This window comes from Micromonospora echinofusca, assembly GCF_900091445.1.
Taxonomy (GTDB): domain Bacteria; phylum Actinomycetota; class Actinomycetes; order Mycobacteriales; family Micromonosporaceae; genus Micromonospora; species Micromonospora echinofusca.
Genome location: NZ_LT607733.1, coordinates 618,606 through 674,757 on the forward strand (window position 1 = coordinate 618,606; position 56,152 = coordinate 674,757).

Genomic DNA, 56,152 nt, shown 5'->3' on the forward strand with positions numbered 1-56,152 from the left:
TGGACGGGCTGCGCCGGCTGCTGCGCTGAGCGGCGACCGCCTCACAGGTTCTTTCCAGCGAGTGCCCAGCGCGGACGCAGCGAGAGCGCGGATGATGGGCGGCATGGCCGCTACCCAGACCGAGGCGCGACTGCTCGTCGTCGAGGACGACCCCAACATCCTCGAACTGCTCTCCGCGAGCCTGCGCTTCGCGGGCTTCGACGTGGCCACCGCGACGAGCGGCAGCGCCGCGCTCAACGCCGCCAAGGACCACCGGCCCGACCTGGTGGTGCTCGACGTGATGCTGCCCGACCTGGACGGCTTCGAGGTCATCCGCATGCTGCGCGAGGGCGGCACCCGTACGCCGGTGGTCTTCCTCACCGCCCGCGACGCCACCGACGACAAGATCCGCGGGCTCACCCTGGGCGGCGACGACTACGTGACCAAGCCGTTCAGCCTGGAGGAGCTGACCGCCCGGATCCGGGCGGTGCTGCGGCGCACCAGCAGCGGGGAGCAGGCGCCCTCCCGGCTCACCTTCGCCGACCTCGAACTGGACGAGGAGACCCACGAGGTGCACCGGGCCGGGCAGCGGGTGCAGCTTTCGCCGACCGAGTTCAAGCTGCTGCGCTACCTGATGCTGAACGCCAACCGGGTGCTGTCGAAGGCGCAGATCCTCGACCACGTCTGGAACTACGACTTCCGGGGCGACGACAACATCGTCGAGTCCTACATCTCGTACCTGCGCCGCAAGGTGGACAACACCCAGCCCCGGCTGATCCACACCCTGCGGGGCGTCGGCTACGTCCTGCGCAAGCCGGCGGCGTGAAACCGCTCGACCAGGGCAAGGCGCGGCTGCGCAGCGTCCCCCTGCGGGTCAAGCTGGTCGCCGCGGTGCTGGCCCTGGTCGCCGCCGCGTTGCTGGTGATCAGCTCGCTGACCGCCTTCTTCCTCCGCAACTACCTGGTCGGCCAGGTGGACGGCCAGATCAAGTCGGCCAGCCAGGGGCTCGGGCAACTGCTGCCCGGGCTGCGCAGCGGTCAACTCGAGGCGATGCTGCCCAGCAGCTACGTCGTGTCGCTCGCCGACGAGAACCAGGTGTACCGGACGGCCTACGACGACATCAGCCTCGACCCCGAGCAACTGCCCGACTTCCCGAGCGACCGGAGCGGATTCGCCGCACTGGAGGGCGCACCCCGAACCGTCATGTCCCACGACGGCCGTACCCGCTGGCGGGTGGTCTACACGGGACAGCAGGACGGCTCGGTGCTCGCCGTGGGTCAGCCACTCACCCAGGTGGACCGCGCCGTGAAGCAGCTGGTCTGGATAGACCTGCTGGTCGGCGGGGCGGTGCTGATCCTGCTCGCCTCCATCGGCGCGGCGATCGTCCGGACCAGTCTGAAGCCGCTGGTGGAGATAGAGCGTACGGCCGCCGCCATCGCCGGTGGGGATCTCACCCGGCGGGTGCCCGACCCCGAGGAGGGGCAACCCTGCCCCACCTCCGAGCTGGGCCGGCTGTCGCGGGCCCTCAACGCGATGCTCACGCAGATCGAGGTCGCCTTCACCGCGCGGGCCGCCTCGGAGACCGCCGCCCGGTCCGCCGAGGCGGTGGCCCGGGACGCGGCCGGCGCGGCGCGGGCCTCCGAGGCACGGGCCCGGCGCTCCGAGGAACGGATGCGGCAGTTCGTCGCGGACGCCTCGCACGAGCTGCGGACCCCGCTGACCACCATCCGGGGCTTCGCCGAGCTCTACCGCCAGGGTGCGGCCAGCGCGCCGGAGCAGACCGCCGACCTGTTGCGGCGCATCGAGCAGGAGGCGGCCCGGATGGGGTTGCTGGTGGAGGACCTGCTGCTGCTGGCCCGGCTGGACCGGGAGCGACCGCTCGCCCTCGCCCCGGTGGAGCTGCCGGTGCTGGCCAGCGAGGCGGTCGAGGCCGCCCGGGTGATGGCGCCGGAGCGCCGGATCGAGCTGGAGGTGGCGCCCGGCTCGGGCCCGCTGGTGGTCTACGGCGACGACGCCAGGCTGCGCCAGGTCATCGGCAACCTGATGACCAACGCCCTGACGCACACCCCGCCGGAGGCTGCGGTGACCCTGCGGCTGCGGGTCGAGCCGGGCAACCTGGCCGTGGTGGAGGTGGCCGACACCGGTCCCGGGCTCACCTCGGAGCAGGCGGAGCGGGTCTTCGAGCGCTTCTACCGGGTGGACGCCGCGCGTACCCGGCGGGCCGGCGGCAACACCGGCACCGGGCTGGGCCTGGCCATCGTCGCGGCGCTGGTGCGCGCCCACCATGGCACGGTCGAGGTGGCCGAGACCCCCGGCGGGGGAGCGACCTTCCGGGTCCGGCTCCCGCTGGTGCCGGACGCCGGGGGTGATGGCGAGTGACTTTCAGCCAACATTCAGGTGGGTTCCAGGCGGATCGCAGTGGTGCGCGTCAAGGTGGACGCATGACCGAGCACGAGTCCGACCCGCAGCGCCGGCCGGCCCACCCCGACGCCGAGCCGTCGCACCCCACCGCCGAGCTGCCGCGCGCCGAGCGCGCGCAGTCCGACTCCGCCCCGACCGTCGGCTTCGCCACCACGTCCGGCGACGCCCCCACGGTCGGCCTAACCACGCATCCCGCCGGCTCGACCGCCCCTGCCGCCGGTGGATCCGTCCCGGTCGGCGGCGACGCACCGCGTACCGGGGAGCCGGGCGCGACCGCCGGCGACGGCGTCCCGTCCGCCGCCGAGCCGGCCCGCGCCCCCGACGCCGCCGGCCCGCCCGCCCGGCCCGCCCCGCCGGGCCCCTTCGCGCCGGCCCCGCAGTACCCGCTGCCAGGCCAGTACCAGCCGGGTCAACCCGCCCACCCGTACGCCGCCGGTCAGCCCGGTCACCCGCACCTCGCGGGTCAGCCCGGCCATCCGCAGGCCGCCGGCCAGCCGGGCGGGCCCTGGTACGGCCAGCAGTCCGGCTGGAGCGGCGGGGGCCAGCCGGGACAGCCGTACGGCCACCAGCCGCACCCCTCCGGCCAGCCGGTGCCGCCCTGGGCGGCCCCGCAGACGGGCCCCCGGCCCGGCCGGATCGCCAAGTTCGCCGGCGCCGGGGTGGCGGTCTTCGCCCTGATGCTCGGCTCGGGCGTCGCCGGTGGGGCGCTCGCGCTGGCCGTCGACGGCGACTCGGGCATCACCCGCACCTACTCCGCCGCGCCGATCATCAACAGCGCCGACCTGCCCCGCATCGCCGCCGCCGTGCAGCCCAGCGTCGTGTCGATCGCGACCGACAACGGCGAGGGCTCCGGCGTGATCCTCACCGCCGACGGCTTCGTGCTCACCAACAACCACGTGGTCGCCTCCGCCACGGACGGCAAGGTCGTGGTGACCTTCGCCGACGGCAAGACCGCCCAGGCCCAGATCCGGGGCACCGACCCGAAGACCGACCTGGCGGTGGTGAAGGCCGACGGCGTCAGCGGCCTGAAGGCCGCCACCTTCGGCGACAGCGATGCGATGCAGGTCGGCGACCAGGTGCTCGCCCTCGGCAGCCCGCTGGGCCTGCAGGGCTCGGTCACCGCCGGCATCCTCAGCGCCCGGGACCGCACCATCCAGGCGGGCAGCGGCCAGCAGCGGCAGGAGCCCAACCAGGGCGCCTCCTCGATCGCCGGCCTGCTCCAGACCGACGCGCCGATCAACCCGGGCAACTCCGGCGGCGCCCTGGTCAACACGCGGGGCGAGGTGATCGGCATCAACACCGCGATCGCCACCGCCGGGCAGGGCAGCAGCGGCAACATCGGCGTCGGCTTCGCGATCCCCAGCAACAAGGCCAAGGACGTGGCCGGCAAGCTCCAGCGCGACGAGAAGGTCAGCCACCCGTCCCTCGGGGTCAGCGTGACCGCCGCCGAGGGCGGGGGCGCCCTGGTCGCGGCGGTCACCCCGGGCAGCGCCGCCGAGAAGGCCGGGTTGCAGCGCGGCGACGTGATCACCCGGTTCGGCGACAAGGCGGTCAACGACTCGGACGACCTGGTCGGCGCCGTGCAGGCCGGCAAGGTCGGCGACCGGGTCGAGGTGACCTACAAGCGCAACGGCACCGAGGCCAGGGCAACCGTGACGCTCGCCGAGACGTCGTAACCGGTAACCGAAGACATTCCTCCTCCCTCCGGCGGCGGGTGGCGGGGCCAAGGGGGTTGGCTCCGTCACCCGCCGCTCACTCTCGACGGCGGTTCACCCGGTGCGGGTGAACCGCCGTCACCCGTCGCGCCGGCACCGTCGCAGAGGCAGGACCGGCGAGGCGTACGGAGGGGTGCGATGACCACGGCAGCGGCCGACCGGACGGACGAGCGGATCCAGCGGGACGTGCTCGACGAGCTGGCCTGGGACGCCCAGGCGCAGCCCAACGAGATCGGGGTGAGCGTCGACGACGGCGTGGTGACCCTGACCGGGCAGGTCGACGCGTACGCGCGCAAGTGGGCGGCGCAACGCTGCGCGCAGCGCGTACGGGGGGTGCGGGCGGTCGCCGACGACGTCGAGGTGCGCCTGCCCGGCGAGCCGGGGCGTACGGACGCCGAGATCGCGATCGCGGCGGGCCGGGCGCTGGAGTGGGACAGCTTCGTCCCGGCGGAGCGGCTGGACGTCACCGTCGCCAACGGCTGGGTGATGCTCCGCGGCGAGGTCGAGTTCGGCTGGCAGCGGCGTACCGCCGAGCGGGAGCTGCGCCGGCTGCGGGGCGTACGCGGGGTGACCAACCTGGTCGAGGTGCGGCCCGTCACCCGTCCCGACACCGGTCGGACCCGGCGCGACCTCCAGCGGGCGCTGGGGCGGGGCATCGGCACGGAGCGGGTGACCGTCGAGCTGGACGGGGACACGGTCGTGCTCACCGGCGTCGTCCGTTCCTGGTGGGAGCGGGACGAGGCGGAGCGGGTGGCCTGGTCGGCCGAGGGGGTGCGGGCGGTGCGGGACCGTCTTCTCGTGGGCGGGTGACCCGCCCACGGCGTCCCGTTTAGTGGTGCCGCCCTCGGGAAACCGTCGCCGATTCCGCCCGCGCGGCCGGGAGACGGTCGCGGCGGGGTGCCGGTGCTTCACAGCAGTGACCGACTGGGAGGTGCCCGTGGCCGTCGACCGTCCGTCGCCCGACCGATCGGCAGCGCGGCCGTTGCGGATCGCGATGGTCGTGCCGCCGTGGCTGTCGGTGCCGCCGCCCGGCTACGGCGGCCTGGAACAGGTGGTGACCGGCCTGGTGGAGACGCTGGTCGACCGGGGTCACGCCGTCACCGTCTTCGGGGCCGGCCAGGAGCACGGGACGGCGGCCGCGTTCGTCTCCACGGTGCCCGAACTCCAGTTCGACCGGCTCGGCGAGGCGCTGCCCGAGCTGGCCCACCTGGCCCGGGTCAACCACCGCGTGCACGCGGGCGACTTCGACGTCGTGCACGACCACACGACGATCGGCCCGCTGATCGCCGGCCACCGGGCCGTGCCGACGGTGGCCACGGTGCACGGCAACCCGGTGGGTGAGTACGGCGACGTGCTCAGCGAGACCGACCGGGGGGTCGGGCTGGTGGCCATCTCGCACGCCCAACGCCGCCTGAACCCGGCGCTGGGCTGGGTCGGTACGGTGCACAACGCGATGGACGTCCGGGGCGTGCCGCACAAGAGCGCACCCGGGCGGGGGCCGGTGCTCTGGCTGGCCCGGTTCAGCCCCGACAAGGGCCCGGACCTCGCCATCCGGGCGTGCCGGGAGGCCGGCCTGCCGCTGGTGCTGGCGGGCAAGTGCAACGAGCCGGCCGAGCGTCGCTACTACGACCAGGTGGTCCGGCCCCTGCTCGGCGAGGACGTGCGGGTGGTGCTCGACGCCGACCGGGCCGAGGCCCTGCGGCTGCTGGTCGAGGCCCGTTGCCTGATCATGCCGATCCAGTGGGACGAACCGTTCGGCATGGTGATGGTGGAGGCGATGGCGACCGGCACGCCGGTGGTGGCGCTGGACCGGGGGGCGGTGCCGGAACTCGTCCGGTCCGGCCGGACGGGCCTGATCTGCGAGCGCGTGGACGAGCTGCCCGGCGCGTTGCGCGCGGCGACGGAGCTCGACCCGGCGGCCTGCGTCGCGCACGTGGCGGAGAGTTTCTCCACGGAGCGGATGGCCACCGGCTACGAGGAGGTGTACCGCCGCTTCATCGCACGGACGGCCCCGGACCGGGCGGCCCGGGAGCCGGTCCGGGCCCCGGCCCGCTGACGGCCGCCGTCAGACGCGGGCGGCCCCGAGCGCGGTGATCGCGCTGTCGAGGCGTCGGGCGTACGCGTCGGTGACGGCACCCTCGCCGCGGCGGACCGCGACCTTCTCGCGCAGCCGGGCGATCCGCTCGCCGAGGTCGCCCGAGCGGGCGCGGGCCGCGTCGGTCAGGTTGCGCAGCTCGTTGCGGAAGTCGAGGCCGACGTCGGCCCGGATCCCGCCGTCGTCGAGCCCCGCGCCGATCAGCCCGTCGACCCGGTTGGCCGCCTCGATGAGGTCGTCGCGCCCGGGGGGCGTCGGGGTCGGCCGGGGCGCGACCGGCGCGGCGGACGTCGGCTGCGGGGAGGCCGCCGGGGGCGGTGCGGCGTCGGCCGTCGGCCTGGGGGAGGCCGGCGGATCGGACGGGCCCGTGGTGGGCAGCGCCCGGGGCGGGGTCGTCTCCTCCTGGCGGATCGCGGGCACGGCCAGGGCCACCCCCACGAGCAGTACGACCGGCACGATCAGCACCGGCCGCGGCAGGCGGCGTCGCCGGCGCTCCCGGGCGAGCCGGGCGCTGCGCGACTTGGCCCCGCCGTCCGGCTCCGTCCCGCGCTCTTCCGCCGCCCCTGCCGGTCCCGCCGGTCCGTTCTGTTCCACCGGTCCGGCCGGTCCGGCCACCGGCGGGGCGGAGGCACCCGCTGGCGGCGGCAGCGTCGGGAGGGTGACCATCGGCGCGAGCATCGTGGCGGCCTGGGGGTCGGCGGGGAGCAGTTGGTCGCGCAGGACGGAGGCGACCTGGCGGGCGGTGGGGCGATCCAGCGGGTCGCGCTCCAGGCAGCGCAGGCAGGTACGGGCCACCTCCGGCGGCAGGCCCGGCATGTCCGCGAGCGGGGGCGGGCCGTCACCGGCGAGCGCCTCGCTGAGCTGCTCCCAGGTGTCCGCCGGGTACGGCACCCGACCCGTCAGCGCCTCGTAGAGCAGCACACCGAGGGAGTACACGTCGGTGGCCGGCTGGGCGGGCGCCCCGTCGAGGCGTTCCGGCGCGACGTACGCGGGCGTGCCGAAGGTGCCCCCGTCCTCGTCGTCGTCCGGCGCGCCGATGCGGGTGGCGATGCCGAAGTCGAGCACCTTGACCCCCGCCCGGGTCATCATCACGTTGGCCGGGGTGATGTCCCGGTGCACGATGCCGAGCCGGTGTGCGGCGGCGAGCGCGTCCGCCACCTGGGCGCCGACCTCGACCGCCTCGGCCCACGGCAGCGGCCCCTCGGTGAGCCGGAGCTCCAGCTCCTCGCCGGCGAGCAGCTCCATCACCACGAACGAGGTGATCGACCCGTCGGGCGCGACCGTCTCGCCGTAGTCGTGCACTGAGGTGACGTGCGGGTGGACGAGCTGGGCGGCGGCGCGGGCCTCCTCGCGCACCATGTCGCGGAAGCGGGCGTCGGCGGCGAGCGACGGGGCGAGCACCTTCAGCGCCACGACCCGGTCGAGCACCTCGTCGTGCGCCCGCCAGATCACCGACATGCCGCCGGCGCCGATCTGATCGAGGAGCCGGTACCGGCGGGCCAGCAACCGGCCGGGGTGCAGTGCTGGCTTCACGGATGGCACCTGCCTCGCTGTGGGAGCGCTATCAGGTTGCGTGAATGTGTCGGCCCTGTCAACGGTCGGCTACTCGCGGGGCCGGACCCTTCCCGGGCGGCACCCGGACCCGACCGCCGACGCCGCCCGGGCTACCACGCCGGGCGGCACCGGACGGCCCCTTTCGCGCCCGTGCCAGGATGAAGCCATGTCGCGGGGACCGGTGGCGTTCGTGCTCGGGGGCGGGGGAGTCCTCGGCGCGGTCGAGGTGGGCATGCTGCGGGCGCTGTTCCGGGCCGGCATCCGGCCCGACGTGGTGCTCGGCACCTCGATCGGGGCGGTCAACGGCGCGCTGGTCGCCGCCGAACCGTCCGAGGCGGTCACCGACCGGCTGGTCCGGCTCTGGGCCTCGCCGGAGGCGAGCGAGGTGTACGGCGACTCGGTGGCCCGCCAACTGCGCCGGTTCGCCGCCCGTACCCACCTGCACTCGCCCCGGCCGCTGCGCAAGCTGCTGGAGGCCGAGCTGGGCGCGGAGACCACCTTCGCCGACCTCCAGGTGCCCTTCCGCTGCTGCGCGGCCAACATCGAGCGGGCCGCCGAGCACTGGTTCGACAGTGGACCGCTGGTGCCAGCCGTGCTCGCGTCCGCCTCGGTGCCGGGGCTGCTGCCGCCCGCCCGCATCGACGAGCAGCACTACATCGACGGCGGCATCGTGAACTCCATCCCGATCGGCGAGGCGGTCGCGGTGGGCGCCACGCGGATCTTCGTACTCCAGGTGGGCCGGATCGAACGGGAGCTGAGCCCGCCCCGGCGGCCCTGGGAGATCGCCCAGGTCGCGTTCGAGATCGCCCGGCGGCACCGGTTCGCCCGGGAGATGGCGGCCCTGCCCGACGGGGTGGAGGTGCACGTGCTGCCCACCGGGGGGTTGGAGCCGCGCGACGACACGCCGTGGGCCTACCGGGACATGGCGGCCGTGGGGCGTCGGATCAGCCGCGCCTACACGGCCTCCCGGCGCTACCTGGCGACGCAGTTGGAGCACTGATGCCCCTGCCGCCGCGGTGGGCACGCCGACTGTTCCTGGCCCCCGGCGTGGTGCTGCTCGCCTTCCTGGTGGTGACGACCCTGCCGGTCTGGGCGCTGCTCGCGGCGGCCGTGTCGCCGCTGGTCCCGGGCCGGCTGCGCCCGCTGCGCCTGCTCTGGCTCGGCTGCGTCTACCTGGTCTGGGACGCGGCGGCGCTGCTCGCGCTCTTCCTGCTCTGGGTGGCCTCCGGCTTCGGCTGGCAGGTCCGGTCGCCGGGCTTCCAGCGGGCCCACTACGTGCTCGCCGGCTGGTTCCTGCGGGTGCTCTTCTGGCAGGCCCGCTGGGCGCTGCACCTGAACATCGACGTGGTGGGCACCGACCCCGACACGGCACTGCCCGGCCGGCCCGAGCTGGTGCTCTGCCGGCACGCCGGCCCCGGCGACTCGTTCATCCTGATCCACGCCCTGGTCAACTGGTTCAACCGCGAGCCGCGGATCGTGCTGAAGGACAGCCTCCAGTGGGATCCGGCGGTCGACGTGTTGCTCAACCGGCTGCCCAGCCGCTTCCTCGCGCCGGGCCCGGAGGGCCGGGGATCGGTGACCGAGCAGATCGGGCACCTGGCGCAGGGCCTGGACGACGACGACGCCTTCGTGATCTTTCCGGAGGGCGGCAACTTCACCCCCGGCCGCCGGCTGCGGGCCATCGACCGCCTGCGCGGCCTCGGCCTGGAGCGGATGGCGCGGCGCGCGGAACGGCTGCGCCACGTGCTCGCCCCGCAGCCGGGCGGGCTGCTCGCGGCGCTGGACGCGGCCCCCGACGCAGGGGTGATCTTCGTGGCGCACACCGGCCTGGACCGGATGCTCACCGTCGGCGACGTGTGGCGGGAACTGCCCATGGACAAGCGGATCATCATGCGCTTCTGGTCGGTGCCGCCGGAGGAGGTGCCGGTCGGTCGGCAGGAGCGGATCGACTGGCTCTTCGACTGGTGGGCCCGGATCGACGAGTGGATCGCGGCCAATCGGGACGGTGCCGCGTAGGGTGCGCTGGTGGACCAGATCTGCGTGGTGACGACGGTGGTGGACGCCCGCTCGGTCGCCGACGTGATGGCGGCGGCGGCCGTCGCGGGTCGGCTGGCGGCCTGCGCACAGGTGGGCGGCCAGGTGGACAGCACCTACTGGTGGCGTGAGGGGGTGGAGACCAGCACCGAGTGGTCGGTGCAGTTCAAGACCGCGCCCGACCGGGCCGCCGCGTTGGTGGAGCAGATCCGGGCCAGCCACCCGTACGAGGTGCCGGAGATCCTGGTCACCCGGGTGGACAGCGGCGACCCCGGCTACGCCACCTGGGTGCACGAGCACACCCGGCCCTGAGTATCCGCACTCTTCTCAGGTGATCTCCCGGCCACCATGATGGCCGGGTGCAGAACACCGGCTATCCCTGCCCCGCCTGCGGCGCGTCGGCCGATCTCGGCTCCGGCTGCTCCGGTTGCGGCCGACCGCCGTACCCGGCCGCCGCCGAGGTGGTCCGGCTCGACCGGGAGATCGTCGCGCTCGGCGGCGAGGTCGAGCGGGCCCGCGCGGCGTACCAGGGGCTCGTCGACCGGCTGGGCGCGACCCGGCAGCGCCGCGCGGCACTGGCCGCCGCGATCCGCGCGGAGTTCCCCGTGCCGCGCCCGGCGGCTCCCGCGACCACGGTGCCGGTACGCCCCGCGCCGGGCGCGCCGGTACGCCCCGCGCCGGGCGTGACCCCGCCGGCCGACACCCCGGCGCCGGCCTGGCCCGGCCGGGGGCCGGTCGCCCCGGTGCCCGTCGGCATCGGCGGGGCGGAGACCTCCACCCGTACGGTGCAGAGCCTGCTCTTCGTCCTCGGTGGGCTGCTGCTGGGCACCGCCGCGGTGGTCTTCACGGCGGTCGCCTGGGCGGCGGTCGGGGTCGCCGGCCGGGCCCTGATCCTGTTCGCGTTCACCGCGCTCGCCCTGGCCGTGCCCCTGGTGGCGGCACGGCGCGGGCTGCGCGGCACCGCGGAGACCTTCGCGGCCGTCGGCCTGCTGCTGGTGCTCCTCGACGGGTACGCCGCCTGGTCGGTGGACCTGGTCGGCGTGGCGGACTGGCCCGGCACCCGGTACGCCGCGCTGGTCGGGGGGGCCAGCGCGGCGGTCGCGGCCGGGTACGCCCGGCTGAGCGGGCTGACCGTGCCGTGGTTCGCGGCCCTGCTGACCGCGCAGCCGGTGCTGCCCCTGCTCGCTGCCGACGCCCGGCCGGACGCCGCCGGCTGGACGCTGGTCTTCCTGGGGGTGGCGCTGCTCGACCTGGCGGTGCTGGTCGCGCTGCGCCGCCGGAGCGGCCCGGCGCCCGCCGCCCCGACTGTCGCCGGCAGCCCGGCCCGTCCGGCGGGCGAACGGCCGGCGGTCCTCGCCGGGCGTGTCCTCGCCTGGGTGGGGCACGCCGGCGCGCTGCTCGTGGCCGCCTGCTGCGCGCTCGTGCCGTTGACCGTCGGCCGGGCCGCCGGCGTCCCGCTGCTGGCCGGGGCGCCCCTGCTGCTGGTGGCGCTGACGCTGCTCGGCACCGCGCTGCTCACCGGCGGGGCGGTGTTCCGCGCCGTGGCCGCCGCGCTGCTGGTGCCGGTGCTGGCCGGCGCGGTGGTCCGCCCGCTCGCGGAGCTGGGCCTGTCGCCGCTGCTCACGGCGCTGGTCGTGGTGGTCCTGGCCGGCGCGGTGCGGCTGCTGCCCGCCGGGTGGCGGACCGGCCCCCGCGCCGGCGCGCTGCTGGTGGCCGGCGTGACGGCCCAGCTCGCCGTGCTGCTGGCCGTCGCGCTCGCCGGCACCACCGCGGGCCGGTCGCTGCCGCCGTGGCAGGGGGCCGACGCCGGGCCCGACCTCGGCCGGGGATGGCAACTCCCGGTGGTGATCGCGCTGGCCGTGGCCGCCCTGGCGCTGTTGCTGCCGAGGCCCGCCCGGCCGGCGCTGGCCGCGATCGGCGGGGCGGCCGTCGCGCTGGCGGTGCCCGCCGGCTGGCCGTCGCCCTGGCCCGCCGTGGTGGCCCTGGACCTGGCGGCGGCGGTGGGCCTGCTCGCCGTCGCCGTGGGCCGTCCGGGCGTCCGGTCCTGGACGGTCCTGGCGGCGGGGGGCGCCGGGACCGTCCTGCTCGGGCACGCACTGGTCGTGGGGTTCGCCGCGCCCGCGGGGGCGGGGGCGGCGCTCGCGGTGGTGCTGGTCGCGGGGACGGCCGTGGCCGCCGCCGGCCGGCGCGGCACGCCCGCGCAGCGCCGGATGGCCGGCACGGCGCTGGCCGTCGTGCCGCTCGCGGTGCCGGCCGGCGCGGTCGTCGCCCTGCTCGCCGCCGGCGCGCCGGCCTGGTGGCAGGCGCGGGCGGCGCTGGCCGCCGTCGCGCTGCTGCCCGTCGGGCTGTTCGCGGTCCGCCGGCACTGGCCCGACCTGGGGGCGTACGCCTGCGTCGGGGTCGCCGTGGCCCTCCCGGCGGTCGGGTTGGCGCCGGTGGTCGTACCGACCGACGAACCCGTGACGCTCTACGCCGCCGTGGCGGTGCTGCTGGCGACGCTGGGCGGTGCGGCGCGCGCCGACGTCGCCCTGCGGGTGGCCGGCGTCGGGCTGCTCGTGGTCTCGGTCGTCACCGCCGTACCCGTGACGTTGACGGCACTCGTCGCCCCGTACGGCGACGTGCCGCCCTGGTCCGGTGCGCCCACGGTCCGCGCCGATCCGGACGCGCTCCCGGTGGGGCTGGCGCTGGCCGCCCTGGCGGTGGCCGGGGTGCTGGCCGGCCGGTTCGTGCGACCCGATGCCACCGCCCCGCTCGTCCGGCCCGATGCCACCGTCCAGGAGGCGGTCCCGTCTGCGGGCGCCGCCTGGTGGCGGGCCGGGCTGGTCGCGGTGCCGTTCGCCGCGGCGGCGCTGCCCGTGCTGCTGGTGGCCGCCGGCGTGCCGTGGCCGGTGCTGCCGGTCGTCACGCTGCTCGGCGGGGTCGCCCTGGCCCTGGCCGCCGCGCTGGCCGCGCCGCGCCCGCTGCTCGCCCCGGTCGGGGTGCCGGTGGGGCTGGTGCTGGCGGCGTCCGGGCTGCTCGGGCTGCTCGCGACCCGGGCGGGCACGGTCGCCGGCCTGGGCGTGCTCGTGGTCGCGGCGACGGTGGTCGCCGTGGCCGCCCGCCGCGACGACGCCCGGTTGTCCGGGGCCCTGGTCGCGGTGGCCGCCGCGACGGGCCTGGCGGTCGTCGCGCCGCTGGCCGGCGGGCTGCCCGTACGGACGGCCGCCTTCAGCGTGCTCGCCGTCGCGGTGCTCACGCTGGCCGCCGCGGCTGCCGTACCGGCCCGCCGGGGGCGTCCCGTGGCGGTGGCGCTGGACGCGGCGGCCCAGGCGGTGGCGCTGGTCGCGCTGCTGCTCGCGGTGGGCTCGCTGCGCCACGCCGCGGCGGTGTGCGTGCTGTGGGGCGCCGCCGTCGCGCTGCGGGTGCTGCGCCGGGGCGAGTCGTCGGGCCGACGGTGGGTCTTCGCGGGCATCGCCGGCGGCAGCGAGCTGCTCGGCGGCTGGCTGCTGCTGGCCGCCGGGGACGTGGCGCTGCTGGAGGCCTACACGGTGCCGGCGGCGGCGCTGGCCCTCGCGGCGGGCGTGGTGGCGCTGCGTACCCGGCCCGGGCTGACCAGTTGGCTGGCGCTGGGCCCCGGGCTGGCGGCCGCCCTGCTGCCGAGCCTGGTGTCGGTGCTGGTGGCCCCGGACCCCCAGCCGTGGCGGCGGCTGCTGCTGGGCGTCGCCGCGCTCGGCGCGGTGCTGGCCGGGGCGACCCGCCGCTGGAAGGCACCGGTGCTGCTGGGCGGCGTGACCCTGGCGCTGCTCGCGCTGCACGAGCTGGTCCGTGGCTGGGACCTGCTGCCCCGGTGGATCTTCCTGGCCGTCGGCGGGCTCGCGCTGATCGGGCTCGCCACCACCTACGAGCGGCGCCGCCGCGACCTGGCCCGGCTCCGGGCCGCCCTCGGCCGGATGGGCTGACCGGCACGCCCAGGGGTCGGATCCGCTCCCGGAGGCTGCCGTGCTGCACCGCAGGGGGTAGGGCTCGCCCTACCCCCGACCCGGGGGTGGGCAGGGTTACTCAGCGCAACCGTTCGCCGGAGACTGGGGGCAGGGCGCGCCGACCGGCGCGGGCCGGGATCGAGGACGGGAGCCGCGATGGTGCTCGGAGCGGTGGCGGAACCGCCGGTACGGCGGGGCAGTGACTACGCGCAGTTGTCCCGGCGGATCAGCGGGGCGGGGCTGCTGGAGCGGCGTCCGGGGCGGTACGTGACCCGCATCGCGCTCACGCTGGGCGTCTTCGCGGCGGGCTGGGCGGCGGTCGGCCTGGTCGGCGACTCGTGGGCGCAGCTGCTGGTGGCCGTCTTCCTGGCCGTCGCCACCACCCAGGTCGCGTTCCTCGGTCACGACGCCGGGCACCGGCAGATGTTCCGGCGGCGGGGGCCGAGCGAGGCCATCGGCCTGCTCACCGGCAACCTGGCGGTCGGGCTCAGCTACGGCTGGTGGGTCGACAAGCACAACCGGCACCACGCCAACCCCAATCACGAGGACGAGGATCCCGACGTCGGGGCCGGCGCGCTGGTCTGGACGTACGAGCAGGCCGCCGCGACGCGCGGCTTCGGCCGCCGGCTGGCCCGCCGGCAGGCGTGGCTGTTCTTCCCGATGCTGCTGCTGGAGGGGTTCGCCCTGCACGTGGCGAGCGTGCAGGCGATCGTGGGGCGGGACTCCGACGGCCGGTTCCGCACCCCGATGCGGCACCGCCGGGTGGAGGCGCTGCTGCTGGTCCTGCACGCCGTGGGCTACCTCGGCGCGCTGCTGCTGGTGATGTCGCCGCTGAAGGCGCTGCTCTTCGTCGCCGTCCACCAGGGGCTGTGGGGGCTCTACATGGGCTGCTCGTTCGCCCCCAACCACAAGGGCATGCCGATGCCCACCGCCGACGACGACCTCGACTTCCTGCGCAAGCAGGTGCTCACCGCCCGCAACGTGCGGGGCGGCCGGCTCGTCGACGTGGCACTGGGCGGGCTCAACTACCAGATCGAGCACCACCTGTTCCCCAACATGCCCCGGGCCAACCTGCGCCGGGCCCGGCCGATCGTCCGCGCCTACTGCGCCGAGCAGGGCATCCCGTACGCCGAGACGGGGCTGGTCGAGTCGTACCGCCAGGCGCTCGCACACCTGCACGAGGTGGGCCGGCCGCTGCGCGGCTGACGACGCGCGGGCTGACGACGCGCGGGCTGACGACGCGCGGGCTGATGACGCGCGGGTTGACGACGCGCGGACGGGGGCGGCGCCGGTCGGCGCCGCCCCCGTCCGGTTGCGGTCGGGCTCAGGAGCCCATGGACTCGATCAGCTCCTGCGGCGCCTCCTGCGTGTCGCTCGCGGCGGGCTTCTTCACCGAGACCGGGGCGCCGAAGTCCGAGTACGTGGTGATCATGGTGCCCAGCGACTCGTGCAGCACCTGGGTGTCGATGGCGAACTCGACGAGCCGGCCCTGGTCGTCGACCCTGGCGGTGAACGGGACGGCCTTGGCCTTGTCACCGAGGGCCTGGATGGCCTTGTCGTCGGGCTTGGTGCGGGTGTAGTCGAGGATGCCGGAGTAGCTGCCCGGGCCGGTCTTCTCGACGTCCACCACGCTCTGGACCATCTGCTTCGCGCCGCCCGGGTCGCCGTCGGGCATCAGGTTGAGCTGGCCGCTCTTGCCGAGCTTGGTGGCGTCCATGTGCATCCACTTCTTCGGCATCCCCTGCATGCCGGTGACCTTCAGGTAGACGTCGTTACCGAGCATCAGGATCCGGAAGGTGCCCTCCGCGCCCATCTTCAGCGTCATGTCGCCGGTCTTGGTGGCCGGGTCCATCACGCCGCTGCCGTTGATGACCGGCGAGGTGAGCTTCATCTTGACGCTCTGCTGGTTGAGCTTCTGCGCGGCGGCGCCCAGTTCGGCGCGGGCGTCGGCGGGGGCGCTGCTGGCCGCCGCCGCGCCGGTGGTGGTGGCGCCGCCGTCGCCGGCCGGAGCGTCCGCGTCCGTCCCCGTGCCGCACCCGGTCAGACCGAGGGCGAGCGCGGCGACGAGCGCGACCCCCGTGGTCGCCAGCCGTCGAGTGTTCATCGTGGAATCTCCTCACGCAGGGTTGGCCGGGGGCGACGCCGTCGCGACCCCGACCGGGCCGCCGGTCAGCCTAACCCCGCGGTCGCACAGCCGCCCATCTATGCCGTGGCGGCCCCCGGAGCGCCGCGCTGCCGGGTCCGCCACACCTCGCGCCGCTGGTCGGCGTCGTCGCGACCGGCCCCGGTAGGGTCTCCCCATGGCAGACGTGCTCACCGCCGAGGCGGTGCGAGACGAGCTGGGTGGCCTGGCGGGCTGGTCGGGAGACCCCGCGGGGATCACCCGCACCGTGGAGCTGGCCGACTTCCCGGAGGCCATCGCGGTGGTCGACCGGGTCGCGGTGGCGGCGGAGGAGATGGACCACCACCCTGACATCGACATCCGCTGGCGCACCCTGACCTTCCGTTGCGTCACGCACTCGGTGGGCGGGGTCACCCGGCGTGACCTGGAACTGGCTCGGCGGATCGACGACATCGTGGGGAGCGTCGGATGAGATTCGAGATCAGCAAGGTGCTGGACGCCATCGAGGGCCGGGTCAGCACCGACCCGTCGCTGGCGCGGGCGGTCATCGACCTGGCGGAGGTGATCCGCTACCAGGACCTCGACGGCGGCCGGCCGGCCAGCCTGCTTCGCCTCGGCATGGTGATCGACGCCCTCGCCCGTGAGATGGAGGAGGACAGCGTCCCGGTCTACGCGGTGGTCCACCGGGCCCTGCTCTCCGACGCCGACCTCACCTCCAACGAGCGCATGGTCGTCCGCCGGTGGGCCGACGACGGGCTGGTCGAGGTGCTCGACAACCCGGGCGACCGGATGCTGGAGGTGGCGGACCTGCTCGGGCTGCCGGTGCTGACCCGGGCGCGGGCCGACGGCCTGCGCGGGCGCTACCCGTGGCTGGTCGAGCAGGCCGGCCGGGTGCTCGCCCCGGTGCCCGGCGCCGGCGGGCCGGCCTTCGTCGCCCACGTCGGCGGCGGGCACACGCCGGTCGCCGGTGACCGGTCGCCGGCCGGCGCGAAGCTGCTCTCCCGGCGGTGGCGCTGCGCCGAGCCCGGCTGCGCGCTCTTCGGCGGTGGCGGGGGCGGCGGGGCCTTCGCCGACCTGGCTCGGGTGGTGGAGCGCAGCCCCGCCGGACAGCCGCCGCCCACGCTGCGCGGCGGCGTGCCCACCTGCCCCCGGCACGGCACCCGGCTCGGCGACGCCGGTCCGCGACCGCGCAGCGCCGTACTCGCCGTGCGGGTGGGTGGGCTGATCCGCCGCCGCTTCGTGCTCACCGAGGACCAGTCGGCCGTCGTGGGCCGGGCGCCCGAACAGGCCGGCGGGATCGTCCTCGGGCAGTGGCTCAACGACGAGGCACGGCGCTGGATCAGCCGCAGCCACGTCCGGTTCGAGCTGCGGGTCGGCGAGGTGATCGTGACCGACGTCAGCACCAACGGCTCGGGCATCCGTCCGGGCGGGTCGATGGCGGAGGCCGACCGTGTCCCGTTGGCGCCGCAGCAGTCCCGGGTGCTGGCCGAGGGCGACATGGTGGAGCTCTACCCCGGGGTGCAGATCGGCCGGCCCGACGAGCTTCCCACCGGCGCCCCCTACACGCCGACCTCGGTCATGGCCGAGGCCCCCACGATGGCGATGCGCCTGCCCCGCTGATCCGCGGGGGAGACGACGGCGGGCGCCGGGACCGTGGTCCCGACGCCCGCCCTTGTCGTACGGGGCTCAGCCGGCCAGCACGGCGGCGAGCTGGGCGACCGCGTGGTCGATCTCCTCCTCGGTGATGACCAGCGGCGGGGCGAGCCGGATGGTGGAGCCGTGGGTGTCCTTGGCGAGCACCCCGCGCTCGGCGAGCCGTTCGCACGCCTCCCGGCCGCTCATCAGCGCCGGGTCGATGTCGAGGCCGGCCCACAGGCCCCGGCCCCGCACCGCGAGCAGGCCCCTGCCGACCAGTGACCGCAGACCGGCGTGCAGCCGGGCGCCCAGCTCGGTCGAGCGGCGTTGGAACTCGCCGGTCGCCAGCAGCCGGACGACCTCGGTCGCGACGGCGCAGGCCAGCGGGTTGCCGCCGAACGTGGAGCCGTGCTGGCCCGGCCGGAGCACGCCGAGCACGTCGGTGTTCGCGGCCACCGCGGAGACCGGCACGATGCCGCCGCCGAGCGCCTTGCCCAGCAGATACATGTCGGGCGTGACGCCCTCGTGGTCGCAGGCGAAGGTCTGCCCGGTCCGGCCCAGGCCGGACTGGATCTCGTCGGCGACGAAGAGCACGTTGCGTTCCGTGCATACCCGGCGTACGCCCGGCAGGTAGCCCTCCGGCGGCACGACGACGCCCTGCTCGCCCTGGATGGGCTCGAGCAGCACCGCGACGGTGTTCTCGTCGATGGCGGCGCTCAGCGCGGCCAGGTCGCCGTAGGGGACCACCGTGAAGCCCGGGGTGTACGGCCCGAAGTCGGCCCGGGCGTCCTCGTCGGTGGAGAAGCTGACGATGGTGGTCGTCCGGCCGTGGAAGTTCCCCTCGGCCACCACGATGTTGGCCATTCCCGGGGCGACGCCCTTGACCTGGTAGCCCCACTTGCGGGCGACCTTGATGCCGGTCTCCACGGCCTCGGCGCCGGTGTTCATCGGCAGCACGAGGTCCTTGCCGCACAGCTCGGCCAGCTCGCGGCAGAAGTCGGCGAACTGGTCGTGGACGAACGCCCGACTGGTGAGGGTCAGCCGGTCGAGCTGGGCGTGCGCGGCGGCGATCAGCGTCGGGTGCCGGTGACCGAAGTTCAGCGCCGAGTAGCCGGCCAGGCAGTCGAGGTAGCGGCGGCCGTCCACGTCGGTCAGCCAGGAGCCCTCGGCGGAGGAGATGACCACCGGCAGCGGGTGGTAGTTGTGCGCGGTCCACCGCTCCGCGTCGCGGATCGCCTCCGGCGTCCGCAGCATGTCGTCGATCACTGGCTCGCCTTTCCCTGACGGAGTCGCAACGTGCAGCACTTCGGTCCGCCGCCGGCCTTGCGCAGCTCGGAGAGGTCGACACCGATCGTCTCGTAGCCCCGGTCGCGCAGCTTCGCGGCCAGGCCGGTGGCCTGCGCCGGCAGCACCACGTGCCGACCGTCGCTGACCGCGTTCAACCCGAAGACCTCGGCGTCGGCCAGGGTGGCGTGCACCGCGTCGGGGAAGAGCCGGCGCAGCACGGCCTGGCTGCCGGGCGAGAACGCCTCCGGCAGGTACGCCACCGTCCGCTCGTCGAGCACGGTGAGCGCGGTGTCCAGGTGGTAGAAGCGGGGGTCGACCAGCTGCATGGTCACCACCGGGTAGCCGAAGACCTCCTGGAGCTGCGCGTGCGAGGCGTGCGCGGTGCGGAAGCCGGTGCCGGCCAGCAGGACGTCGCCGGCCAGCAGGATGTCGCCCTCGCCCTCGTTGACGTGCTTCGGGTCGTACATCTCGAAGCCGGCGGCCTCGAACCAGGCGCGGTAGGCGGGGGCCTCGTCGGCGCGCTGCGGGTCGCGGAACTGCACGGCCATCGCCTTGCCGTCGATCACGGTGCCGCCGTTGGCGGCGAAGACCATGTCGGGCAGGCCGGGCACCGGAGCGATCTCCTCGACGGTGTGGCCCAGGTCCCGGTACGTCTGCCGCAGCTGCTCCCACTGCCGCACGGCGAGGTCGGCGTCGACCGGCGCGGTCGGGTCCATCCACGGGTTGATGGCGTAGTCGACGGCGAAGTACGTCGGCCGGCACATCAGGAAGCGCTGGCTGGTGGCGTCCATCGTCATTGTCCTGCTCCCAGGGTCGGGCGCGCCCGGCCACCTTCGGCCCACGGGCTGGCGCCGTTGCTCAACGCTATGCGGCACCGATGGTGGAATCCACCGCTGGAAGTTGCGCAGGCCGACGGATCGTTGCGTCTGGAGGGTGCTGGACGATGGTTCGTTGCGTATCGAGCCCCGTCGGTGCGTCCCGTCGGGAGCCAGGCCCGGAAAACACTTCGGGGGCGGCGAACCGCCGCCCCCGAAAAGGGTTGCCCGGCTGGTGAACCACCAGGCTGGTCGGGCGTCGCCGGTGCATCACCGGCGCTGCCGGCGCATCGCCGGCGAGCCGATCAGTGCCCGCTAGAAGCGATCCACAAACTGTGAGTCGAGCCACTCGCGGAACCGCTGCACCCAGTCGCCGTCGGTGGTCGGCCAGTCGAACTGGCCGGTCATCGCCAGCACGCCGAGCACCACCGCGCCGAGACCCAGCGCGATGCCGAGCAGCGCGTCGGTCTTGCCGGCGATGTGCCGGCGGCGGGTGGCCATCAGGCCGAACACCGCGAGGACCGCGCCGACGGCGCCGAGCGCGATGCCGTATCCGGCGAGGGCGCCGGTGAGCACGAAGAGCGCCCCCGCCACGCCGACGATCAACCCCAGCGTGGCGAGCAGGCTGGCCCGGGGCTTCGGGCCGGCGACCACCGGTCGCTCCGGCTCGCGGTCGGCGACGCCGTCGCCGTCGCGGTCGACGGACCGCTCCACGGTGCGGTCCGCGTCGAGCGGGCGCTCCCCCGTGCGGTCCCGGTCCGTCCGGGCGGCCAGCGCCGTCGCGCTGCGGTCCAGGTCGGTCGTCCGGCCGTCGAGGGTCCGTTCGAGGGTCGGGTCGGGGTCGGTGGTCCGGGGGGCGCGCCGGGGACCGTCGTCGGCGGGTCGAGCCGTGGCGGCCCGGGCGACCGCCGCCCGCTCGGCCGCCCGCCGCTCCGCGTCGCCGTCGCGCCCGTCGGCGTCCGGCGCCGTGCTGCTGCGGTAGGTCGTCTGCTCGCTGTCCCGCTCCGTCACCACCGGGCCGGCGACCCGGCCGGGGTCGTCGGTCCGGTCCCGGCCGGTGGCCTCCGCCCGGTCCCGCGCGCTCCCGTCGACCCGCGCGCCCTCCTCGTTCCGGTCCCGGCCGCCGATGTCGTCATCCGTCGGCGTCGGCTCGGTCCGACGTGACAGGGAAGGAATCTTCACCACAACACACCTCCTGAGGCAGACGCGGCCGGACGGAAGTGGTGCGGTCCGCCGCGCGGTAACACGCCCTGCGGTACCCGCCCGCTCTGATCGGTACACCCGCCGACGGCCTGGCCGGGGGCTTGCTTGCCGCCGGGTGAACATCGGTCGTCGACTTGCCGTTCGGCCCGAAGAAGGGGTTCGACCGGCCATAGGATCTCCGCGGCCGGCCGGCCACGTCGGCCGGGGAAGGGTGACGATGGAGATTCGAGCCGGAGCCAGGGGCCGGGTGGTCATGCTGGTCGACAACGCGGTCCAGGGCGACTCCCGGGTGCAGAAGTCGGCCCGGTCGGCCGCCGAAGCCGGCTGGGACGTCACCCTGCTGGGCCGCTCGCCCGACGGCGAGCCGCACCGGTGGCACATCGGCGACGCCCTGGTGCGGCTGCTGCCGATGGGCCGTCCCGGCGCGCCGGTGCCCCGCACGCCGCGCCGGAACGCGGCGGCGCTGCTCGGGCACCTCGGCCTGCGGACACCCGTCGAGCGGGCGTACACCCGGCTGTGCCTGCGGCTGTACGGCGACCGCGCCTGGCGCCGGTTGCAGCCGGCACTGTGGAGCTACGAGCACGCCTACGGCCCGGTGCTCGACGAGCTGGCGCCCGACCTGATCCACGCCAACGACTTCCGGATGCTCGGCGTGGGCGCGCGGGGGCTGCTGCGGGCCAGGGCCGCCGGCCGCCGGGCCGCCCTGGTGTGGGACGCCCACGAGTTCCTGCCGGGCATCAAGCCCTGGAGCGACAACGTGCGGTGGCTGCCCGCCCAGTTGGCGCACGAACGGGAGTACGCCCGCCACGCCGACGCGGTGGTGACCGTCTCGCCGGAGCTGGCCCGCCTGCTGCGACGCGAGCACGACCTGCCCGAACTGCCCACCGTGGTGCTGAACGCGCCCGACCGCCGCGAGACCGACCAGCCGGTACGGGCCACGCAGACCCTCCGCGCGGGGTTCGGCCTCGGGCCGGGCGACCCGCTGCTGGTCTACAGCGGCGCCGCGGCGCCGCAGCGCGGCCTGGACGTCCTGGTCGAGGCACTGCCGCTGCTGCCCGGCGTGCACGTCGCGCTGGTGGTCAACCATCCAGACGGCGAGTACGTCCGGTCGCTGGCGGCGCGGGCGGCCGACCTCGGCGTCGGTGGGCGCCTGCACGTGCGGGGGTACGTGCCGCACGACGAGGTGGTGCCGCTGCTCGCCGGGGCCGACCTCGGGGTGATCCCGATCCAGCACTGGCCCAACCACGAGATCGCGCTAATCACCAAGTTCTTCGAGTACTCGCACGCCCGGCTGCCCATCGTGGTCAGCGACGTGCGCACCATGGCGGGCACCGTCCGGGCGACCGGGCAGGGCGAGGTGTTCCGGGCCGGGGACGCCGGGGACCTCGCCCGCGCCGTCCGTGCCGTGCTCGCCGACCCCGGCCGGTACCGGGCCGCGTACGACGATCCGGCCCTGCTGGCCGGGTGGACGTGGGAGCGGCAGGCCGTGGAACTCGACCGGGTCTACGCCCGGCTGGTGCCGGCGGCCGTCGCCGGCGGGGCGGACGCGTACGGCCGTGTCGGCTGACCCGGTGGCCGTCGACCAGGGGCACCGGGACGGCTCCCCGCCGCCCGACGTGACGGTGATCCTGCCCGTGTACGACACGATGCCGTACCTCACCGGATGCCTGGATTCGCTGCTCGGGCAGAGCATCGGTCTGGACCGGATGCGGATCGTGGCGGTGGACGACGGATCGACCGACGGCAGCGGCCGGCAGCTCGACCGCTACGCCCGCCGGTATCCGGGCACCGTGACCGTCGTGCACCAGCCCAACTCCGGCGGCCCGGCGGCGCCCTGCAACCGGGCCCTCGACCTGGCCACCGGGCGGTACGTCTTCTTCGTCGGCGCGGACGACCGCCTCGGCCCCGAGGCGCTGGAGCGGCTGGTGGCCGCCGCCGACCGGTACGGCTCCGACGTCGTCCTCGGCCGGGTGGTGGGGGTGAACAGCCGCCACGTCCACCAGGAGGTCTTCGCCCGCACGGCGGTGGACGTCGGGCTGGCCGACTCGGCCCTGCCGCTGTCGCTGGCCAACACCAAGCTGTTCCGGCGGGAACTCGTCGAGCGGCACCGGCTGCGGTACCCGGAGGACATGCCGATCGGCAGCGACCAGCCGTTCACCCTGGAGGCGTGCCACCGGGCAGCCCGGGTCACGGTCCTCGCCGACTACGACTACTACCACGCGGTGCGGCGGCTGAACGCCCGCAACATCACCTACCTGAGCCGGGCGGAGGAGCGGCTCGACTGCGCGCGGCGGCTCGTGGAGTTCGCCGTCGGCCTGATCCCGCCGGGCGACGAGCGGGACGCGGTGCTGCGGCGCTACTTCCGCTTCGAGGTGGCGGCCCTGCTCGACGACGACTTCCTCCGGCTGGACGCGCCGACCCGGCGGCTGCTGCACGCCGGCGTACGGGAGTTGGCCGGGCGGCACCTCACCGCCGCCGTACGGGGCCGGCTGCCGGTGGAGACCCGGCTGCGGATCGGGGTCGCCGAGCACGGCACGCCCGACGACCTGGTCGACGTGATCCGGGAGGACGCGGAGCGCGGCGTGCCGCCGACGGTCGTCGAGGGCGCCCGGCGGTACGCGGCGTACCCGGGCTTCCGGGCGTCGCACGGCCGGCTGCCCGACGACGTCTTCGACGTCACCGACGCCGTGGACTGGCTGGCCCGCTTCGAGGTCACCGGCATCGGCTGGGACCGCGACGCCGACGCCGGACCGGCTCTCGTCCTCGACCTGCGTACGCCCCTGCCCGACCTCGGCCGGCTCTGCCCGGGGCCGCCGCGACTCACCGCCGGCGAGTTGGCCGGCGACGTACGTCCCGCGACGGCCACCGGCGGCACCACGCTGCGGGCCCGGATCAGCGTGACCGAGGTGCTGCGCGCCAGCGCGGTGACCGGGCAGCGCCGTGCCGTACACCTGACGCTGCCCGCGCCCGACGGCCGGCCCGGGAGCGCGCCGCTGCGCGCGCCCCGCCGGGTCCGGTTCCCCCGACCGATGGTCCGGCGGCGGGGACGACGCTGGTACGCGGTGTCGCCGGTGACCGACGGCAGCGGCCGGTTGATGATCTCCGTGGTGCCACTGACCCCTCGGCGGGTGCTCGCCCGGCTGACCGCCCGCCGCCCCTCCTGACGCCCCGCCGCGCGCCGGCTCCGGAACCGGCCGGGGCTACCGCAGGGCGAGCGGGGCAGCGGCCAGGTGCCGGCGGTCGTCGAGCGCCCGCCACTCCAGCGCGTGCCGGATGCCGTCCTCGACGCCGAAGCGCGGCGACCAACCCAGCAGGTCCTGGTAGCGGCGGCTGCGGTTGTAGACCCCCGGCACGTCGCCGGACCGGCGGGGAGCCTCCCGGTAGGGCAGGGGCCGCCCGGTCACCGCGGCGAACGCGGCCAGCAGTTCCCGCACCGTGGTGCCGACCCCGGTGCCGATGTTGAGCGCGGTGTACCCGTGCGGGCCGGCGGCCGCCACCTCGTCGAAGCGGGCCAGCGCCGCCACGTGGGCCTGGGCGAGATCCCACACGTGGACGTAGTCCCGGACGGCGCTGCCGTCGCGGGTGGGCCAGTCCGTGCCGGTGACGCGGAACTCCGTGCCGGTGCTGGCCGCCTCGATCATGCGACCCAGGGCGTGCGTCGGGTGGCGCAGTTGCAGCCCGGTGCGCAGCAGGGGATCGGCGCCGATCGGGTTGAAGTAGCGCAGCGCCACCGCCCGCAGCTCACCGGCCCGCGCGCAGTCGGCGAGCACCGCCTCGACCATCGCCTTCGTGCGGGCGTACGGGCTGACCGGGTCGACGGGGGAGGACTCGTCGACCGCGAAGTCCGCACCCGGCCGGTAGACGGCGGCGGTGGAGCTGAACAGCACCCGACGGCACCCGTTGCGGACCAGGTGACGGACCAGTTCGACGGACTTCGCGAGGTTCTCCCGGTAGTAGCGCAGCGGGTCGCGGGTCGACTCGGGCACGACGATGACCCCGGCGCAGTGCACGGTGGCCCGGATCTCGGGATGCTCGGCGAAGATCCGGTCGACCAGGTCCCCGTCGGCGACGTCGCCCCGGTAGAAGGGGCGGCCGGCCGCGAAGGAGGCCCGGCCGGTCGACAGGTCGTCGAGGATCACCGGCGTGATGCCCCGGTCCAGCAGCGCGGAACCGACGGTGCTGCCGATGAAGCCGGCGCCGCCGGTGATCAGGTACTTCACGTTCCTCACCGTTTCGTCCCGGCCCGCGTCCGCAGCCGGCCCGCCGCGCGGTGCGCGGCCCGCAGGACCGCCCAGACGAGGTACGCGTCGTGGCGCACCATCCGGTGCTTGAGCCCGGCGATCCCGCCCGGCCGGGGGTAGCCGGCGGGAGGCAGCCACCGCCGGTAGTCCGCCGCCATCCGGCGGAAGAACGCGCGGCGGGTCTCCGGCGGCAGCCGGAAGTCGTTGCCGACGATGACCAGGTAGTGGTCGAGCATGACGCGGAACAGGTCGGGCCCGAAGCGGTCCGGGGCGTCGCCGCCGACGGTGGCCAGCCAGCCGAACACCGAGGCGTACTGGTCGAAGACCTCGAAGTGCCGCGTACTCAGGGTGGCGGTGATCCGGTCCCGGGGGCGCTGCCGGTAGTGGTAGCAGTCCCGCTCCAGCACGTCGATGCTGCCGGCGGCGATCAGCAGGGGATGGCTGTAGGCGCAGTCCTCGTACCAGCCGGGCCGGAAGGAGAGCCCCGACTCGGCCAGGAACGCGCGGCGGACGAGCTTGGTGCACGCGGACTGGGCGAGCATGAGCAGCTCGGGCCGGTCGGCGAGCCGCAGCGGCAGGTGCCGCCCCCCGAGGGCCGCCCCGGACGGCCGGGCCACCACCCGGCCGTCCGGGAACACCTCGGCGTGGTCGACGATCAGCACGTCCGGGCGGGTGTCCGCGAGCCGCTCCCGCACCGCCGCGACCGCGCCGGGCGGCAGCCAGTCGTCGCCGTCGACGAACCAGAGGTAGTCGCCGGTGGCCCGGGCCACGCCGGCGTTGCGGGCGCCGCCCAGGCCGGCGTTCTCGGCCAGGCGGACCACCCGCACCCGGGGGTCGCGCGCGGCGTACCGGTCGAGCAGCCGCCCGCTGCCGTCCGGCGAGGCGTCGTCGACCGCGACGACCTCCCCGTCCTCGGCGCCCGGCTGGGCGAGGATCGAGTCGAGGCAGGTCGCGAGGTACGCCTCGACGCCGTACACCGGAACGACGACGGACAACGTCGGGCGGTCGGCTGGGGTCTCGGCACCGTCCACGGCTGGGACTATGCCGAGGCGGCCCGACCGTCCCGCCACGCGCAGGTGAACTCGGCCTGACATTCTGCGAGCCGGCCCGGTCCCCGCGCTGGCTATCCTTGGCACCCGTGCCAGAGGGACACACCATCCACCGCCTGGCGGCGCGGCACGCCGAGCTGTTCGGCGGGGACAAGCCGCACGTCGCCAGCCCGCAGGGCCGCTTCGCCGAGGGCGCGGCCCGCCTCTCCGGCACGGTCCTGGAGGCCACCGAGGCGTACGGCAAGCACCTGCTGCACCACCACGCGGGCGAGCTGACCCTGCACGTGCACCTCGGGCTCTACGGCAGGTTCGCCGACGGCGCCGGGGAGCCGCCGGAGCCGGTCGGTCAGGTGCGGCTGCGGCTGACCAGCGACCGGCACTGGCTGGACCTGCGCGGCCCCACCGCCTGCGAGCTGCTCACCCCGCCCGAGGTGGCGGCGCTGCGCGGCCGGCTCGGCCCCGACCCGCTGCGCGCCGACGCCGACCCCGACCGGGCGTACGCCCGGATCTCCCGCAGCCCGACGCCGCTCGCGGCGCTGCTGCTGGACCAGTCGGTGGTGGCCGGCACCGGGCTGATCTTCGTCACCGAGGCGCTGTTCCGGGCCGGTCTGCCGCCGACGCTGCCCGGCCGGCGACTGACCCGCGCCGGCTGGGACGCGCTCTGGGCCGATTTGGTGGCGCTGATGCGGCTCGCCGTCGGTCGGGGCCGGATCGACACCGTCCGCGACGCGCACCTGCCCGAGGCGATGGGCCGCCCCGCCCGGGTCGACCGGCACGGCGGCGAGGTGTACGTCTACCGCCGCCCCGGCGAGCCCTGCCACGTCTGCGGCACGCCGGTGAGCCGGGGCGGGCTGGCCGGCCGCAACCTCTACTGGTGCCCCACCTGCCAACCCGGATGACCGGTGGCCCACCGGGGCCGTGACCACCGCACCGCTGTCGAGCTGCCCCGTCCGTGCGGGCGGGCGGCTCTCAGCCCTCGCCGAGCAGCCAGCGGACCACCTCCACCTGGCGGGGGAACACCTGTCCCTCGGCGATGCTCCAGGCCAGCGTCTGCCCGATCGTCCAGCCGCGTACCCGCTCCCGGTCGAGCCCCAGCTCCGCGCTGAGCCGGTCCAGCCGGTGCCGTACGGCCTCCGGCGAGTGCCCCAGCTCCGCGCCGCGCACCAGCGGCACCACGCCGAACTCCCGCTCGCCGGTCAGCGGCTTCGGGTCGATGAGCAGCCACGGCTCCCGGGTCGCCCGCAGCACGTTGCCGGCGTGCAGGTCCTGGTTGACCAGCACCTGAGTGCCCTGGCTGCCGACGAGGTCCGTCAGCGACCCCAGCGCCGCGTCGACCAGCCGCCGCTCGTACGGCCGGCCCGCCCGCTCCCACTTCGCCGGCAGCCGTTCCAGCCAGCCGGCGGCCTCCTCGGCGAGGGGGGTGAACGGCGGGCCGGCCGGTCGCCACAGCCGGGGCAGCAGCCCGACCGCCACGTCCAGCGCCGCGTCGGCGGGCAGGGCGTGCAGCGGCGTGCCGGGCACGCACCGCTCGACCAGCAGCGCCCGCCGCCGCGGGTCGTGCCCGAGCAGCCGGGCCGCCCCCGCCCCGGCCCAGCACTCCAGCGCCGTCGCCTCGTGGACGCTGTCGGGGTCCGGGTACTGGAGCTTCAGCACCGCCGGCGTGCCGTCGGGCAGCTCCGCAGGCAGGGCCAGCGACGCGAAGGCGTACGGGAAGGGTGGCCCGAGCCGCAGCGACCAGCGCTCGGCGCAGGCGGCCACCCGCTCCGGCAGCGCCGCCAGCCATTCCCGCCCGGCCGCCACGTTCCGCACCCAGCCCAGCCCGTCCGGGATCAGGAGTTCCGATTCCACCCGCCCATCCTGAACCCCACGCCGCCCTCCCGCTGGCCCACCCTCCCGCTGGCCCACCCACCCACCGCCCGCCTCGGGAGAGGTCAGCGGAGGCGGCGGATGTCGCCGTGGGCGCGGTAGAAGCCGCCCCGGCCGGACTCACGGACCTGGGTGACCAGGTAGCGCGCGCCGGGCTCGCGGATGCCCTTGGGGAACTGCACGGACCAGTCCCGGTGGTAGCCGGGGGAGACCACGTGCACCCGCAGCCGGCCCCGGTCCTCGACGCACTGCACGATGACGCCGCCGTCGACGTCGCTGGTCACCTCGACCGTCGTCCAGGCCGCCGGCTCGGGCATCCGGGGCGGGGCCTTGACGTCGACCACCTCCGGCACGCTGCCGCCCTCCGCCGCCCGGATCGCCGGCTCGCTGGCGTCGATGCAGGCCAGGTAGCCGCCGGTGGTGACCACGTAGAGTCGATCCTCGTGGTACTGCATGGAGTAGGCCGAGCCGCAGCCGGTGCCGAGCTTCCACAGCCGGTTGCCGGCCTGGTCGAAGCAGTAGATCGAGGACTGGCTGTCGCCGGCGAAGACGTACCGGCCGCCCTCGGCCGTGGCGCAGGAGAAGACCGGGGCGTCGCAGCGGTAGCTGCGCTCGGCGCGGCCGTCCTTCGCGAGGCGCACCACCTCCCGGGTGCCGGTGCCCGCGAACACCGCGCCGGGCTCCTGCCAGCCGAAGAGCACCGAGCCGGTCGGGGTGTGCCACAGCTCCCGGCCCGTACGCCAGTCGTAGCCGGTCACGCCCCGCGAGTGGCCGTGGTAGAGCGCGTCGGCGTCGCAGCGCACCATCCACGCCGACCGACCACGGCCCTGCCGGCGCCAGAGGAACTCGTCCTCGTGGTCGACGGCCACGACGCCGCCGCCCGCGTCGGAGACGCCCAGCACCCCGTCGTGGATGTCCAGCCAGTAGATGTCGATCTCCGGCGCGATCTCGTAGGCCACCCGGGGCACCTTGCCGGACAGGTCGTAGACGTTGCCGTCGTCGCAGCCCGCGTAGATCCAGGCGTCGTCGGCGACGATGCACTTCACCCCGTCGGGAAGGCGGACCTGGTTCAGCACCCGGGCGTCGTGGCCGAGTGTGGTGATGACGCCCCGCTCGTTGCCGACCATGCAGCTCTGCCCGTCGACGAAGATGCCGAAGGCGGGGGCGCCGGAGTCGTAGCGCCACAGCACCGGGGCGGTGCGGGCCGTGGAGCGGGTGCTGACGATCTGCCGCCGGGAGACGGCGCGCTTCTGCCGCACCCCCGGCACGGCCGGGGCGTAGCCCTTGCGGACCTTCTCGCCGATCTTCTTCGCCGCCGCCGCGCGGGCCTTGGCGTTGTCGGCGTAGGCCGTGGACTTGACCTGGCCCTGGTCGCCGATCCGGCCGTAGCGGACGGTCAACGCGGCGTCGTCGACGACGACCTCGTAGAACTTGTGCGCACCATCCACTTCGGACAGTTCGAGGTAGGTCGTCTCCTGCGACATGGGGTGCCTCCGAGAGGGTCAGCGACCGGCCCGACGTGGCCGGCGCGGCGAGCGCGGGCACACGCTAACCGCCACCCCCGACAAAGCCCTGCGCGGGTTCCGGGGGCGCTCCCGCCTCAGCGGCCGACAGCGGCCAAGGCGTCGACGGCCTTGCGGGCGGCGATCAGCACCGGATCCCAGACCGGGGCGTACGGCGGGGCGTAGCCGAGGTCGAGCGCGGTCATGTCGTCCACCGTCATGCCGTTCCACAGCGCCACCGCGAGGGTGTCGATCCGCTTGGCCGCCTCGGACCAGCCGACGATCTGCGCCCCGAGCAGCCGCCCGCTGGGCTTCTCCGCGATCAGCTTCACCGTCATGGACCGGGCGCCCGGGTAGTAGCCGGCGCGGTTGGTCGACTCGGCAATCACCGAGACGAACTCGAACCCCGCCGCCGCGGCGTCCTTCTCGCGCAGCCCGGTGCGCCCCACCTCCAGCTCGCAGACCTTGGTGACGGCCGTGCCGATCACCCCCGCGAAGGTGGCGTACCCGCCGCCGATGTTGATGCCGGCGACCCGGCCCTGCTTGTTGGCGTGGGTGCCCAGCGGCACGTGCACCGGCAGCCCGGTGACCCGGTGCACGGTCTCCACGCAGTCGCCGGCGGCCCAGACGTCCGGCACCCCCTGCACCCGCATCCGGCGGTCCACCCGGATCCCGCCGGTGGTGCCCAGCGGCAGGCCGGCGGCCTCCGCGAGCGCGGTGTTGGGGCGTACGCCCAGACCCAGGACGACCACGTCGGCGGGGATGGGCCCCTCGGCGGTGACCACAGCGGACACCCGGCCCCCGGTCTCCTCCAGGCCGGTCACCCCGAGACCGGTACGGATGGTGACGCCGATGCCCCGCATCGCGTCGGTGACCAGTTCGGCCATGTCCGGGTCCACGGTGGCCATCGGCTGCTCGGCCTGCTCGACCAGGGTGACGGCCAGCCCGCGCTGGATCAGCGCCTCGGCCATCTCCACGCCGATGTAGCCGCCGCCGATCACCACCGCCCGGCGCGGCCGGGGCTCGGCGTCCAGCCAGGCGCGCAGCGCGGCGCCGTCGTCGAGGGTCTGCATCCCGAAGACCCCGCCGGCGTCGGTGTCGGCCCAGCCGGGCTTCTTCGGCAGCGCTCCGGTGGCGTACATCAGGGTGTCGAAGCGCTCCCGGACCTCGCCGCCGCCTTCGAGGTCCCGCGCGACGACCTCGCGCCGGTCGAGGTCGATGGCGGTCACCTCGTGCCGGAGCCGGACGTCGATGTCGAACTTCTCCCGGAACGTCTCCGGATCGCGGGCGATCAACTGGTCCCGCTCGGGCACCAGCCCGCTGATCCAGTACGGGATCCCGCACGCCGAGTACGACGTGAAGTGCCCCCGCTCGAAGGCGACGATCTCCAGGTCGCCGCGGTCGCGGCGCCGCCGCGCCTGGGACGCCGTCGCCATTCCCGCGGCGTCCCCACCGATGACGATCAGCCGTTGCGCCACGGGCACCATCCTGTCACGAGCGGTCCGCGCCGCGGGTCTGCCGCGCGACGTCGGAGACCACGTCCACGAGCTTGCCGGTACGCGCGAAGACCGCCCGCTGGCGGGCCGCCCCGGTGCCGTGCCGGCGCAGCCCCGCGACGAGGTCGGTCACCTCGTCGAGGTCGCCGTGGCGCTCCAGCGCCGGGCGCAGCCGCTCGACGAACTGGTCGAACAGCTTCCAGGCCGGCCGCAGCTCGCCGTCGGTCAGGTCGACGCCGTCACCCTCCAGCCCGTCGTGCGCCGCCCGCCAGTGCGCGGCGACCAGCAGGTGGTGGTCGGTGCGCAGGGCGGGCCGCCCGGCGGCCATGTCGTCCAGCGCGGTCGCCACCATGGCCCGGACCAGGGCGGCGACGAGCACCGCGTCGTCCACGGACGGGCAGACGTCGCCGATCCGGATCTCCACCGTCGGGTACTTGGCCGACAGGCGGGCATACCAGTAGAGCATCCCCTCGTCGAGCATCATCCCGCTGGCGATGAGCTGCCCGATCAGCCGCTCGTAGTGCTCGTGCGACTCCAGGAACGGGGTGGGTGCCACCGACGGCCAGTGTTCCCACTCCACCGACCGCCAGCTCGCGTACCCGGTGTCCTCGCCCCGGGCGAAGGGGGAGTTGGTGGTCACCGCGTGCAGCACCGGCAGCCAGGGCCGGACGTGGTTGAGCACCTGCACCCCGGTGTCCGGGTCGGGCACCCCGACGTGCACGTGCATGCCGTTGTTGCCGGGGCCGGGGACCAGCAGGCGGAACCGCTCGATCATCCGGTCGAAGCGGGGCTTGTCGACCACCGGCGGCACGGGACCGTCGACCGGCCCGGTGCCGATGGCGAGCAGCCGTACGCCCGCGCGCTCGGCCGCGTCGGCGAGCGCGGCCCGCAGCACGCCGAGGGAGTGCCGGATCGAGGAGAGCTCCAGGCCGGGCGGGCTGCCGATCTCGATCTGGCTGGTCTGGAACTCCCGCTCCACCTGCCCGCGCAGCTCCGGCGGCACCTGCTCCATGACGAGGTCGACGGCGGGCACCGCCGCCCCGGTGTGCGGGTCGACGAGCAGGAACTCCTCCTCGACACCCACCGTGAGCAGGTCGGTCCCCTCAGCCGTACCGCTCGGAGCCTCCGCCACCTGGCCGGTCATCGTCACCACCGTCCGTTCGCCCCGGTAGCGGCCCGTCCGCGCCGGTCGGTCAGTGGTTACCCACCGTGTGGAGGCGGGGAAACGCGGCCCGGCGTGTCGCCCGCCGATCGCCGGCACCAGCCGAACCGGCCGGGCGGCGTGACAACGGGTCCTAGGCTGATCGTCGTGCCGGGGCCGCTGGGGATCGCGTCGGGGATGTGGGCGTACGCCCTCGTCCACCTGACGCTGCTCGCCGATCGCCCGGCCGGGCTGCTCGCGGGGGCCGCGTTCGTCGCGGTGGCGCTGCTCGCCGTCGCGTTCGCGGCGCACGCGGCCGGCGTCACCGACGTGCCCCGGGCCGGCCGGGCCGCCGCCCTGCGCGCCCGGGCCCGCCATCGCCGGGTGCCCCGACAGGTCGACCCGGACGCCGCCGGGCGGCCCCGGCCCCGCGCGCCGGGGCCGCACCCCTCGGCCGCGTAGCACCGCCGCGCGGTCGATTCCGCCGTTCACCCGCCCATCCCGGCGACTCCCACCGCCGGGCCGGCATTCCGGAATCGGACCGAGGGGTCACCCATGCTCGCCTTCGCACCTCTGCACGACGCCGTCGGCACCGCCGGCCGCGCGCTCACCTGGTTCACCACTCTGCTCGAACCGCTGGCCGGCGGCGCGGCCACGGCCGCCGCCATCGTCGTCCTCACCGTCGTCGTCCGGTTGCTGATCTCGCCGCTGACCCTCGCGCAGGTGCGCGGGGAGCGGCGCCGCACGGCGCTCGCCCCCGAGGTCCACGCCCTTCAGCGGCGGTACGCGGACGACCCCGCCCGGTTGCAGGGCGAGTTGTTCGCGCTCTACCGGGCCAACGGCGCCAGCCCGGTCTCCGGCTGCCTGCCGCTGCTGCTCCAGGCCCCGGTCCTGCTGGTGATGTACCGGCTCTTCACCACCGCCGAGGGCGGCACGGGGCTGCTGGACGAGCGGCTGGCCGGCGTGCCGCTGGGCCACCACCTGGGCGACGGGCTGGGCGGCGGGACGCTGCCGCTGTTCGGCGCCCTGCTGGCGGCCCTGCTCGCGCTCGCCTGGTGGACGTCGCGGCGGATGCGGCGTGCGGCGGCGGCGACGGGAACGGTGGCCGGTACGCCGAGCGAGGGGCCCGGCGCGGCCGTGCTCGGCCGGGTGCTGCCGCTGCTGCCGTACGCGACCGTGCTGGTGGCGCTGGTGCTGCCGCTCGCCGCGGTGATCTACCTGGTGACCACCACCGCCTGGTCGGCGGCGGAGCAGGCGGTGCTGCGCCGTCCGCGTCCGGTGCCGGCTTGACGCCATGCCATCGATGGGGGCCGCGGAACCTTGCCGCAGGACGGTGATACCTGTAGGGCATAAAAATACCTGTGTGGTATCGAGCCCAGGGGACTGTTGCCGTCGACCGTCGAGAGTTCCCGCACAGCCAGTCACGGTGAGTGAAGTGGGCTGTTGTCCGCGCCAGCTCTGGACAGAAACAGTTAACACTCTTAATAATAGGCGTGAATGTCGATGCCGATGGATGGCGTCCGGGCGTGGAGGGTGTCGTGAAACGATCCAGATCTCTGGTTTTCTCGCTGGTCACAGCGGTGGTCGCGGCGCTCGGCGCGGTGTGGGTGGCGATGCCCGCGTTCGCTGCCGGAGTGACCGCCAGCTTCGTCAAGACGTCCGACTGGGGCTCGGGCTGGGAAGGGAAGTACACGATCACGAACGGGGGCGGGGCCACGGTCGACGGCTGGACCGTCGCCTTCGACCTGCCGGCCGGGACCAGCGTCGGCAGCTACTGGGACGCGCTGCTGACCTCCTCGGGCCAGCGGCACACCTTCACCAACCGGTCCTGGAACGGCCGCATCGTCCCGGGGGCCTCGGTCTCGTTCGGCTTTCTCGGCTCCGGGCCGGGCGCGCCCACCAACTGCCAGCTCAACGGCGCGGCGTGCGGCGGCGGCACCAGCCCCACCACCGCGCCTCCGACCACCGCACCGCCGACGACCCCGCCCCCGACCACCCCGCCCCCGACGAGCCCGCCGCCGAACACCGGCCTGCCGAAGCACATCCTCACCGGGTACTGGCACAACTTCGACAACCCGGCCGCCGAGCTGCGACTGCGTGACGTGCCCGCCGATTACGACGTCGTCGCGGTCGCCTTCGCCGACGCCACCGCCACCCCCGGCGCGGTCGCCTTCGCCGTCGACCCCGGCCTGTCCGCCGCCCTCGGCGGCTACACCGACGCCGACTTCTCCGCCGACGTACGCGCCCTCCAGGCCCGGGGCAAGAAGGTGATCATCTCGGTCGGCGGCGAGACGGGCCGGGTGGCGGTCAACGACGCCGCCTCCGCGGTCGCGTTCAGCGACAGCGTCCACGCGCTGATCCAGCGGTACGGCTTCGACGGCGTCGACATCGACCTGGAGAACGGGCTGAACCCGACCTACATGGCGCAGGCGCTGCGTTCGCTACGTGCCAAGGTCGGCGCGGGACTGATCATCGCGATGGCCCCGCAGACCATCGACATGCAGTCCCCGGGCAGCAGCTACTTCAAGCTGGCGCTCGCCATCAAGGACATCCTCACCGTCGTGAACACCCAGTTCTACAACTCGGGAGCGATGCTCGGCTGCGACCGCAACGCCGCGTACGCCCAGGGGACGGTGAACTTCATCGTGGCGCTGGCCTGCATCCAGTTGGAGGCCGGGCTCCGCCCGGACCAGGTCGGCCTCGGCCTGCCGGCCGGCCCCGGCGCGGCCGGCGGCGGCATCGTCGCGCCTTCCGTGGTGAACGCCGCGCTGGACTGCCTGGCCCGGGGCACCAACTGCGGCAGCTTCCGCCCGCCGCGCACCTACCCGGGTATCCGCGGCGCGATGACCTGGTCGGTCAACTGGGACGTGACCAACGGCAGCACCTTCGCCCGCACGGTGGCCCCCCACCTGAAGACCCTCCCCTGACCCCTCTCCCGCCCGCCCTCCTCCACCCCACCCGAGCGCCGGTCACGCAGTCGTGGTGGTCCGCAGAAGCCGCGCGAGCGGTCACACCGGGCGCCGCAACTGCATGATCGACGCTGGTGGGGGCGGGAGGGAGCGGGGGTGGGTCAGGGGGTGGCGTCCGCGTGGTCGCGCTGGCGGGTGCGGCGGCGACGGGTCTTCTTGACCGCCCACCAGGCGATCATCACGACGAAGACGGCGATGATGCCGTAGTCGAACCACTTGCTGTACTGCTCGATCTGCTGCCAGCGCGAGCCGAGCGCGTAGCCCAGGCCGACGAAGAGCGCGTTCCAGATGCCGCTGCCCAGCGTGGTGAACGCGATGAACTCCGGCAGCGGCATCCGGTTGGCTCCGGCGGGGATGGAGATCAGGCTGCGTACCACCGGCATCATCCGGCCGAAGAGCACCGCCCACCGGCCGTGCCGCTCGAACCAGCGGTCGGCCTTCTCCAGGTCGTCGAGGTCGACCAGGGGCAGCCGGTCGAGCCAGCGCTTGAGCCGGTCCTCGCCGGCCGCCGCGCCCAGCCAGTAGAGGGCGAGCGCCCCGCCCAGGGAGCCGGCGGTGGCGGCGAGCCCCACCAGCACGACGTTGAAGCGTCCCTCGCTGGCCAGGTAGCCGGCCATCGCCAGGACGATCTCGCTCGGAATCGGCGGGACGATGCTCTCCAGGGCGACCAGCAGGGCCACCCCGATGGCACCGGCGGCGTCGATCACCCCCGCCACCCAACCGGTCAGGCCGCCGAGTTCGGTCGGGTCGACGTTCTCGGCGAATGCCATCGCGATCCTCTCGGCCGGGTCCGATCGGAGTCATCTACCCTGCGGCCCGGCCGTCACACCTGCCCGTGAGCCGGGCCACCACCGGTCACCTCTGCGGGTGCAGTTCGGCGTCGGCCGGCCCCCGCCGCCAGCCGGTGAACCGGACCCGCAGGCCGGCCCGGGTGGGGGAGCAGCAGTACGGCCCTGCCACCGCCACGGCCTGCGGCGCCAGCGGGGCGAGCCGCACCAGCCGCCACTGCTCGTCGTCGGCCCGGGCCCGTACGGTCAGCGCGTCCCGGTCGCGGCTGACCCGCACGGTCACCTCCCGCCCGGCCCAGATCGGCACCGGGGCGACCGACCAGTCGGAGACCTCGCGAGTCACCACGGCACCGACCTGCGGCTGGCCGTCGCTGACCTCCACCCCGGCCTTGACCCAGTTCCGCTCGTCGACCCGGACCAGCACGCCGGCCTGGTCGAACTGTTCGCCGTAGTCGAGGACGAAGCTCACCTCCACGGCCTCGCCCGTGGGCAGCGGCGCGAGCAGCGCCGGGGCGTCGTCGTGGACGAAGCCGTACGAGGTGTGCCGCCACAGGTCGCTGCCCCCGGCCGGCTGCACCAGCAGGTCGCCCGCCGGCCCGCCCTCGACCAGCACCGGCTCGTTCCACCACTCACCCTCGGCCCAGTCGATCGGCCGCTGCCCGTCTCCCATGCCGGTGACCGTACCGCCGGTGCTCGCCCGGGCGCCGCCCCTCGGGCGCGACGGCCGGGACGACAGGCAGGCTCGTCCACGTTCACTGACGGGCCGTACCCGGCCCCGGTGTTTGGGGGTACGCGGGATCGGAGACATAAGTTCGGCATGGCTGACAGGTGGTACTCGGAGGCGGTCGTCTACTGCCTCGACATCGACACGTACGCGGACTCCGACGGCGACGGCGTCGGTGACATCCGGGGGCTCATCGGCCGGCTGGACTACCTCGCCCGGCTGGGCGTGACCTGCCTCTGGCTGCACCCCATCCACCCGTCTCCCAACCGCGACGACGGCTACGACGCGACCGACTTCTACAACGTCGACCCGCGCTTCGGCACCCTCGGCGACTTCGCGGAGCTGCTGCACCAGGCGCAGAACCGCGGCATCCGGGTGATCATCGACCTGGTCGTGAACCACACCTCGAACGAGCACCCGTGGTTCCAGTCCGCCCGCTCGTCGCCCGACTCGCCGTACCGGGACTGGTACGTCTGGGCCGACCACGAGCCGGCCGACCGGCACCAGGGCATGGTCTTCCCCGGCGAGCAGCACGAGACCTGGACCTACGACCGCACCGCCAAGGCCTGGTACTACCACCGGTTCTACAAGTTCCAGCCGGACCTGAACATGGCCAACCCGGCGGTCCGTGCCGAGGTCAAGAAGATCATGTCGTTCTGGCTCCAGCTCGGCGTCTCCGGCTTCCGGATGGACGCGGTGCCGTTCATCATCGAGCTGACCGAGCCGGGCAACCCGGGCTCCCCGAAGGACTTCGAGTTCCTCACCGAGCTGCGCCAGCACGTGCAGTGGCGCCGGGGCGACGCCGTCCTGCTCGCCGAGGCCAACGTCGAGCCCGACCAGCTGCCGACCTTCTTCGCCGACAGCGGAGGCTCGGGCAACCGGCTGCACATGCTCTTCGACTTCATGCTCAACGGGCGCCTGATGCTGGCCCTCGCCCGGCAGGACCCGGAGCCCATCATCGAGGCGCTGCGGGACACCCCGGCGCTGCCCGAGGGCGGGCAGTGGGCCACGTTCCTGCGCAACCACGACGAGATCGACCTCTCCCGGCTCACCGCCGAGCAGCGCAACCAGGTGTACGCGCAGTTCGGCCCGGACGAGAACATGCGCATCTACGACCGGGGCATCCGCCGCCGGCTCGCCCCGATGCTCGGCAACGACCGCCGCCGCATCGAGCTGGCGTACGCGTTGCAGTTCTCGCTGCGCGGCACGCCGGTGCTGCGCTACGGCGAGGAGATCGGGATGGGGGAGGACCTCTCGCTGCCCGGCCGGGAGGCGATCCGCACCCCGATGCAGTGGTCGTACCAGCCGAACGCCGGCTTCTCCACGGCCGACCCGGAGAAGCTGGTCCGCCCGGTGATCGACAAGGGCGAGTTCTCGTACGAGAAGGTCAACGTGACCGCCCAGCGCAGCGACCAGAAGTCGCTGCTCGCCTGGTTCGAGCGGATGATCCGTACGCTCCGGGAGGCCCCCGAGGTGGGCTCGGGGTCGACGACCCACATCGACGTGACGATGCCGCCGGGGGTGCTGGCGCACCGGGCCGACGGCCGCGCCGGCACGATGGTCTTCGTGCACAACCTCGGCACCACCGACGCCGAGGTGGACCTCAGCACGCTGGAGCCGGAGGCTGACCTGCCCATCGACGTCCTCGCCGACCGCAACTACGGCGACGTCGGCAAGCTGGACCGCCTGAAGGTGGCCGGCTACGGCTACCGGTGGATCCGCCTCTGCCGGGGCCGCGGTTTCTGACCGGTCATTCCCGCCAGCCGGCCAGCTCGACGCCCTTGGCGAGCTCGACCCGGAAGCCCAGGGTGATCTCCCCGCTCTCCCCCGGCCCGAGCCGCAGCCGCCAGGTCAGCTCGCCCAGCTCCGTGCGCTCGGCCGGGGGCGGGACGAGGGTCGGTTCCCGTACGACCACTGCCTCGTCGCGCGACACCGGAAGCTGGTCGCGCACCTCCACGGTCGCCGGACGGGGCGTGTGGTTGGCGACGCTGATCCGGTACTCCACGTCGCGCCGCCGGGTCGAGCCGAGGGTGGCGCGGGTGTCGGAGCGTCGGCTGAGCTCGCGCTCCACGCGGACCCGGTCGTCCACCCCGAGGGCCAGTTCGGTCTCCTCGCCGGGCGCCCACGTCGGCAGCCGGGTGGCCGCGACGAAGTCGGCACCGTGGAAGACCGCCGCCGGGCCGGGGAGCAGCGTGTGCGACGAGGTGTTGCGTACGGTCGCCCGCAGGTGCGCCTCGGTCGCGCGGACCGGCGCGGTCACGTGGTCCAACCGGGCCGGCAGCTCCAGCACGGCGATGGTGGCCCGGTGGGCGCTGCCGTCCGCCGGCACCGCGACGGGGCGGGCCGGCCGGTAGGTGGCCGCCGTGACGCCCTGCTCGACCGTGGCCGCGCTCTCGCGCACCTTGGGGCGTGGCGGGCCGGACCGGGCCACCGCGCCGGCGGGTGCCGCGCCGGGAGCCGCGGGCGCCGGCATCGCGCCGAAGCCCGCCGCCGCCGCCATCGGCATCGGCGGCGGCACCGGCCGGACCCGGTCGAGGTACCAGGGCGTCAGCTCGGGTACGCGGGTCGCCGTCGCCGGGCGGGCCGTCGAGAGTTCGAGTGCGCACTCCGGCCAGTCCTCGCCGGTGTCCTGGCTGACCAGGCCGAACCAGGTGACGGTCACGGCGTCGTCGACGAGCCGCACGTCGTAGGAGGGCTGCCAGCGGGCCCCGTCGACCAGGTAGGTCAGTTCCAGGTCCAGCTCGACGTCGTCGGCGTCCACCGACACCGTCACCTCGGCGGCCAGCCGGTCCGGTGCCCGCTTGCCGCTCGCGGCCTCCAGCTCCCGCTCGACGGCCGCCCGCTCCTCGGCCAGGTCGGTACGCCGCCGGTCCAGCCCGCGCCGACGGCGCCGGGAGTCGGCGAGCTGGCCCGCCACCGAGTCGGCGAAGGCGGCCACGTCGGTCGGGGCGGCGTCGCCGGAGGCAAGCGCGCGGGCGTACGTGGCGCCGGCCCGGTCGGCCAGCCGGGCGAGGAACTGCCCCCGCTGCGTCTCGATCTCGTACGCGTCGTCGACCTCGGCCAGCTCGTCGGCCAGCTCTCGGCTGCGCTGCTCCAGCGCGCGGACCTGCCCGTCGGCGCTGCGTGCCTGCCGCCAGGTCGTGACGTCCACGCCGAGTACGGTGGCCGCGCCCCGGCCGCCGACGCGCAGCGAGTCCCGCCGCACGCCCAGCGGCAGCGGCGCGACGCGTACCCGGTGCTCGCCGGCGCCCAACCTGGTGCTACCCCGGCGGGTGACCCGGGCCCGGTCCGGATAGACGGTGACACCGACGACGGGTGCTTCGATCTCCACTGCCTCCACGGCGGCGAGCGTAGCCGGACGACGCTCGTGACCTCGTCGGCCGCGACGGGGCCACGGGAGCCGGCGTCCCGCGTCGGGCCGGCGCCGCGTACGCCTGGGTTAAGCTCCTTCGATCGAGCGCAAGTTACCGGGAGGTAGGCATGTCGGAGGAGCAGCGGGTCGCCATCGTCACGGGGGCGGCGCGGGGGATCGGGGCGGCCACCGCCCGGCGGCTGGCGGCCGACGGCCTCGCGGTCGCCGTGGTCGACATCGAGGAGTCCGCGACCAAGGAGACCGTGGACGCCATCGTCGCCGCCGGCGGCCGGGCGCTCGGCGTCGGCGCGGACGTGTCCGACCGGGCCCAGGTGGAGGCGGCCGTGCAGCGGGTCGCCGCCGAACTGGGCGCCCCGACGGTGCTGGTCAACAACGCCGGCGTGCTCCGCGACAACCTGCTGTTCAAGATGACCGACGCCGACTGGGACACGGTCATGGGCGTGCACCTGCGCGGCGCGTTCCTGTTCAGCCAGGCCGCCCAGAAGCACATGGTCGAGGCGAAGTGGGGCCGGATCGTCAACCTCTCCAGCACCTCGGCGCTCGGCAACCGGGGGCAGGCGAACTACTCGGCGGCGAAGGCCGGCCTCCAGGGCTTCACCAAGACCCTCGCCATCGAGCTGGGCCCGTTCGGGGTGACCGTCAACGCGGTCGCGCCCGGCTTCATCGTCACCGACATGACCGCCGCCACCGCCGCCCGGATGAAGGTCGACTTCGAGGCCCTCCAGAAGCACGCCGAGTCGGAGATCGCGGTACGCCGGGTCGGCCGCCCCGAGGACATCGCGCACACCATCTCGTTCCTCGCCAGCGAGGGTGCCTCCTTCGTCTCCGGCCAGGTCATCTACGTGGCCGGCGGCCCCAAGGACTGACCCCCCGCGTACGCCCCGGCGGGCACCCGCCCGCCGGGGATCAGGCCGCGGCGGGGCGGGTGCGCCAGAGCCAGAGCAGGCCGAGCACCGGGAGGACCAGCGGGATGTAGCCGTACCCGCTGCCGAACCGCGACCAGACCGTCTCGTCGGGGAAGAGTTCCGGCTCGACGAGGCTGAGGGTGCCGACGCCGAGCACCCCGGCCAGCTCCACGGCGCAGCACGCCAGGGCGACGCGCCGGCCGGCCGCGCCGGCGCGGGCCAGCCCCACCGCCGCGACGACGTAGATGGCCGCGGCGAGGGCCGAGAGCAGGTACGCCACGGGCGCCTCGTCGAACTTCGTGGCGATCTGGAGGCCGGCGCGGCTCGTCGCGGCGATCGCGAAGAGCAGGTAGACCGCGATCAGCAGCCGTCCGGGGCCGGCGTTGGTCCGCTTCCGTTCCGGGGCGCGTACGTCAGCCACCGAGCACCTCCCACGTCTGCTGGAGTCGTACGACGACCACCGGCGTGACGAGGCAGACCGCGCAGACGATCGCCGAGCCCCAGCGCGTCGGCTCCATCCGGGCCAGCACCCAGGCCAGCGGCGGCAGGCACACCAGCGTCGCCAGGTACCCGAAGAAGGCGCCCGGCTCGTCCGGCCGTTCACCGCCGCCGAGGGCGACCAGCGCCACCACCGCCAGCGCGAGCAGCGCCACCTCCAGCGCGGCCAGGCCGGCGAGCTGCACCCGGTCCGGCGCGCGGTGCCGCAGCGTGGCGACCAGCGCCCAGGCGGCGACGAGGAGCGACGACACGATCGAGGCTGTCGCGAGGAGCCCGTCCACCGGCGAACCCGCCGTCGCTGCGCTGGTCACCGGGGCCATCCGGAGTGCGGTTCGGTCACCGGCACAGCCTACTAACCCGCGTAGTACACCCCGCCACCCGCCGCCCCGCCTCGGCGACCCGGCGGCGTCGGTGCCGGGTCGACGGATCCGGTCCCCGGATGTCCGGCATCCGCCCGGTGTGGGTTCGGGCGAGCGTGGGTATGGGTCCGGCCGAGGCGACGACTGTCGTGAAGGGACAGTGCACCCCTATCGACCCCTATTTATGCGTAAGGACGCCGTTGCGGAGCGTTATCCTCTGACGACGTCGCCGACCTCTGACGGCAAGCCCGTCTGACGGAGAGGATCGCCATGTCGTTGCCCACCATCCCTGCGGGGCTGAGCGTGGTGATGCCGACGTACCAGGACCCGCAGTGCCTCGCGCTGACCCTCAGGGCGCTGACCCGCCAGACGTTGCCGCCGGAACGCTTCGAGGTCATCGTGGTCCGGGACGGTGGCTCGTCCGACGGGTACGCCGAGGCCCTCGCCGAGGGCGCCGGTCTCCGCCTGCGCGTGCTGGAACTCGCCCAGCGCAAGGGCCGCTCCGTCGCCCGCAACGAGGGGGCGCGCCGTGCCTCCGCGCCCCTGCTGGTCTTCCTCGACGCCGACTCGTGGGCGGTGCCCGACCTGTTGGAGCGGCACCTGGCCTGGCACAGCACGCCCGGCAACGCGGCGGTGCTGATCGGCCGGCGGGACGAGATCGGCCTCGCGGACCTGCCCGCCGTGCTGGCCGGGGAGTCGCACGCGATCGCGCGCGCATTCCCGCACGGCGGCGACCTGCGCTTCGGGACGGGGCTCCCGGACGACGGCGGCGAGTGGCTCCGGGCCGGCTGGGTCATCGCCTACACGCACAACATCTCGCTGTCCAGCGCGCACTTCGCGCAGGTCGGTGGCTACCGGGAGGCGTTCGGCCTGAGCTACGGCGTGGAGGACGTCGAGCTGTTCTACCGCGTCGACCGCAGCCTGCCCGACGGCGTCAACTTCGGCTACGACGACGATGCCCGGGTCGTCCACCTGCCGCACCACAAGAACATCACCCGCAACTGGATGGAGATGAAGGCCAACTTCCAGCAGGCCGCCCGGCTCTATCCGTGCCTCGAGTGGGAGTTCCTCACCGCCGTCATGGGGTACGAGGCGATCCGACGGATCCTGCACTACCGGGCGCTCATCGACGAGTGCGTCGAGCGGTCGGCCTGCGCCATCGGGCCCGCCGCCGCGCGCCTCGCCGGCCAGTTGCGGGGGCACCGCACGCTCTGGATCGGCACCGGCCGCGCCGAGTCGGGGTTGCCCGCCTCGGCGCTGACCTTCGACTACGCCGCGCCCATCGGCCGGACGAACTTCCACCTGCTCGGCGTCGCCCCGCCCATGCCGCCGGGCAGCCTGGACGCGGTGATCAGCGTGGACTTCTGGCGGTACCTGCTGTGGCCGGAACTCTGCCAGTTCATCTCCGCCTCGCTGCTGCTGGCCGGCGAGGTCCACCTGGTCGCCACCGCCGACTCGACGCCGGGGATGTGCGCCGCCGACCCGCAGACGCTCGACTACCTGCGCCAGGCGCAGGCCGCGGCGTGCACGGCCGAACTGCGCGCGGTCGAGGGGCTCGGCCACGTACTGACCCTGCGGGCCCTCCAGCCCGCGGCCGGCGCCACGCGCCGGGTACCCGCTCGGACCGCCGTCAAGGCGCGACCCCCGGCACTGGCGCCGGGGCGTTCCACGACGCGGGGATAGCAGATCGACGGTGCGGCCGGGCCCGACAAGGGTGTCGGGCCTGTCCCACCACGCCCGGATCCGCCGTAAAAGACGGGAAGGCGAGTGTCATGCGTGTACTGCTGTCGACTCTCGGGTCGCGTGGCGACGTCCAACCACTGGTGGCGCTCGCGTCGCGCCTGAAGGCCCTCGGCCTTCAGGTCCGCCTCTGCGCCCCGCCGGACTTCGCCCGCTGGGTGGCCACCTTCAGGATTCCCTTCGTACCCATCGGCCCGCCCTGGCGCAGGTCGGCGGCGCCCAGGTCGCGGGCCGCCGTGCCCAAACCCTCGCCCGCACAGGTGCGCAAGCTGGCCGAGTCCTCCATCGGCATCCAGTTCGAGGTGCTGTCGGCCGCCGCCCGGGACTGTGACGTCCTCGTCGCGTCGACCGGCCTCCAGATCGCCGCCCGTACCGTGGCGGAGAAGCGCGGCATCCCGTACGTCTTCGCGGCGCTCTGCCCGGCGGCCCTGCCCTCACCGCACCACCCTCCGCTACCGCTGCCAATGCTCGGGGAGGCGCCGGCGCCCGCGTCGGCCGACAACCGCGACCTGTGGGCCGCCAACCTGCGGCACGTCAACGACACCTTCGCCGCGCCCCTCAACGCGCTGCGGTCGGCGGTGGGGCTGGGCACCGTCGACGACGTCAGCGACCACATCCACACCGACCAGCCGTGGCTGGCCACCGACCCGACCCTGGCACCCTGGCCGGACGCCGCCGATCCGGCCGTCTTCCAGCCGGGTGCCTGGCTCCTGCCGGACGAGCGGGCCCTGCCCGCCGAGTTGACGACCTTCCTGGACGCCGGTGGGCCGTGCGTCTACGTCGGATTCGGCAGCGTCGCCGCACCACCGGGCCTGCTGGAGACGGCCGTGCAGGCCGTGCGTGCGGTCGGCTGCCGGTTGATCGTCTCGCGGGGCTGGGCGCCGCTCTCGCTGAGCGATCGGGCACCCGACTGCCTGGTGGTCGGCGAGGTGAACCAGCAGGCGCTGTTCAGGGAGGTGGCCGTGGTGGTCCACCATGGCGGCTCGGGCACCACGACCACGGCCGCGCGGGCCGGGACGCCGCAGGTCGTCGTCCCGCAGGTGTACGACCAGCACTACTTCGCGCGCCGGGTGTCCGCGCTCGGCATCGGCACCGCACACCCCGGCTCGGTGCCGACCGTCGAGTCGCTGACCGAGGCTCTCGGCGCCGCGCTGCGGCCGGAGGTGGCCGCCCGGGCCCGCGAGTTCGCCGGCGTCGTACGCACCGACGCGGCGCAGGTCGCCGCGAAGCGGTTGACCGTCGCCCTGGGGGCCTGAGCGGGCGGCCCGCCCCGCCGGTCCAGGACCGGCGGGGCCCAGCCGCCACGACCCTGGCAACCGGTCCCGGACGCTGCGGCCGGGCGCGCCCCCGACTTCCGACACGGGCCCGGCGCGACTCCCGGCCGCGGGTACCGTGGTGTGACGACGACGTGGAGGTTCTCGTGGTGCGGTTCGGGTTGTTCGGCACCGGTCACTGGGCGGCCGAGACGCACGGCGCGGCGCTGGACGCGCACCCGGGGGTCACGTTCGCCGGTGTGTGGGGCCGGGACCCGGGCAAGGCCGCCGCCCTGGCCGAGCGCTACGGGGTGCCGGCGTTCGACGACGTCGACGCGCTCGTCGACGCCTGCGACGCGGTCGCCGTCGCCCTTCCGCCGGACGTCCAGACCGACATCGCGGTCCGCGCGGCCACCGCCGGCCGGCACCTGCTGCTGGACAAGCCGCTCGCGTTGAGCGTGACCGACGCCGACCGGGTGGTGGACGCCGCGCAGGCGGCGGGCGTCGCCTCGGTGGTCTTCTTCACGGGCCGCTACCAGCCCGACGTCGCCGCCTTCCTCGCCTCGACGGCCGCCGTCGGCGGGTGGCACACCGCCAGGGGGGTCCGGTTCGGGTCCATCTTCCGGCCCGACAGCCCGTACGCTGCCTCGTCCTGGCGTCGGGAGCACGGCGCGCTGTGGGACATCGGCCCGCACGCGCTGTCGCTCATCCTGCCGGTGCTCGGGCGGGTCATCCGCGTCGCCGCGATGGACGGGCCGCGCGGGCTCGTCCACCTGCTCCTCACCCACGACGGGGGCGCGACCAGCACGGTGTCGCTGACCCTGGACGCCCCGCAGGAGGCGGTGAGCAGGGAGTACGTCTTCTACGGCGAGAACGGCGTCGAGACCGTTCCGGCCGGCGACGGCAGTCCGGCGACCGCCCTCGGGGTGGCGATCGACCAACTGCTCGAGGAGATCGGGTCGGGCACCCGGGACCACCGCTGCGACGTGCGCTTCGGCCGCGAGGTCGTCGCCGTGCTGGCCGCCGCCGAGACCGCCCGCGCCGAGGGCCGCACCGTCGACCTGCCGGTCTGAGCCGGAGGCGCCGGGGCCCGCCGAGGCGGAAAAGCGGTCGCCTCCCGCCGGCGGGCGCGGTTAGGGTCGCCGCATGTCCGCGTACGCTCTGATCGAGGCGGTCGGTACGCCGGCCGCATTCGGGCCGCCGCCGGTGGCCCGCCCGCGAGTCCGGCGTCCGGCCCTGGCCGGCGCGACCCGCGACTGACCTCGCACCGCACGCGCGGCGCCCCGCCCGGGTGACCCCCGGGCGCGACGCCGCCCCCGCCACTCGTCCGGGTGCCGACCCGGGGCTGATGCCGCCCGGTCGTGCCCGCCGGCGTGGCGCCTGTGGTGCGCCGCCGATCCCGCGTTCCGCGTCCCGCCCAGGGCCGTCCGAGTCCCCGAATCCTCGGACAGGCCCGCGCTCGCGGCTGCCTGTCCGCTCCGTCGCCGCACGGCGACAGACAGGACGACGACCCGTGGCGCCCCGCCGTACCCGAGCAACCGAACGCGACCGGTCCCGTCGCGTACTGTCCCAGAACTTCCTCGCCGACCCGGCCGCGATCGCCCGCGTGGTGCACGCCGCCCGGCCCGGACCCGACCGGCTCCTACTGGAGGTGGGTGCCGGCCGGGGCCAGCTCACCCGGCCGCTCGCCGCCCGCTGCCGGCACCTGACGGCGTACGAAGTGGACCCGGCCGCCGGCGCCGAGCTGGCCCGGCTCTGCGCCGCCCTGCCGAACGTGACGCACCGGCAGGCCGACTTCCTCACCGCAGCGCCGCCGCCGGAGGAGTTCGACGTGGTCGGCAACATCCCCTGGTCGCTGACCTCGGCCGTGGTGCGCTGGTGCCTGGCCGCGCCCGGCCTGCGCGCGGCCACCCTGCTCACCCAGTTGGAGTACGCCCGGCGACGCGGCGGCGACTACGGCCGGTGGACCAGGCTGACCGTGCTGACCTGGCCGGAGTTCGGCTGGCGGCTGGTCGGGCGGGTGCCCCGCACCGCGTTCCGGCCGGTGCCGAGGGTCGACGCCGGCATCCTGCGGATCGAGCGGCGCCCGGAGCCGCTGCTGGCCGCGTCGGCGCTGCCCGCGTACCGCCGGATGGTAGAGATCGGCTTCGACGGGGTCGGCGGCTCGCTCGCGGCCTCGCTCGCCCGGCATTACCCGCGGGCGCGGCTGGCGGCGGCGCTGCGGGCGACCCGGCTCGACCCGGCCACCCCGGTCGGGCACGTCTGGCCCGAGCAGTGGCTGGTGCTGTTCCGGCTGCTGCACGCCCGCTGAGGGATCAGGCCAGGGTGTTCAGGGCCTCGCTCAGCTCGGCGGGGGAGCCGAACTCCTCCGCCGGCAGGGCCCGCAGCGTCTGGAGCATCTCCGTGCTGGCCCCGTTCTCCTGGCCCCAGCGGACCAGGTCCTCGCGGGAGACCGGGTAGTCGAGCCCGGCCAGGTACTCCTGCAACTGCACGCCGGTGACGGTCATGCCGGCGGGCTACCCGTTGAGCCCGCCGGCACACGCCTGCGGCACGCCGGTGACGGTCATGCCGGCGGGCTACCCGTTGAGCCCGCCGGCACACGCCCGCCGATCGACGATCGGCGGTTTGCCCGGCGGCGCGCCGGGTAGCCGCCCCCATGCTGGTTCAGCGGCTCGGCGCGCCGAGCGACTTCGACCCGTTGCTGGAGCGCGTCCGGGACGCCCGGATCGTGATGATCGGCGAGGCGACGCACGGCAACTACGACTACTACCGGCTGCGCGAACAGCTCACCCGCCGGCTGATCGCCGAGTGCGGGTTCTCCTTCGTGGCGGTGGAGGGGGACTGGCCCGACTGCGACCGGGTGCACCGCTCGGTGACCGCCGCCCCGGGCGGGGCAGCCGACCCGCGTGTCGCGCTGGAGCGCTTCGAGCGCTGGCCGACGTGGATGTGGGCGAACGCCGAGGTGGCCCGCTTCTGCTCCTGGCTGCGGGCGTGGAACGTGGAGCGGCCCGAGGGCGCCCGGGCCGGCTTCCACGGGCTGGACGTCTACAGCCTCTGGGAGTCCATGCAGGCGATCTTCGACTACCTCGGCGAGGAGGACCCGGGCTCGCTGGAGGCGGCCCAGGACGCCTACCGCTGCTTCGAGCCGTACGGCAAGCGGGTCGAGGAGTACGGCATGGCGAGCCGGTTCGTCTCGGCCCGCTGCGAGGAGGAGGTCGTACGGCTGCTGGCGCGTACCCGCGAACAGGCCGCCGCGGACGGCCCGGACAGCTTCTCGGCCTGGCAGAACGCGGAGGTGGTGGCCGGGGCGGAGCGCTACTACCGGGCGATGGTGCGCGGCGGGCCGGAGTCGTGGAACATCCGGGACACGCACATGGCGGACACCCTGGACCGGCTGCTGGAGCGCTACGGACCGGGCGGGCGGGGCGTCGTCTGGGCGCACAACACGCACGTGGGCGACGCCCGGGCCACCGACATGGCCGCCGACGGGATGGTCAACGTCGGCCAGTTGGCCCGCGAGCGGCACGGCGCGGACGAGGTGGTCCTGGTCGGCTTCGGCGGCTACCGGGGCACGGTGCTCGCCGCGCCCCGCTGGGGCTCGCCGGCTGAGGCGATGGTGGTGCCGCCGGCCCGCCCCGGTTCGGTCGAGCACCGGTTGCACGAGCTGATGCCCGAGCGGGCCGTGCTGGTCTTCGGCGGCGACGACCAGCCCGGCTGGGTCACCGGGACCGCCGACCACCGGGCGATCGGGGTGGTCTACGACCCGTCCTTCGAGTCGTGGGGCAACTACGTGCCGACCCGCCTGGGGGAGCGCTACGACGCCTTCGTCTGGTGCGACGAGACGACCACCCTGCACCCCCTCCCGGCCCTGACGACCCCGGGCGAGATGGAGACCTACCCGGCGGGCGTCTGACCGCGTCCCCGCTCCGCTCCCGCTGATCATGCAGTTGTGGTGCCCGTTCCAGCCGGCTTCGCCGGTTGTGCGGGGCACCACAACTGCATGATCGACCCGGGCGGGCGGGGTCAGGCGCGGGCCGGGGACCTGTCGTCCAGGTGGGCGCGCAGGCCCTCGCCCTCGATGTCGACGTTGGGCAGGATCCTGTCAAGCCAGCGGGGGAGCCACCAGGCCCGCTTGCCGAGCAGCGACATCACGGCCGGCACGATGGTCATCCGGACCACGAACGCGTCGATGGCGACGCCGATCGCGAGCGCGAAGCCCATCGACTTGATGACCGGGTCGTCGAGGAAGACGAAGCCACCGAAGACCGAGATCATGATCAGCGCGGCGGCCGTCACCACCCGGGCACCGTGCCCCATTCCGTTGATGGTCGCCTGCTGCGCGGTGTCGCCGTGCACGAAGTCCTCCCGCATCCGGGAGACCAGGAAGACCTCGTAGTCCATCGCCAGGCCGAACAGGATGCCGATGAGCAGGATCGGCAGGAAGCTGACCAGCGGGCCCGGCGTGTCCAGGCCGACCAGGTCGGCGAGGTGGCCCTGCTGGAACACCGCCACGGTGATGCCGAAGGTGGCGGCGACGGTCAGCAGGAAGCCCAGCGCCGCCTTGACCGGCACCAGCAGCGAACGGAAGACCAGCATCAGCAGCAGCACCGAGAGGCCCACCACCAGCAGCAGGTACACCGGCAGGGCGTCGGAGAGCTTCTCGGAGACGTCGATGCCGATCGCGGTCGCGCCGGTCAGCAGCACCTCGACGTCGCGGAACTCGCCCACCTTCGCGCGTACGTCGTTGACCAGGGTCTCGGTGGCCTCGTCGGTCGGGCCGGTCTTCGGCACCACCCCGAGCAGCGCGGTGCGGCCGTCCGGGCTGAGCTGCGGCGGGGCCACCGCGAGGACGTTCTCGGTGCCCTGGACGAGCGCGGTGACCTGCGGGATGGCGGCCGAGGTCGCCTGCGGGGTGTCCCCGGCGACCACCACCGCGAGCCGGCCGGTGAAGCCCGGCCCGAAGCCCTCGGTGATCAGGTCGTTCGACGCCCGCGCCGGCGAGCCGACCGGCGCGGTGCCCGCGTCGGGCAGCGCCAGGCGCATGTCGGGCGCGGGCAGCGCGAGCAGCCCCAGCCCGATCAGCCCGACCAGGATGACCGGCACCCGGAACCGGGTGACGAGACGCGCCCAGCGGAACCCGAAGCCCGACCGGTCCTCGGCCGGCGTGGTGCCCGCCTCGGCGGCGTCGGCCGCCCGCTCCCCGGACGCCGCGTCCCCGGCCGGCACGGTGGTGCGCAGCTTGCGGGGCAGCACCCGGCGGCCGGCGAAGCCGAGCAGGGCCGGCTGGAGGGTGATCGCGACCAGCACCGCGACGGTGACCGTACCGGCGGCGGCCAGACCCATCACCGTCAGGAACGGGATGTTCACCACGGCCAGCCCGGCCAGCGCGATGACCACGGTGGCGCCGGCGAAGACCACGGCCGAGCCGGCGGTGCCCACGGCACGGCCCACCGCCTCGTCCGGCGGCAGCCCCTCCATCAGGTTCTGCCGGTAGCGGGAGGTGATGAAGAGCGAGTAGTCGATGCCGACCGCGAGGCCGAGCATCAGGGCGAGGATCGGGGCGGTGCTGCTCAGGTCGACCACACTGCTGATCGCGAAGAGGCCCGCCATGCCGACGCCCACGCCGATCAGCGCGTTGAGCATCGTCATCCCGGCCGCCACCAACGAACCGAACGTGACCACCAGGACGATCGCGGCGACCGCCACACCGATCGCCTCGGTCGAGCCGACCTCCGGCACGCTGCTGAGCACCTCGCCGCCGGGCGCGACCTCCCAGCCCTGGGCCTCGACCCGCTCGCCGACCTTCTCGTACGCGTCGCGCTGGGCGTCGGTCACCTCGTCGGCGCCGGTGGCGAACTGGACCTGGACCAGCGCGTACCGGCCGTCGGGGGAGACCGCCCCCACCTGGAACGGGTCGACGGCGCCGACGACGCCGGGCAGCGTCGCGGCCTCCTGGGTGAGTTCCTTCACCACGGCCTGCCCCTGCGGGCTGGCGAGCGCGCCGTCGGCCGGCGCCTTGACCGCGATCGTGCCGGTCGCGCCGCTGGCCGCCGGGAACTGCTCGGCGAGCAGGTCGAGGGCGCGCTGCGACTCCGTGCCGGGCATGGTGAAGTTGTCGGCTATCGGGCCGCGCAGGGTCGCGGCGGCGAGGCCGAGACCGACGAGTACGACGAGCCAGATCGCCGCGACGAGTCGCCGCCGGCGCATCGAGCCCCGGCCGAGCCGGTAGAGCAGGGTGGCCATGAGTTCCTTGTCCTCGGTCGTGGATGGTGGAAACGGGATCAGTCGACGGGCTCCAGGGCCCGTCGGGCGAGTGCCAGCAGGGCGTCGCGCAACTCCTCGTCGCCGACGTCGGCGAACTCCCCGCAGGTCTCGGAGATGCCGGCGAGCAGCACCAGCGCCGTGATCCGGGCGGACGGGCGTTGCGGGTGCCCGGCGAGCGCGTCGACCAACCGCTCGGAGATCCGCTGGATGTGCGCGAAGGCGGGTTGCTGGAGCAGTTCCGGGAACTCGCCCCGGAGCAGGGCGATCTCGCGCCGGAAGCGGACCGCGAGGTCGACGAAGCCCTCGGCGGCGACCTGCTGGGCGGCCGCGCCGCGTTGGGCGCGGATCCGCTCGTCGAGCGCCTGGAGGACGCCGATCGCCGGAGCCATCAACTCGGTGAGGATGGCTTCCTTGTTGGCGAAGTGGTAGAGCACCGCCGCCTTGGAACAGCCCACCTCGCGGGCGATGTCCTGCAACGAGGTGCCCCGGTAGCCGGTCGCGGCGAAGCGCCGAGCCGCCGCCACGAGGATCTCGTCGTGCGTCTCCGGAACCATCCGCGCCATGCCGGCCCACCTCCCCGACCAGCATGCCTGACCGATCGGTCAGACCCTGACCGATCGGTCAGATCGGGGGCGTGGCGTTCCCCACAGGCGGCCGGGGTTTACCGGTCCACCGGTGGCTCGGCCGGTCCGGGCCGCCTCAGGCGGGGGTTCCGTCGCCCTGGGCGGCCGCGCCGTGTGCCCGGTCGTACGCGGCCCGGGCGTCGGCGACCGCGCTCCGGTGCCGCTCCGCCCACCTGGTCAGCGCGACCAGCGACCCGTAGAGCTCCAGCGCGATCGGCGTGGCCGTGTACTCCACCTTCGGGACCGTCGGGTAGACCCTACGGTGCAGCAGTCCGTCGCGTTCCAGGTTGCGCAGGGTCAGCGTGAGCATCCGCCGGCTGATGCCCTCCACGCAGCGCTCCAGTTCGGTGAAGCGCACCGGGCCCGGGGAGGCGGCGACCAGGATGCCGATGCTCCACTTGCCGCCCACCCGGTCCAGCACCTCGCGGACGGTGCACGCCTTGGCCTGACCGGGCGTGCAGGGCTCGCCGACCGCCCCGTACGCCTGCGCCGCCCGGCCGACGGTCGCGTCGCTGTTCCCCTGGGACATGGAAGTTGTCTCCTCACGCTCCGCCTCATGGTCACAGAGGGTCGCCCCGGTAACAAACCGTGTACCGGGGAGGCCCGCCCTCGTGGCGGGCCCCACGGTTCTCGACGCCGGCCGGGCGGGTGACGATCCGTTCGTCGCGGTTCGCACCGCCGCGTCCGGTTGACCGCCGGTCCACGGGCCGCGAAGGTGGTCGGATGAGTGGCGCTGACGCGACCCGCGACGGGGTGTCGCTGACCAACCTCGACCAGCCGCTGTTCGACGGCGCCGACGCGACCAAGCGGGACCTGGTCGACTACCTCGACGCGGTCCACGAGCGGATCCTGCCCCAGTTGCGGGGCCGACCGCTGTCGGTGATCCGGGTCCGGCCGGGGCAGCCGCCGTTCATGCAGAAGAACCTGCCGAAGTACACCCCGGACTGGGTGGCCCGCACGCCGGTCTGGGCCGAGGCGTCGCACCGCGAGATCTCGTACGCGCTCTGCGACGACCGGCGCACCCTGCTCTGGTTCGGCAACCAGCGTGCGGTGGAGTACCACCCCACCCTCGCCACGGTCGACGACCTGCACCGCCCCACCCACCTGGTGCTGGACCTCGACCCGCCGGAGGGGGACTCCTTCGCGCTGGCGGTCGCCGCCGCACGGCTGGTCCGGCAGGCGCTCGCCGACGTGGGGCTCGCCGGAGCGGTCAAGACCAGCGGCGCCAAGGGCGTACACGTCTTCGTGCCCGTGGCGCAGGGTGCCACGGTCGAGGACATGGCCGCCGCCACCCGCGCGGTGGCGGCCCGCGCCGAACGGCTGGATCCGGCGCTGGCCACCACCGCCTTCATCCGCGAGGACCGGGGCGGCCGGGTGTTCGTCGACTCGACCCGGGCCGGCGGCGCGACGGTGGTGGCCGCCTACAGTCCCCGGCTGCGGCCGGGCGTGCCGGTCTCCTTCCCCGTCGACTGGGCCGACCTGGGCGACGTGGTCCCGGCGGACTTCACGATCCGTACCGCCCCGGCGCTCGTCGCCGAGCGCGATCCCTGGGCCGAGCGGCTGCCCGCGCCGCAGCTGCTCCCGGCGGACCTGGTCGCGGAAGGGCACACCATCCCGATCGCCCGGGTGCAGGCCATGCACGAGGGCAAGCGCCGGGCCCGCGCCCGTCGCGCCGCCGACTGACGTACGCGCACCGTCCTCCCCGGGGCCGTCGCCCTCCGCCCGCCGCCCGTCCTGCCCGCCTGTCGTTCGCCGCCGACCGCGTCGGTCTGTCCGCCGTGTCGGTGTGTCGGCCCGGCTACGTCGGGAGGCGGTCCCCGGCTGCGTGGACGGGCGACCGGGCCGGGTCCCCGTACGTCCTCAGGCGACCCCGCCCTCGCGCCTGCGGGCGGCAGACGGGCGGCGGCGGCCGACCTAGCGTCGACGACGACCCAGCGGACGGCGTCGGGACCGGCGTCGACGGACCGGCAGGAGGACCCATGACCCGCGACAGGCTGACCTGGGCGGTGCTCGTCGCTCTGGTGTGGACGGCGATGATGTCGTTCGGCGGCGTGGCCGCCGAGACCGTGATGCTCTACCCGAACATCTTCGGCGACCCGCCGGCGTCGCTGGACCGGGCCCGCGAGTTCCTGGTGGCGGGCGGCCCGAGCGACTACTTCCCACCGCTCGGCGCGTCCGTCGTGCTCACCTGCCTCGCGGCGGCGGTGCTCACCTGGCGCGACCGCCGGCTGCGCTGGTGGGTGGCCGGCGCGGCGGTGGTCTTCGTGGCCTGCGAGTTCCTGTTCTCCGTCTTCTTCTTCTGGCCGCGCAACGAGATCATGTTCGTGGACCCGGTCGGCACGCACTCCCCGGAGTACCTGCGTCAGGTCGCGGCCGAGTTCGTCGCCGGGCACCGGGTGCGGCTGGTGGGCGGGGCGGTGACGGCGGCGCTGGCGTTCACCGCGCTGCTGCGCTGGGCGCGCACGACCGCGTCCCGGCCCTGACCGAGATGAACGAAGGGCGGACGCGTCGGCGTCCGCCCTTCGTGTCGTCTTCTCTTGTGCCCCCGGCAGGATTCGAACCTGCGCCCCCGCCTCCGGAGGGCGGTGCTCTATCCCCTGAGCTACGGGGGCTCAGCGACTGGAGAAGACTAGCAAACGCCTCCCCGGAATGCCGAATCGGTATCCGGCGTCCGCCCTCGTGTCGCCCGTGCCCGTGCCCCCTGCGCCGAGCGCCGCCAGACGCGGCTGACGGAAGCCTCCGGGCAGCGCGAGTGGAACCTCATGGTCGGCTCCCGACGCCGGCTGCACCCCTGACGTTCCACCCGCCCATGCCGTCGGCCGGCGTTGGCGGTCAGGCGGCGACGGCGCGGCCGCAGCTCGGCAGCGGGTGCAGCACGATGCGGCGGGGCAGGCGGCGGGGCCACTCGTTGCGGGGCCAGGAGCCGTCGACGATGAGGTGCACCGTCCGCTGCTCCTCGCCGCTGAGCCGCAGCACGAAGTCGCGGGGGAGCGGCGGGTCGACCGACGGCGTGGTGATCATGAAGCGTACGCGGCCCCGGGACGAGACGGCGGAGATGACGTCCGCCGCCGGCATCGTCCCGCGCAGGCGTACGCGGCCGATCCAGTAGACCTCGGCGAGGTGCTCCTGGGCCGCCCGGGTGATGGCCGGGTACTCGCTGCGTACCCAGCGCTCGACGGCGCCGACGCAGAGGCCGCAGGCGCGCTCGCGGGGTTCGCGCGGGCCCAACCCCCAGGCCCGCAGGTACGCCCCGACCGCCCCGGCGTCCATGGGAGCCTCGAACCGGCGCTGGATGAGGGCGTGCAGGCTCTGCCGCGTCCACAGCTCCTCGTCCAGGCCCAGCTCGTCGGGGTAGACGCCCCGCAGGACGTCGATGAGTTCGAGCTCCTGTTCGCGACTGAGCGTTCCCGGCTCGCCCTGCCGCTGTCCGCGACGGACGGCTGCCACCGCCCCGTCACCGCCGATGGTGTGGCGCCGGCACCAGCTGGTGACCGAACGCCGTGCGTCTCTCAGTGCAACCCCCACGTCCTGCGCAACGAGCCCGAATCGCAACTGGTCACGATATGTGTGGAGAAAACTCTCTTAGTGTCGCAATCGGTCGGACCGCTCGTCACGTCACTAAGTCCGTCAAACCGGACATGGGGCGCGCCGAGCCGACCGGTGGCGGGACGGCGAGAGGTCCGTGGCCGCCGGGGTGAACCGGCGGCGCACGGACCTCCTCGTCGAAAGGGCGGTGCGGCGGGGCGGGTCAGCCACCCAGCCGCTGGAGCGCGTTCTGGAGGTTGGTGAGGTCGTTGCGCTGGGTGTTCTTCATGGTCTGCGCCGTCCTGACGACGTCGGGCTCGTCGCTGACCTCGAGGATGCCGTCGATCATGTGGATGCCACCCAGGTGATGCTTGATCATCAGTTGCAGGAAGAGGACGTCCAGCTCCCGGCCCTGCGCCGCGTGCAGCTTCGCCATCTCCTCGGGGGTCGCCATGCCCGGCATCAGGCCGTTCTTGACCAGGCCGGCGCCGTCGGACATCCACGACATCGACGGCTCGCTGCCCGCCGGGTCGAGCCCCCACGAACGCAGCCACGTGTGCATGGTGCCGATCTCGCCCTGCTGGGCGGTGGCGATGTCGCCGCCGATGCTGCGGACCTCCGGGTCGCTGCCCTTGTCGAAGGCGACCAGACCCATCTCCACCGCCTGCGCGTGGTGGGTCATCATGTCCCGCGCGAAGCCCGCCTCCGCCGAGGCGTCGCCCGGCCGGGTCAGCCGGGGCGTCAGCAGGCCGCCGGCGTACCCGAGGAGCAGCCCGACCACGACGGCCAGGGCCAGTGCGGCCGTGCCCCAGCGGGCCGGTCGGCGCCGCTGCTCCGGAGCCGGGCTGGCCGGCTCACTGGTCTCGGTCATGGTCGGGATGCTCATCGCTCTCCTCAGCCCTGCGGCATCTGCTGGGCGTCGTCACGCGGGGTGGTGCCGGTGGCGGTGATGCCCTGGCTGCACAGCGCGGTCGGGCCCTCCACCGAGGCGTTGACCTTCAGCGTCTTGATGAACTC

General features: G+C 74.7%; 49 protein-coding genes, 1 tRNA gene and 3 pseudogenes (2 of these 53 only partly in view). 29 read left to right on the top strand and 24 right to left on the bottom strand.

What is annotated here, in order from left to right:
- The 7 genes and pseudogenes from GA0070610_RS02940 to GA0070610_RS02965 form a co-directional block, all read left to right on the top strand.
- A protein-coding gene (locus GA0070610_RS02940) for a PadR family transcriptional regulator (protein WP_088998597.1) crosses the window boundary here: on the top strand, positions 1-29 show its end. Its footprint begins 622 nt before the window's first position; the window shows 29 of its 651 coding nt (coding positions 623-651); the start codon falls outside the window, past its left edge; its stop codon occupies positions 27-29.
- 74 nt (positions 30-103) lie between these two features.
- Entirely contained in the window at positions 104-805 is a 702-nt protein-coding gene (locus tag GA0070610_RS02945; protein ID WP_089003225.1) for a response regulator transcription factor, read from the top strand.
- Positions 802-964: pseudogene (locus tag GA0070610_RS31875) on the top strand (two-component sensor histidine kinase); the annotation flags it as partial. The gene GA0070610_RS02945 and the pseudogene GA0070610_RS31875, both read left to right, overlap by 4 nt.
- Before the next feature lie 173 nt (positions 965-1,137).
- A pseudogene (locus GA0070610_RS02950) lies at positions 1,138-2,358 on the top strand (HAMP domain-containing sensor histidine kinase); the annotation flags it as partial.
- A gap of 62 nt (positions 2,359-2,420) precedes the next feature.
- Positions 2,421-4,076: a S1C family serine protease gene (locus GA0070610_RS02955; RefSeq protein ID WP_088998599.1), complete on the top strand. Its 1,656-nt coding sequence runs from the start codon at positions 2,421-2,423 to the stop codon at positions 4,074-4,076.
- Between the two features lie 177 nt (positions 4,077-4,253).
- Positions 4,254-4,925: a BON domain-containing protein gene (locus GA0070610_RS02960; RefSeq protein WP_088998600.1), complete on the top strand. Its 672-nt coding sequence runs from the start codon at positions 4,254-4,256 to the stop codon at positions 4,923-4,925.
- Positions 4,926-5,109: 184 nt separating this feature from the next.
- Positions 5,110-6,171: a glycosyltransferase family 4 protein gene (locus GA0070610_RS02965; protein ID WP_357660624.1), complete on the top strand. Its 1,062-nt coding sequence runs from the start codon at positions 5,110-5,112 to the stop codon at positions 6,169-6,171.
- 9 nt (positions 6,172-6,180) lie between these two features.
- On the opposite strand, the gene GA0070610_RS02970 is transcribed toward GA0070610_RS02965, so the two are convergent.
- Positions 6,181-7,743 carry a serine/threonine-protein kinase gene (locus GA0070610_RS02970; RefSeq protein WP_088998601.1) on the bottom strand — a complete coding sequence of 521 codons (1,563 nt, stop codon included), beginning with the start codon at positions 7,741-7,743 and terminating at the stop codon, positions 6,181-6,183.
- 187 nt (positions 7,744-7,930) lie between these two features.
- On the opposite strand from GA0070610_RS02970, the gene GA0070610_RS02975 reads away from it, so the two are divergent.
- The 5 genes from GA0070610_RS02975 (at position 7,931) to GA0070610_RS02995 (ending at position 14,963) form a co-directional block, all read left to right on the top strand.
- A complete protein-coding gene (locus GA0070610_RS02975; RefSeq protein WP_088998602.1) occupies positions 7,931-8,764 on the top strand; it encodes a patatin-like phospholipase family protein in 834 nt (277 codons plus the stop codon).
- Entirely contained in the window at positions 8,764-9,780 is a 1,017-nt protein-coding gene (locus GA0070610_RS02980) for a 1-acyl-sn-glycerol-3-phosphate acyltransferase (protein WP_088998603.1), read from the top strand. The genes GA0070610_RS02975 and GA0070610_RS02980 overlap by 1 nt, the downstream gene beginning before the upstream one ends.
- Positions 9,781-9,789: 9 nt before the next feature.
- Positions 9,790-10,110 carry a divalent-cation tolerance protein CutA gene (gene cutA / locus GA0070610_RS02985; protein ID WP_088998604.1) on the top strand — a complete coding sequence of 107 codons (321 nt, stop codon included), beginning with the start codon at positions 9,790-9,792 and terminating at the stop codon, positions 10,108-10,110.
- Positions 10,111-10,157: 47 nt separating this feature from the next.
- Complete coding sequence (locus GA0070610_RS02990; RefSeq protein WP_088998605.1) at positions 10,158-13,736, top strand: SCO7613 C-terminal domain-containing membrane protein; 3,579 nt, start codon at positions 10,158-10,160, stop codon at positions 13,734-13,736.
- 177 nt (positions 13,737-13,913) lie between these two features.
- A complete protein-coding gene (locus tag GA0070610_RS02995) occupies positions 13,914-14,963 on the top strand; it encodes a fatty acid desaturase family protein (RefSeq protein WP_088998606.1) in 1,050 nt (349 codons plus the stop codon).
- Between the two features lie 118 nt (positions 14,964-15,081).
- On the opposite strand, the gene GA0070610_RS03000 is transcribed toward GA0070610_RS02995, so the two are convergent.
- Complete coding sequence (locus GA0070610_RS03000) at positions 15,082-15,861, bottom strand: hypothetical protein (protein WP_088998607.1); 780 nt, start codon at positions 15,859-15,861, stop codon at positions 15,082-15,084.
- Between the two features lie 196 nt (positions 15,862-16,057).
- Between GA0070610_RS03000 and GA0070610_RS03005 the strand changes: the two genes are divergently transcribed.
- Both GA0070610_RS03005 and GA0070610_RS03010 read left to right on the top strand, forming a co-directional pair.
- Positions 16,058-16,351, top strand: coding sequence for a 4a-hydroxytetrahydrobiopterin dehydratase (locus GA0070610_RS03005; RefSeq protein ID WP_088998608.1), 294 nt, complete (start codon positions 16,058-16,060; stop codon positions 16,349-16,351).
- Positions 16,348-17,499: an FHA domain-containing protein gene (locus GA0070610_RS03010; protein ID WP_088998609.1), complete on the top strand. Its 1,152-nt coding sequence runs from the start codon at positions 16,348-16,350 to the stop codon at positions 17,497-17,499. The genes GA0070610_RS03005 and GA0070610_RS03010 overlap by 4 nt, the downstream gene beginning before the upstream one ends.
- Before the next feature lie 66 nt (positions 17,500-17,565).
- Here GA0070610_RS03010 and rocD read toward each other — a convergent pair whose 3' ends face one another.
- The 3 genes from rocD to GA0070610_RS03025 form a co-directional block, all read right to left on the bottom strand.
- Positions 17,566-18,780 carry an ornithine--oxo-acid transaminase gene (gene rocD, locus GA0070610_RS03015; RefSeq protein ID WP_172896366.1) on the bottom strand — a complete coding sequence of 405 codons (1,215 nt, stop codon included), beginning with the start codon at positions 18,778-18,780 and terminating at the stop codon, positions 17,566-17,568.
- Complete coding sequence (ddaH, locus tag GA0070610_RS03020) at positions 18,777-19,592, bottom strand: dimethylargininase (protein WP_172896637.1); 816 nt, start codon at positions 19,590-19,592, stop codon at positions 18,777-18,779. The genes rocD and ddaH overlap by 4 nt, the downstream gene beginning before the upstream one ends.
- Positions 19,593-19,931: 339 nt before the next feature.
- On the bottom strand, positions 19,932-20,798 hold the full coding sequence (locus GA0070610_RS03025; protein WP_157747021.1) for a thrombospondin: 867 nt from the start codon (positions 20,796-20,798) through the stop codon (positions 19,932-19,934).
- Positions 20,799-21,036: 238 nt separating this feature from the next.
- On the opposite strand from GA0070610_RS03025, the gene GA0070610_RS03030 reads away from it, so the two are divergent.
- Positions 21,037-22,386 (top strand): glycosyltransferase family 4 protein, encoded by a 1,350-nt coding sequence (locus GA0070610_RS03030; protein ID WP_231925887.1) that lies wholly within the window; start codon positions 21,037-21,039, stop codon positions 22,384-22,386.
- Between the two features lie 79 nt (positions 22,387-22,465).
- Entirely contained in the window at positions 22,466-23,983 is a 1,518-nt protein-coding gene (locus tag GA0070610_RS03035) for a glycosyltransferase family 2 protein (protein ID WP_089003229.1), read from the top strand.
- Positions 23,984-24,019: 36 nt separating this feature from the next.
- Here GA0070610_RS03035 and galE read toward each other — a convergent pair whose 3' ends face one another.
- Both galE and GA0070610_RS03045 read right to left on the bottom strand, forming a co-directional pair.
- Positions 24,020-25,039: a UDP-glucose 4-epimerase GalE gene (gene galE / locus GA0070610_RS03040; RefSeq protein ID WP_088998612.1), complete on the bottom strand. Its 1,020-nt coding sequence runs from the start codon at positions 25,037-25,039 to the stop codon at positions 24,020-24,022.
- Between the two features lie 5 nt (positions 25,040-25,044).
- Entirely contained in the window at positions 25,045-26,091 is a 1,047-nt protein-coding gene (locus GA0070610_RS03045; RefSeq protein ID WP_157747022.1) for a glycosyltransferase family 2 protein, read from the bottom strand.
- 107 nt (positions 26,092-26,198) lie between these two features.
- Here GA0070610_RS03045 and GA0070610_RS03050 point away from each other — a divergent pair, with 107 nt between their 5' ends.
- Positions 26,199-27,008: an Fpg/Nei family DNA glycosylase gene (locus tag GA0070610_RS03050; protein WP_088998614.1), complete on the top strand. Its 810-nt coding sequence runs from the start codon at positions 26,199-26,201 to the stop codon at positions 27,006-27,008.
- A gap of 70 nt (positions 27,009-27,078) precedes the next feature.
- Here the strand turns inward: GA0070610_RS03050 and GA0070610_RS03055 are convergent, their stop codons facing one another.
- The 4 genes from GA0070610_RS03055 to GA0070610_RS03070 form a co-directional block, all read right to left on the bottom strand.
- Positions 27,079-27,957 (bottom strand): aminoglycoside phosphotransferase family protein, encoded by an 879-nt coding sequence (locus GA0070610_RS03055; protein WP_088998615.1) that lies wholly within the window; start codon positions 27,955-27,957, stop codon positions 27,079-27,081.
- A gap of 83 nt (positions 27,958-28,040) precedes the next feature.
- Positions 28,041-29,459, bottom strand: coding sequence for a WGR domain-containing protein (locus GA0070610_RS03060; protein ID WP_088998616.1), 1,419 nt, complete (start codon positions 29,457-29,459; stop codon positions 28,041-28,043).
- Positions 29,460-29,575: 116 nt separating this feature from the next.
- Positions 29,576-30,955: an FAD-dependent oxidoreductase gene (locus tag GA0070610_RS03065; protein ID WP_089003230.1), complete on the bottom strand. Its 1,380-nt coding sequence runs from the start codon at positions 30,953-30,955 to the stop codon at positions 29,576-29,578.
- A 13-nt stretch (positions 30,956-30,968) separates the two neighbouring features.
- Entirely contained in the window at positions 30,969-32,117 is a 1,149-nt protein-coding gene (locus GA0070610_RS03070; RefSeq protein WP_172896367.1) for a carboxylate-amine ligase, read from the bottom strand.
- Between the two features lie 165 nt (positions 32,118-32,282).
- Between GA0070610_RS03070 and GA0070610_RS03075 the strand changes: the two genes are divergently transcribed.
- The 3 genes from GA0070610_RS03075 to GA0070610_RS03085 all read left to right on the top strand — a co-directional run bounded on the left by GA0070610_RS03075 (position 32,283) and on the right by GA0070610_RS03085 (position 35,041).
- Positions 32,283-32,576 carry a DUF6412 domain-containing protein gene (locus GA0070610_RS03075; protein ID WP_231925888.1) on the top strand — a complete coding sequence of 98 codons (294 nt, stop codon included), beginning with the start codon at positions 32,283-32,285 and terminating at the stop codon, positions 32,574-32,576.
- Between the two features lie 93 nt (positions 32,577-32,669).
- The gene (gene yidC, locus GA0070610_RS03080; protein ID WP_088998619.1) at positions 32,670-33,404 is read left to right on the top strand and encodes a membrane protein insertase YidC; all 735 of its coding nucleotides are present in this window, start codon (positions 32,670-32,672) and stop codon (positions 33,402-33,404) included.
- Positions 33,405-33,652: 248 nt separating this feature from the next.
- A complete protein-coding gene (locus tag GA0070610_RS03085; protein ID WP_089003231.1) occupies positions 33,653-35,041 on the top strand; it encodes a chitinase in 1,389 nt (462 codons plus the stop codon).
- Between the two features lie 143 nt (positions 35,042-35,184).
- On the opposite strand, the gene GA0070610_RS03090 is transcribed toward GA0070610_RS03085, so the two are convergent.
- Positions 35,185-35,853: a DedA family protein gene (locus GA0070610_RS03090; RefSeq protein ID WP_088998620.1), complete on the bottom strand. Its 669-nt coding sequence runs from the start codon at positions 35,851-35,853 to the stop codon at positions 35,185-35,187.
- 85 nt (positions 35,854-35,938) lie between these two features.
- Positions 35,939-36,541 (bottom strand): DUF1349 domain-containing protein, encoded by a 603-nt coding sequence (locus GA0070610_RS03095; protein ID WP_088998621.1) that lies wholly within the window; start codon positions 36,539-36,541, stop codon positions 35,939-35,941.
- 147 nt (positions 36,542-36,688) lie between these two features.
- On the opposite strand from GA0070610_RS03095, the gene GA0070610_RS03100 reads away from it, so the two are divergent.
- Positions 36,689-38,341, top strand: a complete 1,653-nt coding sequence (locus tag GA0070610_RS03100; RefSeq protein WP_088998622.1) for an alpha-amylase family protein — start codon at positions 36,689-36,691, stop codon at positions 38,339-38,341.
- 4 nt (positions 38,342-38,345) lie between these two features.
- Here GA0070610_RS03100 and GA0070610_RS03105 read toward each other — a convergent pair whose 3' ends face one another.
- The gene (locus tag GA0070610_RS03105; RefSeq protein ID WP_088998623.1) at positions 38,346-39,935 is read right to left on the bottom strand and encodes a DUF4139 domain-containing protein; all 1,590 of its coding nucleotides are present in this window, start codon (positions 39,933-39,935) and stop codon (positions 38,346-38,348) included.
- A 140-nt stretch (positions 39,936-40,075) separates the two neighbouring features.
- Between GA0070610_RS03105 and fabG the strand changes: the two genes are divergently transcribed.
- A complete protein-coding gene (fabG, locus tag GA0070610_RS03110; RefSeq protein ID WP_088998624.1) occupies positions 40,076-40,834 on the top strand; it encodes a 3-oxoacyl-ACP reductase FabG in 759 nt (252 codons plus the stop codon).
- On the opposite strand, the pseudogene GA0070610_RS03115 reads toward fabG, so the two are convergent.
- Positions 40,807-41,294: pseudogene (locus GA0070610_RS03115) on the bottom strand (hypothetical protein). The gene fabG and the pseudogene GA0070610_RS03115 overlap by 28 nt on opposite strands.
- Positions 41,287-41,682, bottom strand: coding sequence for a hypothetical protein (locus tag GA0070610_RS03120; protein WP_392567284.1), 396 nt, complete (start codon positions 41,680-41,682; stop codon positions 41,287-41,289). The pseudogene GA0070610_RS03115 and the gene GA0070610_RS03120 overlap by 8 nt, the downstream one beginning before the upstream one ends.
- Before the next feature lie 318 nt (positions 41,683-42,000).
- On the opposite strand from GA0070610_RS03120, the gene GA0070610_RS03125 reads away from it, so the two are divergent.
- From GA0070610_RS03125 to erm, 4 genes are all read left to right on the top strand, one after another.
- Positions 42,001-43,413, top strand: coding sequence for a glycosyltransferase family 2 protein (locus GA0070610_RS03125; RefSeq protein ID WP_088998627.1), 1,413 nt, complete (start codon positions 42,001-42,003; stop codon positions 43,411-43,413).
- 89 nt (positions 43,414-43,502) lie between these two features.
- A complete protein-coding gene (locus GA0070610_RS03130) occupies positions 43,503-44,726 on the top strand; it encodes a glycosyltransferase (protein ID WP_088998628.1) in 1,224 nt (407 codons plus the stop codon).
- A 164-nt stretch (positions 44,727-44,890) separates the two neighbouring features.
- Entirely contained in the window at positions 44,891-45,796 is a 906-nt protein-coding gene (locus GA0070610_RS03135; RefSeq protein WP_172896638.1) for a Gfo/Idh/MocA family protein, read from the top strand.
- A gap of 440 nt (positions 45,797-46,236) precedes the next feature.
- Complete coding sequence (gene erm, locus GA0070610_RS03140) at positions 46,237-47,034, top strand: ErmE/ErmH/ErmO/ErmR family 23S rRNA (adenine(2058)-N(6))-methyltransferase (RefSeq protein ID WP_088998629.1); 798 nt, start codon at positions 46,237-46,239, stop codon at positions 47,032-47,034.
- 4 nt (positions 47,035-47,038) lie between these two features.
- Here the strand turns inward: erm and GA0070610_RS03145 are convergent, their stop codons facing one another.
- Entirely contained in the window at positions 47,039-47,230 is a 192-nt protein-coding gene (locus tag GA0070610_RS03145) for a DUF2795 domain-containing protein (protein ID WP_088998630.1), read from the bottom strand.
- 149 nt (positions 47,231-47,379) lie between these two features.
- Here GA0070610_RS03145 and GA0070610_RS03150 point away from each other — a divergent pair, with 149 nt between their 5' ends.
- Positions 47,380-48,636 carry an erythromycin esterase family protein gene (locus GA0070610_RS03150; protein WP_088998631.1) on the top strand — a complete coding sequence of 419 codons (1,257 nt, stop codon included), beginning with the start codon at positions 47,380-47,382 and terminating at the stop codon, positions 48,634-48,636.
- Positions 48,637-48,746: 110 nt separating this feature from the next.
- Here the strand turns inward: GA0070610_RS03150 and GA0070610_RS03155 are convergent, their stop codons facing one another.
- From GA0070610_RS03155 to GA0070610_RS03165, 3 genes are all read right to left on the bottom strand, one after another.
- Positions 48,747-50,966: an MMPL family transporter gene (locus tag GA0070610_RS03155; RefSeq protein ID WP_088998632.1), complete on the bottom strand. Its 2,220-nt coding sequence runs from the start codon at positions 50,964-50,966 to the stop codon at positions 48,747-48,749.
- A gap of 38 nt (positions 50,967-51,004) precedes the next feature.
- Positions 51,005-51,550: a TetR/AcrR family transcriptional regulator gene (locus tag GA0070610_RS03160; protein WP_088998633.1), complete on the bottom strand. Its 546-nt coding sequence runs from the start codon at positions 51,548-51,550 to the stop codon at positions 51,005-51,007.
- 136 nt (positions 51,551-51,686) lie between these two features.
- On the bottom strand, positions 51,687-52,139 hold the full coding sequence (locus tag GA0070610_RS03165) for a winged helix-turn-helix transcriptional regulator (RefSeq protein ID WP_088998634.1): 453 nt from the start codon (positions 52,137-52,139) through the stop codon (positions 51,687-51,689).
- Positions 52,140-52,333: 194 nt separating this feature from the next.
- Between GA0070610_RS03165 and ligD the strand changes: the two genes are divergently transcribed.
- Positions 52,334-53,293 (top strand): non-homologous end-joining DNA ligase, encoded by a 960-nt coding sequence (gene ligD / locus GA0070610_RS03170; RefSeq protein ID WP_088998635.1) that lies wholly within the window; start codon positions 52,334-52,336, stop codon positions 53,291-53,293.
- A 296-nt stretch (positions 53,294-53,589) separates the two neighbouring features.
- Positions 53,590-54,093 (top strand): anthrone oxygenase family protein, encoded by a 504-nt coding sequence (locus tag GA0070610_RS03175; protein ID WP_088998636.1) that lies wholly within the window; start codon positions 53,590-53,592, stop codon positions 54,091-54,093.
- A 57-nt stretch (positions 54,094-54,150) separates the two neighbouring features.
- On the opposite strand, the gene GA0070610_RS03180 is transcribed toward GA0070610_RS03175, so the two are convergent.
- The 4 genes from GA0070610_RS03180 to GA0070610_RS03195 all read right to left on the bottom strand — a co-directional run.
- Positions 54,151-54,222: transfer RNA gene (locus tag GA0070610_RS03180), tRNA-Arg, on the bottom strand.
- Between the two features lie 220 nt (positions 54,223-54,442).
- Positions 54,443-55,135, bottom strand: a complete 693-nt coding sequence (locus GA0070610_RS03185; protein ID WP_088998637.1) for a winged helix-turn-helix domain-containing protein — start codon at positions 55,133-55,135, stop codon at positions 54,443-54,445.
- Between the two features lie 223 nt (positions 55,136-55,358).
- Positions 55,359-56,021, bottom strand: coding sequence for a DUF305 domain-containing protein (locus GA0070610_RS03190; protein WP_088998638.1), 663 nt, complete (start codon positions 56,019-56,021; stop codon positions 55,359-55,361).
- A gap of 8 nt (positions 56,022-56,029) precedes the next feature.
- A protein-coding gene (locus GA0070610_RS03195) for a DUF3105 domain-containing protein (protein WP_088998639.1) crosses the window boundary here: on the bottom strand, positions 56,030-56,152 show its end. 744 nt of this gene lie beyond the right edge of the window; the window shows 123 of its 867 coding nt (coding positions 745-867); its start codon lies off the right edge, out of view — the gene reads right to left on this strand; it ends in the stop codon at positions 56,030-56,032.

What these genes read in the sequence shown, in the direction of transcription:
- GA0070610_RS03090 (WP_088998620.1), bottom strand. Translation starts at nt 35,853, where the DNA reads ATGGCATTCGCCGAGAACGTCGACCCGACCGAACTCGGCGGCCTGACC.
- GA0070610_RS03160 (WP_088998633.1), bottom strand. Translation starts at nt 51,550, where the DNA reads ATGGCGCGGATGGTTCCGGAGACGCACGACGAGATCCTCGTGGCGGCG.
- GA0070610_RS02965 (WP_357660624.1), top strand. Translation starts at nt 5,110, where the DNA reads ATGGTCGTGCCGCCGTGGCTGTCGGTGCCGCCGCCCGGCTACGGCGGC.
- ligD (WP_088998635.1), top strand. Translation starts at nt 52,334, where the DNA reads ATGAGTGGCGCTGACGCGACCCGCGACGGGGTGTCGCTGACCAACCTC.
- ddaH (WP_172896637.1), bottom strand. Translation starts at nt 19,592, where the DNA reads ATGGACGCCACCAGCCAGCGCTTCCTGATGTGCCGGCCGACGTACTTC.
- GA0070610_RS03150 (WP_088998631.1), top strand. Translation starts at nt 47,380, where the DNA reads ATGCTGGTTCAGCGGCTCGGCGCGCCGAGCGACTTCGACCCGTTGCTG.
- GA0070610_RS02955 (WP_088998599.1), top strand. Translation starts at nt 2,421, where the DNA reads ATGACCGAGCACGAGTCCGACCCGCAGCGCCGGCCGGCCCACCCCGAC.
- GA0070610_RS03030 (WP_231925887.1), top strand. Translation starts at nt 21,037, where the DNA reads ATGGAGATTCGAGCCGGAGCCAGGGGCCGGGTGGTCATGCTGGTCGAC.
- GA0070610_RS03190 (WP_088998638.1), bottom strand. Translation starts at nt 56,021, where the DNA reads ATGAGCATCCCGACCATGACCGAGACCAGTGAGCCGGCCAGCCCGGCT.
- GA0070610_RS03095 (WP_088998621.1), bottom strand. Translation starts at nt 36,541, where the DNA reads ATGGGAGACGGGCAGCGGCCGATCGACTGGGCCGAGGGTGAGTGGTGG.
- GA0070610_RS03070 (WP_172896367.1), bottom strand. Translation starts at nt 32,117, where the DNA reads ATGACCGGCCAGGTGGCGGAGGCTCCGAGCGGTACGGCTGAGGGGACC.
- GA0070610_RS03130 (WP_088998628.1), top strand. Translation starts at nt 43,503, where the DNA reads ATGCGTGTACTGCTGTCGACTCTCGGGTCGCGTGGCGACGTCCAACCA.
- GA0070610_RS03060 (WP_088998616.1), bottom strand. Translation starts at nt 29,459, where the DNA reads ATGTCGCAGGAGACGACCTACCTCGAACTGTCCGAAGTGGATGGTGCG.
- GA0070610_RS03010 (WP_088998609.1), top strand. Translation starts at nt 16,348, where the DNA reads ATGAGATTCGAGATCAGCAAGGTGCTGGACGCCATCGAGGGCCGGGTC.
- GA0070610_RS02960 (WP_088998600.1), top strand. Translation starts at nt 4,254, where the DNA reads ATGACCACGGCAGCGGCCGACCGGACGGACGAGCGGATCCAGCGGGAC.
- GA0070610_RS03000 (WP_088998607.1), bottom strand. Translation starts at nt 15,861, where the DNA reads ATGAACACTCGACGGCTGGCGACCACGGGGGTCGCGCTCGTCGCCGCG.
- GA0070610_RS03145 (WP_088998630.1), bottom strand. Translation starts at nt 47,230, where the DNA reads ATGACCGTCACCGGCGTGCAGTTGCAGGAGTACCTGGCCGGGCTCGAC.
- yidC (WP_088998619.1), top strand. Translation starts at nt 32,670, where the DNA reads ATGCTCGCCTTCGCACCTCTGCACGACGCCGTCGGCACCGCCGGCCGC.
- GA0070610_RS02945 (WP_089003225.1), top strand. Translation starts at nt 104, where the DNA reads ATGGCCGCTACCCAGACCGAGGCGCGACTGCTCGTCGTCGAGGACGAC.
- GA0070610_RS03035 (WP_089003229.1), top strand. Translation starts at nt 22,466, where the DNA reads ATGCCGTACCTCACCGGATGCCTGGATTCGCTGCTCGGGCAGAGCATC.
- fabG (WP_088998624.1), top strand. Translation starts at nt 40,076, where the DNA reads ATGTCGGAGGAGCAGCGGGTCGCCATCGTCACGGGGGCGGCGCGGGGG.
- GA0070610_RS03005 (WP_088998608.1), top strand. Translation starts at nt 16,058, where the DNA reads ATGGCAGACGTGCTCACCGCCGAGGCGGTGCGAGACGAGCTGGGTGGC.
- GA0070610_RS03100 (WP_088998622.1), top strand. Translation starts at nt 36,689, where the DNA reads ATGGCTGACAGGTGGTACTCGGAGGCGGTCGTCTACTGCCTCGACATC.
- GA0070610_RS02980 (WP_088998603.1), top strand. Translation starts at nt 8,764, where the DNA reads ATGCCCCTGCCGCCGCGGTGGGCACGCCGACTGTTCCTGGCCCCCGGC.
- GA0070610_RS02975 (WP_088998602.1), top strand. Translation starts at nt 7,931, where the DNA reads ATGTCGCGGGGACCGGTGGCGTTCGTGCTCGGGGGCGGGGGAGTCCTC.
- GA0070610_RS03125 (WP_088998627.1), top strand. Translation starts at nt 42,001, where the DNA reads ATGTCGTTGCCCACCATCCCTGCGGGGCTGAGCGTGGTGATGCCGACG.
- GA0070610_RS03155 (WP_088998632.1), bottom strand. Translation starts at nt 50,966, where the DNA reads ATGGCCACCCTGCTCTACCGGCTCGGCCGGGGCTCGATGCGCCGGCGG.
- GA0070610_RS03175 (WP_088998636.1), top strand. Translation starts at nt 53,590, where the DNA reads ATGACCCGCGACAGGCTGACCTGGGCGGTGCTCGTCGCTCTGGTGTGG.
- GA0070610_RS02995 (WP_088998606.1), top strand. Translation starts at nt 13,914, where the DNA reads ATGGTGCTCGGAGCGGTGGCGGAACCGCCGGTACGGCGGGGCAGTGAC.
- GA0070610_RS03165 (WP_088998634.1), bottom strand. Translation starts at nt 52,139, where the DNA reads ATGTCCCAGGGGAACAGCGACGCGACCGTCGGCCGGGCGGCGCAGGCG.